Source organism: Glycomyces endophyticus (genome assembly GCF_039531525.1).
Lineage (GTDB): Bacteria > Actinomycetota > Actinomycetes > Mycobacteriales > Micromonosporaceae > Glycomyces > Glycomyces endophyticus.
On the sequence record NZ_BAAAQF010000007.1, the window covers coordinates 1 to 57,671 of the forward strand.

Below are 57,671 nucleotides of genomic sequence, written 5' to 3' on the forward strand. Positions count from 1 at the left end.
CTCCGCCGCTCCGCCGCTCCGCCGCTCCGCCGCTCCGCCCTGATTCTCCCTACCATCCCGCAGTCGATTGGGGAGGGTTGGGAGGGACTCATGTCCGAAGAGCACACACCACCCGTTATAGACCGAACACCCCTGTATCAGGGAATTGCCAGGTTCGGCTCAGGCCCTGCCCAGTCTGATGGTCCACGGTGAAGCCCTCGGGGAATGAGGGGTTCCCGAGGGGTTATGGACCCGGTGGGGCTTTCGGACTCAATCCTCCACTGACGATCGCCGCCGGCCCCGCCGGGTGCCTCCAGCTCAGATCCGAACCCCGATCACATTGCCCCACAAGGCCACTCCTGTCACACCCATAGGTCAGGGTTGTTGTCCGGGGGCCCATCACTCAGAACATTTCGGGAATATCACGAAATGATCACCCGCTCAGCGGTACCGCTCCGGATTCGGCAGCAGCTCGTTCATCGCCCCCGACCGGAACCCCTGCGCGTCGAGCCGCACCTCCGCGAAGCCCGTCACGGCCTCCAGCAGCGAGGGCCGCTCCGCGACCGCGGGCACCAGCTCGGCGTCGATCTCCACCCGTGCGGTGCCGCCGCCCATGTCGCGCACCCGCAGGTTCCGCACGGGGATCGCAGCCTCCCCGAACGCGTCTCGCAGCGCCTGCTCGGCCTCGGCAACCCGCCGCAGCCCGTCGGCGGTGACCTCGACGCCGTACGCGATGCGGCTGGCGAGGCAGGCGGCCGCGGGCTTGTCCCACGTCGACAGGCCCCAGGCCTGCGAGGCGGCGCGGATCTCGGCCTTGGTGAGCCCGGCGTCGGCGAGCGGCGTGATCGCCCCCGCCCCGGCGGCCGCGCGGATGCCCGGCCGGAACCCGGCGGCGAGGTCGTCGGCGTTGGTGCCGGTCGCGACCGCGGCGACGCCGCGCGCCTCGGCGAGCGGGCCGACGACGCTCATCAGCTCGGTCTTGCAGAAGAAGCAGCGGTCGCCGGCGTTCGCGCGGTACCCCTCCCGCGACAGCTCGTCGGTCACCGGCGCGTGGTGCACCACTCCGAGGCCCTCGGCGAACTCCCGCGCGCGGTCGAGCTCGGACAGCGGCAGCGACGGCGAGACGGCGGTCGCGGCCTCCACCCGCTCGGGCCCGAGGGCCCGGACGGCCGCCGCGAGCAGGAACGCCGAGTCGGCGCCGCCCGAGAACGCCACCATGAGCGACGGCAGCGAGGCGAGCCGTTCCAGCAGTGCGTCGACGCCGCCGCCGGACGCGGGAAGGGCCGCTTGAGAAGTCGCCTGGAAGGTCACCGCACGAGCCTATCCCGCCGTGCGCGCCCCACCCTTTTTCACGGACATAACGGAAATGTCCCTACCGATGGGGCGCGAAGCGCCGCCCCGGATGCACGTCGGGACGGGCTACTCGAGGTCGGTCGCCACGGCGCGCAGGAGTTCGGCGATCTTGGCGCCGGTCTTGCGGTCGGGGCGGCGTCCGCGGGAGAGCGGGGGCATGACCTGCTGTTCGAGGACGCCGATGAGGTCCTGGAGGAGGCTGTTGAGCTCCTCCGGCGAGCGCTTCGGCGTCTCGGGGGCCGCGGCCGGGCCGGCCTGCGGGGCGGCGAGCACGTGGAGGCCCATCGCCTGGACGCCGCGGCGCGTGTCGATGATGCTGTACTCGACCTTCGTCCCCTTGGCGAGTTCCTCCACGCCTTCGGGAAGCGCGTCGCGGTGCACGAAGACGTCCTTGCCGCCGTCGTCGCGGGAGACGAATCCGAATCCCTTCTCGGCGTCGAACCATTTCACTCGACCACTGGGCACCGCTGAACCTCGAACTTCTCTCTCATGCCGGCTACTGCTGAGTCCGTCAAGCCTAGCGTGGCATGAACCGGGCGGTCCGCAACGTCGGGGTGAGGGCGCCGCCACGCATCGCGACCGCCGCTCGGGCGCTAGGGGATCGCGATGCCGAGCTCGGGCACGAGCCCGAGTTCGGCGGCCCCGCCGAGGAGGCGCCGGACCGCGGCGCGGCCCTCGTCGCCGAGGTCGCGGGAGAACTCGTTGACGTACAGATCGATGTGCATGCGGCACACGTCTTCCGACATCTCCTGGGCGTGCTCGGCGATGTACGCGCGGCTCGCCTCCGGGTTCGCCCATGCGTAGTCGAGGGAGGCGCGGATGGCGTCGGTGATCGCGCCGGTGTCGAGATGCGACTTGGCGACGATCGCGCCGAGCGGGATCGGGGCGCCGGTGCTGCCCTCCCACCACTCGCCGAGGTCGACCATGCAGTCCAGGCCGTATTCGCCGTACGTGAACCGGGCCTCGTGGATGACGAGCCCGGCGTCGAAGCGGCCCTCGCGCACCGCGGGCATGATCTGGTCGAACGGCACGACCTCGACCGCGACGTCGGGGCTCCCGAGCTCCCGCAGCCACAGGTTGAACAGCAGGAACGCGGTGCTCCGGTCCGAGGGGACGGCGATCTTGCGGCCCCGGAGGCCCGCGAGCCCGCCCGGGCCGGTGAGCACCAGCGGCCCGCACCCGCGCCCGAGCGCACCGCCGGCCGGCAGGAGCCGCCATTCGGGGCCGAGGTGCGGCAGGGCCGCGTACGAGACCTTCGCGACGTCGAACTCGCCTCGCGCGCAGGCGGAGTTGGTGACGTCGATGTCGGCGAACGTCAGCCGCGTGACCGGGGCGCCGTCGATGAGGCCCGAGGTCCACGCGTGGTAGATGAAGGTGTCGTTCGGGCACGGCGAGTGCGCCAGGTGCAGCGCGCCGCGCCCAGGGGCGCCGTCGGCCGCGGCGTCTGTCGCGCCGTCGAGCGGGATTCCCAGTGCGACCATGCCTACAGCTCCCTGATGGCGGTGGTGAGCGACTTCAGGGCCGAGCCCCAGTCCCAGCCCTCGACGTTGCGGTCGCCGACGAAGTTGGAGACGGTGCGGATCTCGGCGAACGGCAGGCCGGCCTGCTGCGCGGCCGTGGCGACGCCGAAGCCCTCCATGGCCTCGCCGACCGCGTCCGGGTACCGGTGGGCGAGGTTCGCGGCCTGCCCGTCGGAGCCGGTGATCGAGGCGAGGGTGAGGATCTCGCCGCGCACGCCCTCGACCGCGACGGTGAGCACGGTGTTGCACCCGATCCGGTTGGTGCCGAATCCGATCTCGTCGATCGGCTGGAACCGCCAGGGGAGGGCCACGCCGAGCTCGGCGTGGACGGAGTCGGTGGCGATGAGCACGTCGCCGATCTTCGCCCGCCCGATGAACGCCCCGCAGATGCCGGCGTTGACGACGACGTCGTACGCGCGGCCCATGTGGCTGTTGTCGGCGATGGTCCGCGCGGTGGCGGCAGCGGCGGCGGCCGGGCCGACGCCGCAGACGAGGATGTCCAGCTCATGGCGGAGCGAGCGCCCGGCCTCGACGGCCTGGGCCTCCTCGGCGACCGCGCACACGACGAGTATTCGCATGGAGCAAACGGTACCGGCCCGCACCGGCCCGCGGCCGCCGCAGTGAACGTGGCGCCGGACGCAGCGGGCCCCCGCACCGCGCCCCCGTGATCGGCGTGGCCGGTCCCTGCGTGTCGGTGGACCAGTCGGAGGACTCGGAGACATCGAGGTTGTGCCGGCCGGTCCCCGCGCGTCGGCGGACCGCCCCGGTCGGCGGGCAGCACGCCGTTGACCTCTGGGTAAGGGCCCCCGGTCTCAACGGTGCCCGAGGGGTCCGACACTTCCAGGCCTGCACGGCCGGGGGTGTGGCGCATCCCCCTCTCGCCCGGCCGCACCGACCGCCGGGGTCCGGCGCGAGCTGACCTATGCTTGAAAGCGTGCCTGACAGCTCCACCGCCGCCGCAAAAACCGCCCGGACCCGCAAACCGCGTCTGGACCGGGCCCTCGCCGATGCCGTCGACCAGGCCCGCGAGGCCGCCGAGGAAGCCGGTGACGGGATCGGCGAGCACCTGAGCGTCGAAGCCGAGTCCGAGCGGGTCGTCACCCACTACTTCGAGTGCACCCTCCCGGGCTACCGCGGCTGGCGCTGGGCCGTCGTGCTTACCCGCGTCCCCCGCGCCCGCGCCGCGACCGTCTCCGAGACCGCGCTGCTGCCCGGCCCCGACGCGCTCCGCTCCCCCGCGTGGGTCCCGTGGGCCGACCGCCTCCAGGGCGGCGAGGTCGGCACCGGCGAGATCCTCCCCACCGAGGACGACGACGACCGCCTCATGCCCGCCTACCAGCTGTCGGACGACGACGCCGTCGAGGACATCGCCACCGAGCTGGGCCTGGGCCGCGAGCGCGTCATGAACCGCGAGGGCCGCGCCGAGGCCGCGCAGCGCTGGTACGACGGCGACCGCGGGCCCACCGCCCCGATCGCCGAGGCCGCGCCCGCGCCCGCCCGCTGCGGCACCTGCGGGTTCTTCCTGCCGCTGGCCGGCTCGATGCGCCTCGCCTTCGGCGCCTGCGCGAACCTGTACTCCTCCGAGGACGCCCGCGTCGTCTCCGCCGACCACGGCTGCGGCGCGCACTCCCAGATCAGCGAGTTCGTGGACACGACGCCGCAGGGCGTCGAGAAGTCCGAGATCGTCTACGACGACGAGGGCTCCGAGATCCTGTAGTCCCCCGATCAGGGGACACCGGGGCCGTGAGCCCGGGAAAATGTCGCACCCCTCGGGCACGGTTGAAACCGGGGGCCCTTACCCAGAGGTCATCGGCGTGCTGCCCTCCATCGGGCGGTGCCGCATGCCGAACCGCTCCTCGGCGCAGTCGCACGCCGCTCGCCCGGTCCCGTTCCGCCACCCACCGCGGGGGCGTGTCTCCGCCTACGCGTCGCCGCGGGGCGCCTTCCCGAAGTGCCGCTTGTCGGCGACCGCCATCGCGGCGGTGCCGAGGAGGCCCACGATGACGCCGGTGAGCGCGCACGCGCCCCACCACTCGCGGCCCGAGGCCGCGAGGTCGTCGCGGAAGAACTGGGTGAGCACCAGGGCGACCGTCCACACCAGAGTCCCGGCGGCGGCGATCGGCGTCATCCGCAGCCGCACCGCGTCGGCGGCCGGCAGCTCGGGGGTCTTCTTCACCCGGTGGTAGGCGGCGCGAGGGTTCGCCGACGAGCCGGACGCGGCCGGGGGCTGGGAACTTCCGTCGGTGGACACGCTGCCAATGTACGCTGCGACAGTCCCCGCGACAATCGGTCACGCCGACGCGAGTCGGCATCGTGTTGCCGCAGACGGGACGCCGCAGGGGGCCCGTCCGCCGCGATCGCTTATAGGCACCCCGCCGGTTGTGGTCCGCCGGTAGGGTTGGGCGTACGCTCGGACGAGCGGGACGCGGCGCTGACGACGACACGAGGGGTGGGAAGGCATGAGGCCGGTACGGTTCGTAGCCCTCTCTGAGGACGGTCATGCGCTCGTGCTCGCCGACGAACTCGGCCGCCTGCTGGCCCTCCCGCTCGATGAGCGGGTCGCCGCCGTGGTCGACGTCCCCGAAGCGGGGAACGCCTTGCGCGCCAGGACGGAAGCCCCGCCCGCGAAGCCCGCGGCCGCGAACCGGCCCGTCCCGCAGCGCCCCGCCGCCGTCAGCCTCTCCCCGCGCGACATCCAGACCCGCATCCGCGCCGGCGAGAGCGCCGAGGACATCGCCGCCTCCGCGCAGGTCGCCGTCGACCGGGTGCTCCGGTACGCCGGTCCGGTCCTCCAGGAGCGCGCCATGCTCGCCCAGGCCGCCCGCCGCTCGCGGCTGGCGACCTCCGAGCGCGGCGAGCGCATGTCCAATGTGGTCGATGTGAAGCTGGGCACGCACGGGGTCGACCCCGAGGCCGTCTCGTGGGACGCCTGGCGCACCGAGGACGGCTCCTGGCTCGTCCAGGCGTCGTGGTCCTCCGGGAAGACGACCGCCCGCGCGCGCTGGAAGCTCGACCGCGCCCGCCAGACCGTGACGCCCGACGACGAGATGGCGCAGTTCCTCTCGACGCCGCTGCCGCAGCAGGTCTCCGGGCCGAAGGACGCCCCGAGCGACCTGGGCGTCCGCCCCGGCGACCCGGTGCGGCCCTCGCGCGACCCGATGCACGGGCTGCGCGAGCTCGACGACGACTCGCGTCCCGACCCGCTGCGCCGCGACCGGCTCCGCGAGGTCCTGGAGCGCCCGCTCGACGACATGCAGGGGCGCGGGAAGCGCACCTCGCAGCTCGGCCTGCCGGGCACGACCGCGCCGGAGCAGCGGGAGACCCCCGAGGTCCCCTCGCTCGCGGTGCTGCGCCCGAACAAGCGCACCGTGGCCGACGACGACCTGAACGCGCTGCCGCTGGCCGCCGCCGGGTCGAAGCCGCGCAACCAGCTCCCGGGCTGGGACGACGTGCTCTTCGGAAGCGCCGGCAAGGACTAGTCCGGCCGCGGAGCACCGATCGGCCGTATCCGGAATTCCGGATATGTGCCGCGTGAACGCCCCACTCCTGACCGTATCCGGCGGGTGCGACGGTGTTCGTCGCCGGTTTCGCAATCACTGCCTTCGCCGCGGGGCGGGCCTTCGGGTCCGCCCCGTTCTAGCGTTGAGGCGGGTCCCGGGCCGGGTGGTGGGGCAGCGGGTCGCCGGTCCGGCGAAGCGCGGGCGCCGGGGCCGAGCGGCGGGGAGACTCCGGTCTGGTGGCCAGGGGCGGTCCCGGGATTCGGGAGGGTTCGGGGGCGTCGGCGGGACGGGGAGAGAAGTCGGTCTCAGTTACTGGCTTGCCGACCGGTAAGTAAATATCATTGAATGCGATGTCTCCGGTCCTCCTCGGCCAGCTGCGCCACACGTTCAGAGCCCTCGCCTACCCCGCCTTCCGGGTGTACGCCTCCGGGCAGCTCGTCGGCACCCTCGCGTTCTGGCTCCAGACCACCGCCGTCTCCTGGCTCGTGCTCGAGCTCTCCGGCAACTCCGGGACCGCCCTCGGCTGGACCCTCGCGCTCCAGTTCGGCCCCTACCTCCTCTTCGGACTCCACGGCGGCAAGATCGCCGACAGCTTCGACAAGCGCCGCGTCCTGCTCCTGTGCTCCATCGGCTCCGCGGCGGTCACCGCCTGCCTCGGCGCCGTCGTGCTCACCGGCCACATCGAACTGTGGATGGTCTACGTCGGCATGGCCGCGTTCGGCTCCGTCTCCGTCGTCGAAGGCCCCGCCCGCCAGGCGTTCTACTCCGAGATCGTCGACCTCGAGGCGCTCCCCAACGCCGTCGGCCTCGGCAGCGCCATCTTCAACACCAGCCGCATCGCCGGCCCCGCCCTCGCCGGGGTCCTCATCGCCGTGACCTCCACCGGCACCGTCATCATCACGTGCGCGGCGCTCGCCCTCGGCCCGGCCGTCGCCTGCGCCGTCCTGCTGCGCCGCAGCCTCTCCAACCCGGTGCGCCGCCGCGAGGACGCCGGCGGCATCCGCGAGGCCCTGCGCTACGCCGCCGCGCGCCCCGACATCATCGCCGTCCTCGTCGTCTCGCTCCTGGTCTCGGGCTTCACGTTCAACTTCGCGCTGACGCTCTCCATGCTCGCCCGCACCGAGTTCGAGACCGGCGCCGACTCCTACGGCCTGCTCCTGACCGCGCTCGCGGTCGGCGCGCTCGCCGGGTCCCTCGCCTCCGGCCGCCGCTCCGGGCGGCCCACCCTGAACACGATGCTGCTGTCGTCGGCCCTGCTCGGCGTCGGCACCATGCTCGTCGGGTTCGCCCCGACCCTGTGGGGCGCGATGCTGCTGCTCGCCCCGACCGGCTTCGCGATGGTCTACTACGCCCAGGCCGCCAACCAGCGCGTCCAGATGGGCGTGCGCGCCGACTACCGCGGCCGCGTGCTGAGCCTGTACATGCTCGTCTTCCTCGGCTCCACCGCCGTGTTCGCGCCCCTCGTCGGGTGGGTCATGGAGGCCTTCGGGGCCCGCACCGGCCTGTGGCTCGGCGGCGTCGTCGCGATGGCGACCCCCGCGGTCGTCGCGCTCGCGAAGCGGTCGCAGCTGCGCCGCCGCGCGACCGCGCTCACCGGCAAGGCGATGCCGTAGCGCCCGTCCCGGTTGCGGGCGTGCCCTACGCTGTGCGGACTCCACAAAGGCGCCTCGGGCGCGTATCCGTTAATCCCAAAGGGTGAACCGCGCGAGATCGCGGTCTCCCTTGTGCTGCCCGACTTCTCCGCAATCGCCCCGAACCTCCTGCGGCGCTGGCGTCCCAGGAGTGCACAGGGGCGTTACTTCCCTGAAATTACTGTCCCGTCCAATGGGATTTCACTGAATGAACGTCGGGGGATGCTGCGAGGATAGGCACATCGTGACAGCCCTCGACCACGTCGCGTCGACACACCTTTCGGCGCAGGCGCGGGTCACCGATCCCGAGTAGAGCCCCTGGAGGGAATCCAGTGAGTGCCTCCGCCACCGCGACCGCACCGGTCGCACCCCAGGTACGGACCGAGCGGCTCTTCGCCGCGCTCCCGCTTCCCGACAACGCCGTCGCCGATCTCGCCGAAGTCGTCTCCGACCTCAACATCGCGCGGCGCGGCGCCCCCAGCCGCCCCGGCGCCGTCGGCCGCAGGCCCGCCGCGGGCCGCCTCGTCCGCTCGGAGAACTGGCACCTCACGCTCGCCTTCCTCGGCGACGTCCCCGAATCGCGCTGCGCCGAGACCGCCGAGGTCATCGCCGCCGCCGCCCGCGAGGCCGCACCGATGCGGCTGTGCGTCTCGGGCGGCGGGCGCTTCGGGCGCGGCCGCTACTCGGTGGTCTACGCCGGCCTCGACGGCGACGTCGCGGCCCTCGTCGACCTCGTCCACCGCATCCGCGCCGGACTCGTCGCCGGAAACCTCCCGGTCGACCAGAAGCAGTACCGCCCGCACGTGACGCTCGCCCGCCCCGGCGACCGCGTCACCAACCAGCAGGCCGCGCAGGACCTCCTCACCCTGCGCCGGTACTACGGCCCGAGCTGGACCGCGGGCGAGCTCGTCCTCTACCGCTCCGACTTCGGGAAGGGCCCCGCCGGGGTCCAGCCCAAGTACACCGCCGTCGCCTCCGCGCCGCTCGGAGGCTGACCCCGACCTGCGGCAGTCCGCGGCCCCTCCCACTGGCCCGGGCTGCCGCACCCCCGCATCCGAAGCGTGCTCGCATCCGCCGTGCCCCCGCGTCGCCTTCGGATCGCGGCACCTCTGAAGTGCCCTCGCATCGCGTTCCAACCCCGGCACCTCCGAAACGTCCTCGCGCCGTGTTCCAATCCCGGCACCTCCGAAGCACCCTCGCGCCTTGTTCGAACCCCGGTCCGGCCGGGACCGTCGGACCCCCGTGCCAGGGTGGACACCGGGGGCCCATCGCTTCGATCGCCATAGCGGCTGCCCGCAAGAAACCCGCTCGCGATCTGCGCGAAAGCCCGGATCGCACGGCCGGTGACCGGTAGAAAGAGGGCATGTCCCACAACGCCTCCGGCGCCGGCCGCCTCCGCACCGACGCGGACGGCCCGCGCGCGACCAGGCCCGGGCGCCCGCTCGCCCGCGTCTTCCTCCGCGCCGCCGGGATCACCGCCCTCGCCTGCTGGGCCGTCCTCATCGTCTGGGCGTCGTTCGGGACCGGCGCGGGCACCGGGTCCTCCGGGGTCTACATGATCATCGGCACCGTCGCGTCCGTGCTCATCGCCGCCGCCGTCATCGCCACCGCCGCCGCCCACACCGGACTGCGCATCATCATCGCCGCACTGGCCACCGCCGTGTTCGCCGCGGCCGCCGGGTGGGCCGTCTACTCGTCCATGCCCGAGGCCGGGCCGGGCCAGTTCATCACCCACCGCGCGGGCGTCGCCGCCCTCGCGTACGGCTTCGGTGTCCTCGGCGGCGGGCTCCTCGCCCTCTCCGAGTTCGTCGTCGAAGGCTACGCGGGCGGGCGCGCCCGCCCGCCGAAGTCCATGCGCCGCAAGGTCGGCGTGTTCGCCGTCGCCGTCGTCGTGCTCCTCGCCGCCGCCCTCGCCCCCGCCATGCAGCGGTGGGCCGAACTCGCCAACCAGGACGTGCGCGTCGGCGACGCGGCCGCCGCCGAGACCGGCCTCGACGGCCTCGCCGCGCTCGCGGGCGTCGAGCGCTTCACCGACACCCCGTACGGGCTCCTGCGCACCGACCACCCCGGCGACGCCACGCCGCAGGCCGTCACCATGCTCGACCCCGCCTCCGGCGCCGCCGTCTGGTACCACCGCCGCTGGAACTGGCTCGCCTCCCAGTCGCCCGTCCTCTCCCACGCCCAGGACCTCGTCGCCCTCACCGGCCCCCGCGCCGACGACCGCGACGACTTCCAGACCCGCGTCCTGCGCGCCCGCGACGGCGAGGAGGTCGCCACCGCCGGGTTCGACGGCTCGCCCGGGACGCTCCTCGCGCTCGCCGACGACCGGCTCCTCTTCGCCGAGGACGGCAGCGAGGTCTTCCACGTCTACGACTTCGGCGGCGGCCTGCTGTGGGACGCCGAGATGCCGCCCGGCTGCGAGGGCACCGCCGCGCAGGTCGCCGGCGACCGCGTCGTCCTCCTCGCCGACTGCGTCCCCGCCCCCGACCGGTCCGTCGCCCGCGACTACGTGCTCGCCTTCGACCTCGACGACGGCGCCGCCGCCTGGGAGCAGGAGGTCGACACCGCCGCCAGGGTCGTCCCCGACTCGTTCCTCGTCTCCGGCGACACCGTCCTCATCGACAGCCGCGTCGAGCACCGCGTCACCGACGGGCCCTTCTCCGCCCGCCGCTTCGAGCACCGGCTCATCGCCTACGGCGTCGAGGACGGCGCCGAGCGCTGGCACGTCAAGGACCAGTCGTTCGGGTCCACGAACTCCTCCGCGTGCGGGGGGACGCTGCACCTGTCGCAGCCCACGAGCGCGCCCGCGGCCGGCATCGCCGCCGGAGGCGACGCCCGCGCCGACGTGCCCGTCGCCGCGCGCCGCACCGTCCAGATCATCGAGTGCTACACCGCGAGGGACCGCGAGGGCTCCTGGCTCGGCGTCATGTCCTACGACGCCGACTCCGGCGAGCGCCTCTACAAGGGCCAGGTGCGCCTGGGGTACACGCCGCTCGACCCCGAGGTCGCGCGCGGCTGGGGCACGGTCCTGCCCGACAACCGGGCGCTCCTCGCCGCCGACCTGTCGCTCGACCCGACGCTCCCCGAGTGCCGCCTGTACCAGGTCGCCGGCGGCGAGGTGAAGGAGATCGCGCTCCCGGGCGCGGTCGCCGAGGAGGGCGAGACCGCCGACGTCCCCGCGAACTGGTGCCACGACGCGCAGCTCAGCGCCGTCGGCACCGGCGGCGCCGTCAGCTACGTGAACGCCGAGGGCGCCCGCGGCATCGCCGTGGTCTCCTGACTCCCGCGAGTCCTGATCCCCAACGGTGCGTGACCGGCCGGTGAACGCACCGCGAACACCGGCAACGATCAAACAGTGTGATCGATTCCCGCTGATCCGCGCATGAGTGATGCGCGAAACTGCGGTAGTGTTTCTCGCATGTGTGGAATCGTTGGATACGTCGGCCGCCGCAGCGCCGTCGACGTCGTGCTCGACGGCCTGCGCCGTCTCGAATACCGCGGCTACGACTCCGCGGGCATCGCGCTGGTCTCGGCCGACGGCCGCATCGAGGTCGACAAGCGCGCCGGCAAGCTCGCGAACCTCGAGGCGGCCCTCGCCGAGCACCCGCTCCCCGAGTCCACCTGCGGCATCGGGCACACCCGCTGGGCGACGCACGGCGTCCCCTCCGACCGCAACGCGCACCCCCACCGCTCCGCCGACGGCCGGATCTCCCTCATCCACAACGGCATCATCGAGAACTTCGGGCAGCTCCGCGCCGAGCTCGAGGCCGACGGCATCGAGTTCCTCTCCGACACCGACACCGAGGTCGCCGCCCACCTCCTCGGCCGCGAGTACGGCGTCGACGGCGACCTCACCGCCGCCATGACCCGCGTCTGCCGGCGCCTCGAAGGCGCGTTCACGCTGCTCGCGGTCGCCGCCGACGACCCCGACACGGTCGTGGGCGCGCGCCGCAACTCCCCGCTCGTGGTCGGGCTCGGCGAGGACGAGTACTTCCTCGGCTCCGACGTGGCGGCGTTCATCGCCTACACGACCGAGGCGATCGAGCTGGGCCAGGACCAGATCGTGACGATCAACCGCGACGGCGTCGCCGTCAGCGGCTTCGACGGGGCGCCCTCCGAGGGCACGCCGTTCAGCGTCGACTGGGACATCGCGGCCGCCGAGAAGGGCGGCTTCGACACGTTCATGGCCAAGGAGATCCACGAGCAGCCGCAGGCCGTCGCCGACACCCTGCGCGGGCGCATCGACGAGTCCGGGCAGATCGTCCTCGACGAGGTCCGCATGTCCGACCAGGACTTCCGCGACATCGACAAGGTCTTCATCGTCGCGTGCGGCACCTCGTACCACGCCGGGCTCGTCACCAAGTACGCGATCGAGCACTGGACGCGCATCCCGTGCGAGGTCGAGCTCGCGAGCGAGTTCCGCTACCGCGACCCGGTCCTCGACCGCTCCACGCTGGTCGTGGCGATCTCGCAGTCCGGCGAGACCATGGACACGCTCATGGCGGTGCGGCACGCGAAGGACCAGAAGGCCCGCGTCCTGTCGATCTCCAACACCGTCGGGTCGACGATCCCGCGCGAGTCCGACGCGGTCCTGTACACGCGCGCCGGCATCGAGGTCGCGGTGGCCTCGACGAAGGCGTTCCTGACGCAGCTCGCGGCCTGCTACCTGGTGGGCCTGCACCTCGCGCAGGTGCGCGGCATCAAGTACGCCGACGAGGTGTCGGCCGTGCTCGACGAGCTCGTGGCCGCGCCGGGGAAGATCGCGAAGGTCATCGAGAACCTCGACCCGGTCCGCGAGATGGCCCGCGAGTGCGCCGCCGCCGGCGAGCGGGTCCTGTTCATCGGCCGCCACGTCGGCTACCCGGTGGCCCTCGAAGGCGCGCTCAAGCTCAAGGAGCTCGCGTACCTGCACGCGGAGGGCTTCGCGGCCGGAGAGCTCAAGCACGGCCCGATCTCGCTGATCGAGGCCGGCACGCCGGTGATCGCGATCGTGCCGAGCCCGCGCGGCCGGTCGCTCCTGCACGACAAGATCATCTCCAACATCCAGGAGGTGAAGGCGCGCGGCGCGAAGGTGATCGCGGTGTGCGAGGAGGGCGACAAGATCACGGCCGCGCACGCCGACCTCGTGATCGAGACGCCCGCGTCGCCGACGCTGCTGGCGCCGCTGCTGACCGCCGTCCCGCTGCAGGAGTTCGCCGCCGAGCTGGCGACGGCCCTCGGCCGCGACATCGACCAGCCGCGGAACCTCGCGAAGTCCGTCACCGTCGAGTAGCGGGCGCAGTCCGGACACCAACGGCGGCAGGAGGTATACGCCCCTGCCGCCGTTTCGGTTGCCCGCCGGGTGCGGCGATAATGGACACTTCTGTGCGAACACCGCAAGGCGTGCGAACCGTTTAAGCTCGCGGGTGTGAAAAAACGTACCCTCATATCGGGCGCGGCGGCGGTCACAGCCGCAGGCGCCATGGTCATCGCGGCGACCACCGTCGCCCAGGCCCAGCCGACCGGCAATGAAGCACTCGCCGCCGCCATCGACGCGATCCTCCAGGACCCCAAGGTCACCGACTCCCAGGCGAGCATCGTCGTCAAGGACGCGGCCACCGGCGAGGTCGTCTACGACCACCACGCCAACCAGCGGGCCATCCCCGCCTCCACGAACAAGCTCTCCACCGTCGCCGGGGCGCTCGAGGTCCTCGGCGAGGACTACACCTTCACCACCGACGTCCTCGGCGACCGCCCCGTGGACGGCGTCGTCGACGGCGACCTGTACCTGCGCGGCACGGGCGACCCCTCGCTCCTCCAGGCCGACTTCGCGGCCCTCGCCGCCGACCTCGCCGACCTCGGCGTCTCCACCGTGGCCGGCGACCTGGTCGCCGACGACACCGCCTTCGACGCGGTCCGCCACGGCGACGAGTGGGCCTGGGGCGACCTCCAGTACACCTCCGCGTCCGAGATCTCCGCGCTCACCATCGGCTCGGGCACCGACCACTTCCCCGGCACCGTCCGCGTGTTCGTCAAGCCCGGCACCGCCTCCGGCGCCCCCGCCGTCGTCACGACGGTCCCCGCGACCGACTACGTGACCGTCGTGAACACCGCCACGACCGGCACCGCCACCAACGTCGTCGTCAACCGCGACGAGCACGCCAACACCATCCGCGTCTCGGGCACCGTGGCCGCCGGGACCTCCGGCACCTTCGCCACCCGCTCCGTGATCGACCCGACCGGGCTCGTCGCCGACGTCTTCGCCGACGCGCTCGCCGCCGAGGGCATCACCCTCGACGGCGACGTGCGCCTCCACGAAGAGGCGCCCCAGGGCGGCGAGGTCCTCGCCTGGCACGACTCCGAGCCCCTCGCGGACCTCACCGTCGACCTCATGAAGCCCTCGAACAACCTGTACGCCGAGGCGTTCTTCAAGGCCGTCGGGCTCGCGCAGACCGGCCTGGGCACCTTCGCGTCCGGCAAGGCCGGCGTGTACGGCGCGATCGACGACTACGGCGTGAACACCGGCCCGATCCGCCAGGTCGACGGCTCCGGCATGTCCCGCTGGGACCAGCTGACCCCGGACATGCTCACCGACCTGCTCATCGGCGCCCAGGACGCGTCCTGGTTCGACACCTTCCAGGGCTCGCTCCCGGTCGCGTGCGTCGACGGCACCCTCGCGAGCCGCATGTGCGGGACCGAGGCCGCCGGGAACGTCCGGGCCAAGACCGGGTCGATGACCTCCGTCTCGGCGCTCGCCGGGTACGCCACCGACGCCGACGGCCGCGAACTCGTGTTCGCGATCATGTTCAACGACTTCCTGACCAGCAACATCAAGGGACTGGAAGACCAGATCGCGGTCGCCATCGCCTCCCACGGCGCCGACGCGACCGAGTCCGAGATCGCGGCCTTCGCGGCCGAGGCCGAGGAGATCGCCGAGCCCGCCGCGGAACTCCCCGCGGACTGGGAGTGCTCCTGGTACGAGCCCAGCACCTGCTGACCGCCTTGAGCGCCAAGTGAACCGGGGCCCGGCCGCGAACGCGGCCGGGCCCCGCCCGCCGCCGCGTGCCGCGACCGGACGGCTGACACCGAACGGCCCCACCCGATCACGCACCGTCCACATCCGCTCCTGACCGGCCGGCGGGCAGAACCGCACGCTCGCGGATGAACCCGCCCGAACGGGGGCGGGACGCCCGATCCCGTGGCACTCTTGACGGGTGATCGTCGCCGTGGGCATAGACGTCGTGGCGGTGGACCGGTTCGAGCGCGTGCTCGAGCGGACCCCCCACGTCGCCGACAAGCTCTTCACCGAGGCCGAGCGAAGCGCCCCCGACGGGCGCCGACGCCGCACCGAGTCCCTCGCCGCGCGCTTCGCCGCCAAGGAGGCCGTGGCCAAAGCCCTCGGCGCCCCCGGCGGGATGCGCTGGGCCGACTGCCAAGTGCTCTCCGAACCGGACGGGCGACCGTCCCTGGAGATCACCGGATCGGTCGCGGCCGTCGCCGCCCAGCGTGGCGTCTCGCGCTGGCACGTCTCGCTGTCGCATGATGGCGGTATAGCGACAGCGGTGGTGATCGCGGAGACGGCCTGAGGCCGACGAGGTTCCGGAGAGGGACAGCCATGGACGGTGCATGGTCAGCAGCGGCGGTCCGCCGCGCGGAAGCCCAGCTGATGGCGAAGCTCCCGCCCGGGACCCTCATGCAGCGCGCGGCGGCCGGGCTCGCCGCCGAGTGCGCGGCGATCCTCCGGGAGCGGCGCGCCACCCGGACCGGCCGGGCGGGCGTGTACGGGTCCACCGTGACCGTCCTCGCCGGACCCGGCGACAACGGCGGTGACGCGCTCTTCGCCGCCGCCCGCCTCGCCCGGCGCGGCGCCCGCGTCTTCGCCGTCCCCGTCATGGGCGACCGGGTCCACCCCGTCGCCGCCGCGGCCCTCACCCGCGCGGGCGGGCGCCTCGTCGCCCAGCCCCCGCACCGCTGCGACCTGCTCCTCGACGGCGTCCTCGGCATCGGCGGCCGCCCCGGGCTCCCCGGGCGCGCCATCGACCAGCTCCACCGGATCGACGCCGGCACCGTCGTGGCCGTCGACGTCCCGTCCGGCGTCGACGTCGACACCGGGGCCGTCCCCGCGAGCGCCGTCACCGCCGACGTCACCGTCGCGTTCGGCTCCTACAAGCCCTGCCACGTGCTCGGGCGCGCCGCGCTCCGCACCGGCCGGCTCGTCCTCGTCGACATCGGCCTCGGCCCCCACCTCGACCCGCACCCGGCGGTGCGCGTCGCCTCCGAGTCGGACCTCGCCCACTGGTGGCACCGGCCCGGACCCGACGACGACAAGTACACGCGCGGCGTCGTCGGCGTCGCCGCCGGCTCCGAGCGGTACCCCGGCGCGGCCGTCCTCGCCACCGGCGGGGCCCTCGCCGGGCCCGCCGGGTACGTCCGGTACGCGGGCGCCGCGGGCGACTACGTGCGCCGCAGCCACCCCGAGGTGGTGTGCACGCCCACCGTCAAGGAGGCGGGCCGGGTGCAGGCGTGGCTGGCCGGGCCCGGGTTCGGGACCGACGAGGCCGCCCTCGGCGAGCTGCGGTCGGTGCTCGTCTCCCCCGCGCCGGTCGTCCTCGACGCCGACGCCCTGACCCTGATCGGCGAGTACCCGTCGGTGCTCACCCAGCGCGACGCGCCCGTGGTCCTCACCCCGCACGACCGCGAGTACGAGCGGCTCTACGGCTCGCCGCCGAGCGAGGACCGCGGCGCGGCCGCGGCCGCACTCGCCAAGCGCCTCAACTGCACCGTCCTCCTCAAGGGCCACCACACGGTCGTCGCCGCCAGCGACGGCACGGTCTGGGCCAACCCGACCGGGCGCCCGCAGCTGGCGACCGCCGGCTCCGGGGACGTGCTCGCCGGGTTCATGGCCTCGCTCCTGGCGTCCGGCATGGACGGGGTGCGGGCGGCCGTCGCCGCCGCGTTCCTCCACGGCCGGGCCGGGGGCGTCGCCGCGAGGGAGCACCGCACGGTCACCGCCTCCGACCTCGCCCGGGCCCTGCCCGCCGCGGTCGGCGAGGTGCTGGGCGCCGCCCGCACGTAGGGCGGGGCGATGCGGTTCGTAAGCGCCGCCGGCGGTGTCGGACCCGCGAGGGAGGCTTGAGTATCGGGGGAGCTCGCGCCCCCGCCCATCGGCGTGCGCTCCGGCGCTACCAGTCCTCGCCCGCGCGCTTGATCCGCGACGGGGCCAGGCCGGTCTCGTCCAGCAGGTAGGTGCGCATGGCCTCCAGGCCCGGCGAGTACACGTGCAGGCTCACCGCCGGCGCGTCCGAGTCGTTGCGCATCGCGTGGACGGTGCGGTCGTCGACCGCCGAGACGTCCCCCGCCGCGAGCGGCTTGCGGCGCAGGCCCGGGAAGTCGCCGGGCGCGACGGTGAACTCGGTGAGGCTCCCGGAGACGACCGCGACGGCGGCCGCGGCCGGGCGGGCGACGCCGCCGTGGTCGTGGAGCTCGGTGCCCTGGCCGGGCAGCCAGGCGAGGAGCCACGCCTCGTGGCCGGGCCCGGCGAGGACCCGGCGGGCCCAGCGGCTGCCCCGGGTGAAGCGCGGGCGGAGCGTCAGGTTCGCGGCGTAGCAGCCGGCGAGGGCCTCCAGCCGGGGGCCGTCGAGGACGGCGGCGTCGAGCGGGACGGCGGGTGCGGCGGGGATCACGGCGGACGTGCGCATACGGGAGAACGACCTTCGGTGCGTCGGAACGGTTGTCGGTGTCTGGGCGCGCCGAGCCGCCCGCGGCGGGTCAGCGCTGGTGACAGCGGCGACAGGGACACGACAGGAAGGCCATGCCCGTCATCGTAGCAACTCCCAGGCAACTCACAGGAGCGACACACCAACGGTGGAAGCCTCACTACGCTGCGAATTTGTCACGACCGGGGGCTACCGGAGGGGAAACCGGCGCGCTAGGCTCATGTTCGGCTCCGCGGCGCCGTCGTATCGCGCCGGTGCGGGCCCACCCTCGGAGAAGCCCCCGGTACGCGTCCCGACCTCCCGAATCCCGAAGGAGCGCCCTCCTCGTGAAGCAGTCGTCCGTCCGCCGCAAGTGGACCTCAGCCGCCGTGATCGGCGGCCTCCTCATCTCGTCCGCCGCGTCCGCTCCCGCCTGGGCCCAGCGCGACACCGGCGACGTCAACGACGAGATCGAGCAGACCGACGAGGACCTGGCCGCGGCGGTCGAGGAGTACAACCAGCTCTCGCAGGACATCGACGACAACGAGCACCTCATCGAGGAGACCCAGGTCTACCTCGAGGACGCCGAGACGAACCTGAACTCGCTGCGCGACCAGCTCTCCGCCTACATCCAGTCCACCTATGTGGACCAGGGGATCGGCGACGCCGCGATGCTGCTCGACGCCGGCTCGCCCGACGCGTTCGTCGAGCGCCTCGACCGGCTCAACTCCGCGAACCTGTACAACTTCGCGCTCATGGACGAGCTGCGCGCCGCCTCCGAGGAGTACACGACCCAGCTCGACCTCCTCACCGACCTCCAGGCCGACCTCGCCGTCGACAAGGAGGCCCTCGAGGTCAAGTCCGACGAGCTCACCGAGCGGATCGACGAGCTCAACGAGGAGTGGCAGACCGTCGCGGGCGACGCCGTCAACGAGTTCGACCTGCCGCACATGTCCGACGAGCGGCTCGCCGTCGTCAACTTCGCGCTCGCGCAGCGCGGCGACTGGTACGTGTGGGGCGCGGCCGGCCCCGACAACTGGGACTGCTCGGGCCTCATGCTCGGCGCGTACGCCGAGATCGGGATCAACCTGCCGCACAACGCCGCCGCCCAGTACAGCCAGACCGCGCACATCAGCCGCGACGAGCTCCAGCCCGGCGATCTGGTCTTCTACAACAACCTGGCGCACGTCGGCATGTACATCGGCAACGGCCTGGTCGTGCACGCCCCGAACTCCTCCACGTACGTGAAGGTCGTGTCGCTCGACCACGGCAACTCCTACTACGGCGCCGCGACGGTCCTCCAGGACTAGGCGCCGCGCGCCCCTCCAGCACCACGGCCCCGCGAGACCTCTCGCGGGGCCGTTCGCATGCGCGGGTCAGGCGGGGTCGCAGCGGACGACGAGGATCGCGATGTCGTCGCGCGGCGACTCGGGGGAGAACGCCTCCACCGCCTCCAGGAGCGCGGTCGCGATCTGGCGGGCGCTCTTGCCGGCGGCGCCGCGCACGGCCCGCTCGATGCGCTCGTGCCCGAACATGGCGCTGCCGTCGCGGCGCTCGGTGACGCCGTCGGTGAAGAACACGAGGGCGTCGCCGACGTCGAGGCGGACCTCCTCGGGATTGACCTTGACGTCGGGGAACAGGCCCACGGCCGTGCCCTCCCGGCCCACCCACTCGACGCCGCCCGCGGCGCGCAGCAGCAGCGGCCGCTCGTGGCCCGACAGGCACAGGGTCGCGCGCACCGACCCGGCGTCGCCGCGGTCGAGCAGGGCCGACGCGATCGTCGCGTACCGCAGCTCGCCGGGCTGCTCCAGGAGCGTCGCGTTCAGCAGCTCGAGCGCGCGCGGGAGCGGGCGGCCGTCGCGGGCCATGACCCGCAGGACGTCCCGGACGACGCCGGTGACGGCCGCGGCCTGCGCGCCCTTGCCGCACACGTCGCCGATCGCGACCCACAGCCGGTGGTCGGGCAGCTCGGTCGCGTCGTAGAAGTCGCCGCCGACCTCGGTGCCGGCGACCGGGCCCGGCCCGGAGCCGGGGAGGCGCCGCGCGGTCGCGGGCAGGTACTCGGCGGCGAAGGAGATCCCGGTGACGTCCGGGAGCGACCCGGGCATGAGCGCGGCCTGCAGCTCGTGGGCGACGGCCTGGCGCTCGGCGTGGATGCGGGCGTTGTCGAGCGCGAGCGCCGAGCGCTTCGCGAGGTCGGCGACGACGGCGCGCTCCTCGGAGGAGTGGTGGCGGTCGGCGTGACGGCCGACGGTGAGGACGCCGATGGTCGCGCCGCGCGCCGACAGCGGCACCGCGATGCCGTCGAGGCCCCGCGGCACCGGCAGCTCCATGCCCGTCCACCCGTCGGTGGTGAGCGCGGCCGCGAGCGGCGGCGCGGCCCCCTCCAGACGGGTGCGCAGGTGCTCGAGCTCGCCCTCCTCGACGTGCGTGAGCGCGGCGAGCCGCAGGCCCGCGCCGTCGCCGGTGAGGTGGACGGCCGCCCAGCGGCCCAGCTGCGGGACGATGAGCTGCGGGATGAGCGCGACCGTGAGGTGCTCTTCGAGGGAGTGCGCCAGGAGCTCCCCGGCCTCGGCGAGGTACGTGAGCCAGCCGGAGCGGCGCTGCTCGTCGGTGCGCATCCGGTCGATCTGGACGGCGAGGGCGACGCGCTCGGCGACGAGCTCGGCCAGGGGCCGCCAGGACGGCTTCGGCTCGCCCGCGAGGAGCAGGCGGCCGTTCGCGGGCGCGGTGAGCGGCAGCGCGGCCGCGACGGCGGCGGTGCCGACGTCGCCGAACTTCGCGATGACCTGGGTGCCGGTGCCGTCGCCCGCGTCGTACTCGATGGCGCCGCCGTCGGCGGCGGTCGCGTCGTGGCAGCGGGCCAGGAGCTCGGTGACGATCTGGTCGACCGGGAGCCGCGACTGGAGCGCGGGCGCGACGGTGAGGAGCGCGGCGAGCTGCGCGAGGTCGGGCGCGGACTCGCCGTTCCCGACGTCGGGCAGCGGGCGCGGGGCCGGCGGCTTGTCGGGGTCGCGGTCGATGCGGAACCAGATCGACTTGCCGGTCTGGTCGTGCGTGGTCCCCCACGACGACGCGAACCGGTCCACCAGCAGCAGGCCGCGGCCGCCCTCGGCGGTGACCTCCGGCATGGCCGCCTCGAGCGGGTCGATGCCGCCGGAGCGGTAGTCGGTGACGGTGACGCGCACGCCGATCGGGTCGGCGGCCACCGTCAGGTTGATGTCGGTGCCGGCGTGGACGACGCCGTTCGTCGCCAGCTCGGTGGTGAGCAGCAGGGTCTCGTCGAGCAGCTCGGTGAGTCCGGCCTCGGCGAGGACCGCGCGGACGGCGGCGCGGGCGGCGGCGGGGGAGCGGTCGTCGGCCGGCAGCCGCAGCCGGCGGGCTGCCCTCTCGGGGTACGTCACCGGGCCAGTCTATGCCCGGGCCGCCCGGGCCCGCCGCACCCGTTCGGGCCCGTCTACCTGCCCCTGCGCCCGGCAGCGGAACGGGGGGCCCGGGNCCGGGGCGGCCGTCGTGTCGCATGCGGCCGGGGCGCCTCGCGGCGCCGGGGGCCTACTCCCAGTTCTCGGCGGCCCTGCGGCGGCGCAGGACCAGGAACACCACGGCGCCCGCGAGCAGCGCGGCGGCGGCCGAGGAGATCATGACGATCGAGGAGCTGCCGGTCACCGGGAGGCCCGGCTCCTCGGCGGTGGGGAGGTTCGGCAGGACCAGGTCGGCCTCGAAGTAGAACAGGCCGAAGTCGAGGAACCAGTCGCCCTCGGTGCCCTCGGTCTCGACGAGCTCGAGCTGGTTGTCGCTCTCGAGGTCGTACCAGCCCTCGGCGAGGGCCTCTTCGAGGCCCGCGGCGTCGAGGTCGACCGCGTAGTACGCGGCGGCGTCGTCAGCGTCGACCTCGCCGACGATGTCGTAGTACAGCGGGGTCGCCTCGGACGGGGTGTAGGTCTTCCCGGCCTCGGCCGCGAAGTCGGTCACGATGCAGGTCGCGCCCCACTCCCAGATGGTGCAGTTGTCGTACCCGGGGGCGGCGTAGGCGTGGTGGGTGAGGTTCCACGAGCCGTCCACGAGCAGGTCCTCGAGGCTCATCGTGTCGGTGAACACGAGGATCGTCGCGGCGGTCAGCTCGGGGTTCGCGGCCGCCTCCTCGACGTAGAACTCGGGCTGCGCGAGGACGGACTCGCCCTCGTTCGCGCCCTGGAGGATCTGGTCGAGGTACTGGTAGGAGTACACGTGCTCCCAGCCCTCGTCGGCGCCGTCCTCCTCTTCCTCCTGCTCGGGGAGCTCCCCTTCGGGGACCTCGGCCTCGGGCACCTCCGCCTCGGCGGGGTCCTTCTCCTCCTCGACCTCGGAGTTCTCCTCCTCCTCGGTCTCGACGGCCTCGGTCTCCGTCGCGGTCTCCGCCGGGGTGGTGGCCTCGTCGGCGGGGGTCTCCTCCTGCGCGAACGCGGGGGCGCCGGCCGCGAGCGCGAGGGCCGCCGCGGCCCCGGCCGCGGCGAGGCGCAGACCGGTCTTGTTGAGGGTGGACATACGTCTCCTATGCGATTCTTCGTTGGGGGGTGCGGCGTCCTGCTCTTCCGCTGGGGTCATAGCGGGTCCGAAGGAGCGCTGCACTGGTATAAACGCGCCTCAGTGGACAGCGGTTGCGTGTAGTCGTCGCTTTTCTTTCCGTGACTTGTGGTGACCGGGCACCTCTCGCTGAGTAACCTGCCTTCACGTTTGCCCCCAGGATGTGACAACCTGGAAGGGCCGCCTGTCTCCGCAGCTGAGGAACCACGCCATGACGGACACCGTTTCCCGTACAGCGAACCCGACCGATGAGTCCGACCTGCTCCGAAGCCTGGCCGATGCGCTGGGCGCCGTCGAGCGGGGCGACTTCTCGGTGCGGCTGCCACGCGGGGAGGGCCTGGCCGGGGAGGTCGTCGACCGGTTCAACGCCGTGGTCGAGCAGGCCGACCGGCAGACCCGCGACCTCGCGCTCATCGCCCGCGCGGTGGGCCAGGAGGGGTCGTGGAACCACCGGCTCGTCATCGAGCACCTGGACGGCGGCTGGTCCGAGGGCGCCGCGAGCGTGAACCGCCTGGTCGAGGACCTGGTGCGGCCCACGACGGAGCTGGGCCGGGTGCTGGAGGCGGTCGCGGCGGGCGACCTGTCGCAGGAGGCGGCCCTGGAGATCGACGGCACGCAGCTGCGCGGCGAGTTCCGGCGCCTCGGCGAGACCGTCAACCGCATGGTCGGGCTGCTGCGCTCGTTCGCGGGCGAGGTCACGCGCGTGGCGCGCGAGGTGGGCACCGAGGGCGCGCTGGGCGGGCAGGCGGACGTGCAGGGCGTGTCGGGCACCTGGCGGTCGCTGACCGACGCGGTGAACACCATGGCCTCGAACCTGACCGAGCAGGTCCGGTCCATCTCGACGGTGACGCAGGCCATCGCCTCGGGCGACCTGAACCAGAAGATCACCGTCAAGGCGTCCGGCGAGGTCGCCGAGCTCGCCGACACGATCAACTCGCTCACCGAGACCCTCCAGGTCTTCGCGGGCGAGGTCACGCGCGTCGCCCGCGAGGTGGGCACCGAGGGCCGGCTCGGCGGCCAGGCCGACGTGCCGGGCGTGTCCGGCACCTGGAAGGACCTCACCGAGTCGGTGAACGACATGGCATCGAGCCTCACCGACCAGGTCCGCGACATCGCGAAGGTCACCGGCGCGGTGGCGCGCGGCGACCTGAACCAGAAGATCGCCGTGCCCGCGCAGGGCGAGATCCTCGAACTGAAGACCACCGTCAACACCATGGTCGACCAGCTGTCGAACTTCGCCGACGAGGTCACGCGCGTCGCCCGCGAGGTGGGCACCGAGGGCCGCCTCGGCGGCCAGGCGCAGGTGTTCGGCGTGTCCGGGACCTGGCGCGACCTGACGCAGAACGTGAACCAGCTCGCCGCGAACCTCACCGAGCAGGTCCGCAACATCGCGAAGGTGACGACCGCGGTCGCCAAGGGCGACCTGAACCAGAAGATCACCGTCGACGCCCAGGGCGAGGTCGCCGAGGTCAAGAGCACCGTGAACACCATGGTCGACCAGCTCTCGCGCTTCGCCGACGAGGTCACCCGCGTCGCCCGCGAAGTGGGCTCGCAGGGCCGCCTCGGCGGCCAGGCCGACGTGCCGGGCGTCTCCGGCACCTGGAAGGACCTCACCGAGAACGTCAACCTCATGGCCGCGAACCTCACCGCGCAGGTGCGGAACATCTCCTCGGTGGCGAGCGCGGTCGCGAACGGCGACCTGAACCGGCAGATCACCGTGGACGCGCAGGGGGAGATGCTGGAGCTGAAGTCGACGCTGAACTCGATGGTGGCGCAGCTGTCCCAGTTCGCCGACGAGGTCACGCGCGTGGCCCGCGAGGTCGGCACAGACGGGAAGCTCGGCGGGCAGGCGAACGTGCAGGGCGTCTCCGGCATCTGGGAGGCGCTCACCGACAACGTGAACTCGATGGCCTCCAACCTGACCAGCCAGGTGCGGAACATCTCCTCCGTCGCCTCCGCCGTCGCCGCCGGCGACCTGAACCGGCAGATCACCGTCGACGCGCAGGGCGAGATGCTCGAACTGAAGTCGACGATGAACGCGATGGTCGACCGGCTCTCGTCCTTCGCCGACGAGGTCACGCGCGTCGCCCGCGAGGTCGGCACCGAGGGGCAGCTGGGCGGCCAGGCGAACGTGCCGGGCGTGTCGGGCACCTGGAAGGACCTCACCGACAACGTGAACTCGATGGCGTCGAACCTGACCAGCCAGGTCCGCGACATCGCGAAGGTGACGACCGCGGTCGCCAAGGGCGACCTGAACCAGAAGATCACCGTCGACGCCCAGGGCGAGATCCTCGAACTGAAGACCACCGTCAACACCATGGTCGACCAGCTGTCCAGCTTCGCCACGGAGGTCACCCGCGTCGCCCGCGAGGTCGGCGTCGAGGGCAACCTCGGCGGCCAGGCCGAGGTCGCCGGGGTCTCCGGCACGTGGCTCGCCCTGACCCGCAACGTGAACTCGCTCGCGGCGACGCTGACGCTCCAGCTGCGCGCCATCGCGAACGTCGCGCACGCCGTGGCCCGCGGCGACCTCACCCAGTCGGTCGACTTCGAGGCCGCCGGCGAGATCGCCGACCTGACCGAGTCGATCAACCAGATGATCACCGCGCTGCGGGACAAGACCCGGCAGAACACCGACGCGGACTGGCTCAACTCGAACCTCGCCCGCATCTCCTCGCTCCTCCAGGGCCGCAGGGGCGTCGAGGAGGTCACCCGGATGGTCCTCGACGAGGTCACGCCGCTCATCGACGCGCAGACCTCCACGTTCTACGTCCGCCACGAGGACGTCGCCGGGCACGTCACGTACCGCCTGAACGCCGTCTACGGGCACCCGAACCCGGGCGAGAAGAAGCTCATCGAGGACAACGAGGGCATGGTCGGGCAGGCCGCCGCGTCGAAGCGGACGATCCACCTGCACGACATCCCCGAGGGCTACCTGGAGATCTCCTCCGGGCTCGGCCAGGCCACGCCCACCGACCTCATCATCCTGCCGGTCCAGTTCGGCGACAAGGTCCGCGGCGTCATCGAGTTCGCCTCCTTCAACACGTACTCCGGGCTCCACAAGCGGTTCCTGGACGCGCTCGCGCCGAACGTCGGCGTCACCCTCGCCACCATCGAGGGCAACGCCCGCACCGAGGTGCTGCTGCGCGAGTCCCAGCGGATGGCGCAGGAGCTGCGGGCTCAGTCGAACCGGCTCCAGGAGACGAACGTCGAGCTGGAGGAGAAGGCGCAGCTGCTGTCCGCGCAGAACAAGGCGATCGAGCTGAAGAACGAGGAGGTCGAGACCGCCCGCAAGGACATCGAGGAGAAGGCCGACCAGCTCGCCCAGGCCTCGAAGTACAAGTCGGAGTTCCTCGCGAACGTCTCGCACGAGCTGCGCACGCCCCTGAACTCGCTGCTGCTGCTCGCGCGGCTCCTGTCGGAGAACACCGACGGGAACCTCTCCGAGCGGCAGGTCGAGTTTGCGCGCACCATCTACAACGCCGGCACCGACCTGCTCACCCTCATCGACGACATCCTCGACCTGTCGAAGATCGAGGCCGGGCGGATGGTCGTGTCGGTGCACCCGGTGGACCTCGCGGAGGTCCTCGGCGACATCGAGGCGGCGTTCCGGCCCCAGGCCGAGGACAAGAACCTCGAGTTCAAGGTGGACGTCGGCACCGGCGTCCCGCAGCTCATGCAGACCGACGGCCAGAAGTTCCAGCAGGTCCTGCGGAACCTCCTGTCGAACGCGGTGAAGTTCACGCGGGTCGGCTCGGTGACCCTCGCGGTGCGCCGCGTCCCCGCGGACCTCCGCTTCGACGCCCCGCACCTGAACGCGGCGGCCGAGCGGATCGCCCTGAGCGTCATCGACACCGGCATCGGCGTCGCCGAGGCGAAGAAGTCGATCATCTTCGAGCCGTTCCAGCAGGCCGACGGCACGACCCGCCGCAACTTCGGCGGCACCGGGCTCGGCCTGTCGATCTCGAAGTCCCTGTCGAACGCCCTCGGCGGCGACGTGTTCATCGAGCACACCGGCGACCACGGCTCCAAGTTCACGTTCGTGGTGCCGGTGGAGATCGACGCCGACGGCGACCTGCCGCTCATCCCCGCCGAGCTCCCGATCCCGGTCGTGGAGCCCGGCATCCTCACCGGCGCGCCCGAGACGCCGTCCTCGTCGGCGGCCGCGCAGCACCTGGAGGGGATGACGGTCCTCATCGTCGACGACGACATCCGCAACGTCTTCGCGCTCACCGCGGCCCTGGAGCTGCACGGCATCGACGTCCACTACGCCGAGAACGGCGCCGACGGCATCGACGCCCTCCAGCGGCACCCCGGGATCGACATCGTGCTGATGGACTCGATGATGCCGGGCATGGACGGCAACGAGACCACGCGCGTGATCCGGCGGATGCCGCAGTTCGAGGACCTGCCGATCGTGTTCCTGACCGCGCAGGCGCTGGCCGAGCAGCGGGAGCAGTCGGTGGAGGCCGGCGCGAGCGCGTACCTGACGAAGCCGGTCGACCTCGACCTGCTGCTGGACACGATGTCGCACTGGATCGGCGCGAACGGGAGCGGCGGCGCACACGGTGCGGCACCCGCGGACCCGCGCGGCGCGACCGGGCGCGACAATGGCGAACCGACCTCTGGAGGCACTGCATGAGCACCGCCCGCGTCCTGCTCGTTGACGACCGTTCCGAGAACCTCCTCGCCCTCGAGGCGATCCTCCAGGGGCTGCCGGTCAACACGATCGCGGTGACCTCGGGGGAGGAGGCGCTCAAGCGGCTGCTCTCGGAGGACTACGCGGCGATCCTCCTCGACGCCCAGATGCCGGGCATGGACGGCTTCGAGACCGCGCGGCACATCAAGCAGCGCGAGAAGACCCGCCACACGCCGATCATCTTCCTGACCGCCGCCGACCGCGACGCGCACCTGGCGATGCGCGGCTACTCGGTGGGCGCCGTGGACTACATCACGAAGCCGTTCGACCCGTGGATGCTCCGCACGAAGGTCAAGGTGTTCATTGACCTGTGGGCGCAGGGCCAGGCCCTGCGGCAGACCTCGGAGCGCACCAAGGACCTCCGCGAGCGCGAGGGCCTCCTGACGACCCGCCTCGACCAGGCCCGCACCGCCCTCGCCGCCTGGCACGAGGGCCGCGACGACGACCCCGAGATCCAGCGCATCCTCGCCCTCCTGGAGGCCGGGGCCGTCTGACCGTCCGTGTTCGAACCGCAACCGCGACAACGATTCGCGTTCGTGATGCGGTCGGGACTCCTGCCGCGGCGGAAAACCGGCTAGGGTTGTGCCGTGGTGCACCAGAAGCTCGACATCTCGGTATACCGCGAGTCGAACGAGACGATCGTGGCGTTGACCGGCGAAATCGACCTGCACACCGCCCCGCGCCTCACCGGCGCCGTCGACGCCGCGCTCGCGGAGGACCCCGTGCGGGTCGTCCTCGACATGCGCGGCGTGACCTTCTGCGACTCGCGCGGTCTCGGCACCCTCGTCATCCTCGCCCGCGCCGCCGCCCGCTCGCGCGCCGTCCTCGTCCTCGCGAACCTCGGCGAATTCCTCAAGCGGCTCCTCGCCGTCTCCGGGATCGGCGACCACTTCGTCATCCGCGAAGACCCCGAGGAGTCCGGGCCCGGCGCCGCCCCCGACCAGGAGCCCGCCCGATGACCACCGCCCTCTCCGAAGCGGCCGTGACGCTTCTGACGGTCCTCGCCATCGCCGGCGGCCTCGCGATCGTCGGCATCGCCCTCGCCTGGGCCGGCCTCGCCGGGAAGAACCGGGCCCTCATCGTCACCGGCGCGCTCGGCCTGTTCTCCGGCGGCCTCATCGTCCTCGGCTGGGCCATCGTCGACGGCTCCGGCGCCCGCGCCGCCGCCGTCGGCCTCATCGCCGCGCTCCTGCCCGCCCCGATCCTCGTCGGCACGTTCCTGTGGCTCGGCCGCTACCGGCGCCGCCCCTGGCTCGTCCTCGCGTTCTGCTTCGGCTGGGGCGCGTGCGTCGCCACCGCGATCGCCCTCGGCGTCAACACCGGCGTCGCCGTCCTCCTCCACCGCAACGGCCTCGACCAGAACCTCGCCGCCGTGATCTCCGCGCCCGTCATCGAGGAGATCGCCAAGCTCCTCGGCCCGCTCCTGGTCTACTGGACGGCCCGCCGCCACCTCACCGGCACCCTCGACGCCATCGTCTACTGCGGACTCGCCGGGGCCGGCTTCGCCGTCGCCGAGAACGTCCTCTACGCCTCCGGCGCCTACGTCTACGGCGCCTCCCTCGACGACGCCGCCGGCATCGCCCAGGTCACCATCCTCGTCGTCGTCCGCGGCCTCGCCACCATGTTCGCCCACCCCCTCATGACCGGCCTCTCCGCGATCGGCCTCGGCCGCGCCGCCCGCCTCCCCGGCCGCAAGGGCCGCCAGGCCGTCTGGATCATCGGCATGCTGCTGTGCGGCATGGGACTCCACGCCCTCTGGAACGGCTCCAGCGTCCTCGGCGTCGCCCTCGACATGCCCGCGCTCTGGTTCGCCCTCTACCCGGCGTTCCTCGCGCCCCTGTTCTTCACCATGGTCGGCGCCGCCCTCTGGCTCCGCGCCGCCGACGCCCGCCGCACCCAGACCGCCCTCGCGCCCCTGGTCGCGGCCGCCCAGATCTCCCCGCCCGAGCTCGCTTCCCTCGCCAGCTTCTCCCGCCGCGCCGCCGCCCGCGCCTGGGCCCTGCGCTGGGCCGGGAAGCCCGGCGAGGCCGCCATGAAGGACTTCCAGCGCGCCGCCTCCGACGTCGCCGAGCAGTACGACCTCGCGAGCATCGGCGCGCCCTGGAGCGAGCATCAGGTCCATGAAGGCGTGCAGCGCATGAACACCGCCCGCACCGCGTACGTCGGCCGCGACCCGCGCACCCCGCCCGCGCTGTGGGACGGCCGCCGCTACCACGTGGCGTTCCCCGACGGCCAGATGCGCCCCGTCGACCCGCCCGCGCAGCCGGTCATGCCGCTGCCGCTCGCCCCGCCCCCGCCTCCCCCTGCGTACCCTGTCACCTATGCATGAGGGACCCATCGGGCCCACCTCCTGGACCGCGTCCGACGCGCCGCAGCGGCGCACCGGTCGCCCCGTCTGGAGGGAGCCCCATCCCGTCCGGGTCGGCCCCGTGGCCGCCGGCGCGGCCCTGTCCGGCCTCTGGGTGCTGTTGTGGCTCTTGGCCTACGCCAAGGGCTCGGACAGCGGGGCGCTGACCGGGGCGGGCTTCGCCTGGGTGACTTTGGCCGCGAGTACGATCGGGGCTGTCGCCGCAGCCGCGCTGGCGCGCTACGGTGACCGCGGGGCGGCGGTCGGCGTATCGGCGGTCGCAGGGACGGCCGCTGGGGTCACCGGACTCTCATGCGAGCTGTATCTTTTGCTGACCGGCGATTGGATCCTGTGGTTACATCGACCGCGGGCCGCCACATCCTTCAGTAGGTCGTTCGGACAGCCGCCGCTCCGGCGCTGGTTCCATTGAGTGAGAAGACGGGGACGGATCGTGTCGTATTTCGCTGTGGCTGTGGGCCGCGAGGGCGACGATTGGGAGGCCGCAGAGGTCGACCTCGACGCTGTTGCCGACGTCGAGGACGCGGCCGAGGTCATGCGTGAGGCTTTCCCTGACGCGGACCTGACGCTGCTCTTCGTCGACGCCGACGACGAGTACCTGACGGTGATGCGCCTCGACAACGGCGACGACCTGCGCACCTTCGGCTCCGACGCCGAATACGCGTCGCAGTCGCGCCTGGGCGAGGCCCTCCTGGGCGACCTCGAGCCCGAGGACACCGAGGAGATCGACTCCGAGGACGAGGAGTCCATCGCGGCCCGCCCGACCGAGCTCGACGCCGAGCCCGTCGGCGAGGCGGACCTCCTGGGCGACCTGGGCGTGCCCGGATCGACCCTGCTGGCCCTGTGCGCCAAGGAGGGCATGATGCCCTCCGACGTCGTCTCCGAGGTCGCGAAGTCGGTCGGCTTCGCCGAGGCCCTGGAAGACGCCACCGGCGCGTAGCCCCATGCAGTCCCGCCGCGAGGTCCACGAGCACTGGATGCGGCGCGCCCTCGACGCGGCGCGCGGCACCGGCCTCCCGGCGGGCGGCGAGGCGCACCCACGGCCCGGCAGCCCGGCACGCCAGGCCGACCGCACCCCGGTCCCTCCCCGGCCCGACCTGCCCGTCGGCGCCGTCGTCGTCGGCCCCGACGGGCGCGAGCTCGCGGCCGCCGCCAACGCCCGCGAAGCCCTCGGGGACCCGACCGCGCACGCCGAGGTCCTCGCCCTCCGCGCTGCCGCCGCCGTCCACGGCGACGGCTGGCGGCTGGAGGGCTGCACCCTCGTGGTGACCCTGGAGCCGTGCACGATGTGCGCGGGCGCCGCGGTCCTCGCCCGGGTGGGTGAAATCGTGTTCGGCGCTTGGGAACCCAAGACCGGCGCGGTCGGCTCCCTCTGGGACGTCGTCCGCGACCCGCGCCTCAACCACAACCCCGACGTCTACGCGGGCGTCCTCGAAGACGAGTCCGCGGCCCTGCTGCGGGAGCATTTCGGACGGAATCCGAACTAGAAGCTCAGGGGACGGAGTCCGAACTAGCGGTCTCCCGGCTTCAGCCTTCAAACCGGACAAGCGAAGGACCCCCGATGCCAAGGGTGGCACGGGGGTCCGACAGTCGTGATGCGCCGCTCGGGCCGCTACTCCGGCGCGGTGGCGGCCTTCTCGGCCTTCACCTCGCGGCTGCGGGCCAGCAGCTGCGCGATGTCGATGACCTCGACGTCCTCGCGTCCCGCGTCGGCGACGCCGTCGCGGAGCATCGTGGAGCAGAACGGGCAGCCCACGGCGACGGTGTTCGCGCCGGTGGCGACCGCCTCGTCGGCGCGCTCGCGGTTGACGCGCTTGCCGATCGGCTCCTCCAGCCACATGCGGGCGCCGCCCGCGCCGCAGCAGAACGACTGCTCGTTGTTGCGCGGCATCTCCGTGACCTCGGAGAACGTGCCGAGCAGCTCGCGCGGCGGCGTGAAGATCCGGTTGTGGCGGCCCAGGTAGCACGGGTCGTGGTAGGTCAGCTTGCCCTCGTGCTGCTCGACCGGGGTGATCTTCCCGGCCTGTACGAGGTCGCCGAGGAGCTCGGTGTGGTGCACGACCTCGTAGTTCCCGCCGAGGTCCTCGTACTCGTTGCCGATGGTGTTCAGGCAGTGCGGGCAGGTCGCGACGATCTTGACCGCGCCGACCTCGTTCAGCGTCTCCACGTTCTGCTCGGCGAGCATCTGGTACATGAACTCGTGGCCGATGCGCCGCGCCGAGTCGCCCGTGCACGTCTCGGCCTCGCCGAGGACCGCGAACTTGACGCCCGCGTCGTGGAGCAGCGTCGCCACCGCGCGGGAGGTCTTCTGCGCCTTGGGGTCGTACGCCCCGGCGCAGCCCACCCAGTACAGGTACTCCCAGTCCCCGCCGGCCTCGGCGATCGGCACCTCGAAGTCGAGCGGCTCGGCCCACTTGAGGCGCTGCGCGGGGTTCTCGCCCCACGGGTTGCCCTTGTTCTCCAGGTTGCGGAGCATCGTCTGCGCCTCGGCCGGGAAGTCCGACTCGATCATCACCATGTTGCGGCGCAGGTCCAGGATGTGGTCGACGTGCTCGATGTCCACCGGGCACTGCTCGACGCACGCGCCGCAGGTCGTGCACGACCACAGCACGTCGGGGTCGATGACCGACCCGATGATCGAGATCGGCTCGATCTCCACGGCGGTCCCGCCGCGCTCCTTCGCGAGCGCCGCGGCCTTCAGGTACGGCGCCTGCTCGTACAGGTGGTCGCGCAGGTCCGTGACGAGCTTCTTCGGCGACAGCGGCTTCCCGGTGTTCCACGCGGGGCACTGCGACTGGCAGCGGCCGCACTCGGTGCAGGTGGAGAAGTCGAGCAGGCCCTTCCATGAGAAGTCGGTGATGACGTTGACGCCGAACGGGTCCGTCTCCGGGTCGGCGGCCTCGAAGTCCGCCGGCTCGCCCTTGACGAGCATCGGCTTGGCCGCGCCCAGCGAGACCGCGCCGCCCGCGTTCCGCTTGAAGTAGATGTTGAAGAAGGCCGTGACCCGGTGCCAGCCGATGCCCATCGACGGGTGCAGGGCCAGCATCAGGAAGAACGTCCACGACACGAGGATGTCGAGCAGCGCGACCAGGGTGATGGCCGTCAGCAGCGACGACTCGGAGGCGCCGTCCCAGACGCCGGCGACGAGCGAGGAGACCGGGGAGGTCCACTCGTGCTCGATGTCGCCCAGCGCCACCTTGATCGTGCGGATCGTCATGTGCGACAGGACGATCGTGAAGATCGTGGCCTCGATGTAGAAGGCCATCCACTGCCGCGAGCCCTCGAACCGCGACGACGAGCGCCGCTGTCCGGCGTCCGACGCGGTGCCCTGCGGCGGCACCTTGTTCGCGCGCGGCTGCCGGAAGATCCGGACGAGGAAGAGCGCGAGGATCGCCACGCCGGTGAGCACCGTGAGGATCTCCGAGCCGAGCAGCCACAGGCTCCAGTGGCCGACCACCGGCAGGGCCCAGTGGGGGTTGAGGACCTCGAAATACGACTGGAGGAGGGCCGGGAACAGCAGGAAGAACCCGAAGAACACGGCCCAGTGGGCCAGGCCCACCCAGTGCCACTGGAGCATCCTGGTGTGGCCCAGCGACTCCCGCAGCATCGTCTTCACCCGCGTGCCGCGGTCGCCCTTCCGGGTCAGGTCCGGCGCTCCGAGCCTGACGAGCGCGAGCATTCCCAGCCCGGCGCGGACGAACAGCCAGACGGCGAGCGCGGTGTACGCGAACGCGATCACGGCCGTGACGATCTGGACGACTCCCATGGCGACCTCTCGACGGTGCTTCCACACGGCGTGTTCCCACACGACCGTGCTGTCACACGACAGTGCGATGCTGCCGATCACCCTACATGTTACTGATCGGTAGCCATCCTGTCGAACCGCCATGCGAATGAACCGCCCGTCTCCCCCGCAACCGGTTCCACACGCCGCGCGTGTACACGGAGCCGCACCTTCGGACCGGCACCCGTCAACCCCTCCCACAACCCCCCATAGGACATCTGCATGAACGACGCTTCCCGCCAGAAGCGCCCCCGCCGCGCGATCGGCCGCGCCGCGGCCGCCGCCGTCGTACTCGGTGCGACCCTCCTCGCCTACCCGGTCGGCACCGCCTCGGCCCAGGAGGAGTTCGACTGCGACGCGATTCGCGACGACCGGCGGAGCCCGAGCATGGCCCGCGCCTTCGAAGCGGCGGCATACTGCGGATTCGAGATCCGCGTGTCGACCCGCTCCGACCCGTACTCGATGCTCTACGCCACGCCGGAAGGCCAGTACCACCTGGAGGCCACCGCCGCCCCGACCGGCTGGAACGGCGACGAGTCCGACGTCGATCCGAGCCTGATGGCATTCGACGGCGGGCTCACGCAGCGCACCTCCGCCTGGAGCTTCTGGCTCCAGAACATCGACAAGACGCAGCCGCTGTTCTTCTCCTGGGGCGGCGTCCTGGACTGGAACGGCGCGGACCCGACGCCCACCTACGCCGACACCACGGCCGTCTACGACGAGCTGGCGCCCGGCCTGGACCTGCGTGTGGAGATGGACATCGGCACCGCGGAGCTGCGGTTCACCGCGGACGACGCCGAGGCATGGCAGGACCTCTCCTCCGGGCTGCGGCTCCAGGACGCCGACGACGCCGTCCTCGAGAACGGGTCGCTGCGCATGCCGATCGAGTCGGTCCGCGAGATCGGCGCCGTGGAGACGACGCCGTTCACCGGACTCGACGCGAACGGCGCGTTCACACCGGTCGGACTCGAGCTCGGCGATGACGACGCGCTGGCGCTGACCCTGCCCGCCGGCGCCCTCGAGACCACCGCGTTCCCGCTCACGGTCACCACGCAGTGGGCCTACCGGGGACCGGGCATCGGCGAATGGGGCGCGGTCTCCTCCGCCGCCCCCGACCTCGCCGCCTACCGGGGCATCGGCGCCGGCACGGACGCGAGCTTCCTCGAACACCCTGACAGGAGCGGCGACGCCGGCGTCGGCCCCTACTGCGACGGCTTCGCCGCGGACTGCACCGACACCTCAGAATCCGCCTCGTACTGGAACTTCTTCACGGAGCACATCGACGAGATCCACCGGTACGACGAGACCCACGAGTGGCACCAATCAGTCGACCGGGCGACGTTCTCGATCGACCTGGCCCCAGACGAGAACGGCGAGTTCACCTGCCGTACCCCGGACTTGGTGCCCGTGGACGGCTACCGGCCCGACGTCACCTGGAACAACCGGCCCGAACCCGTCGGTGCGCCCACAGCGGCGCAATGCGAGGACGAGGTCGTCGAGTACGACGTCACCGATGCCGTGACCACCGCACTCGCCGACGGTGCTGACGTCACCGAGATCGCCTTCGGGATGACCGAGAGCACCGAGAAGGCGCGCTTCCACGGCGGCTCCGCCCGCCTCGACGTCTACTACGACGCCTTCGGCGTCGAGTACTTCGCGCCGGACGAGAGCCGCTGCGACGAGAACCCGGACCAGCCGGCGGTCTTCGGCCCGACCTACCTCCCGTACGGCGGCTTCTTCGCCGAATTCACGCCTGTCGGGGCGGGCTACACCTGGACCGCGGACTTCGACGACCGCGACACCGGCGAGACGGTCCTCTCGACCGAGCCCGTCTGGCTCGTACAGGGCCGACAGCCGGAGCAGCGCCTCGAGGCCGGGGTGCTCCCCACCGGGCGGTACGCGATCGAGTTCGCGATCCTCGACGACGAGGGCAGCACGGTGTACCGCTCACCCTCATGCCACCTCACCGTCGACTCGGTGAAGCCCGAGATCGTCGGCATCGAGCAGTCGGGCAGCCCGCTGTACGTCGGCGACACCGTCGGCTTCGACGTCGAGGCCACCGACCCGGACTTCGCGGGCGCGACCTCGAAGCTGCGCGTCGAGTGCCTCGCGGCCGCCTGCGACCCGCAGACCGTGCACCTCGACGGCCAGTCGGTCGCCTCCTTCGAGCTGGAGCTGACCGAGAACGAGACCACGGTGTCGTTCAGCGCCTCCGACATCGCGAACACGGTGTGGAGCGACACCCGCACCCTCCTCACCTCCCACGACCAGAACGACTTCGACGGCGACCGCCACCAGGACCTGGTCGCCGCCCGCAAGTCCGACGGCCACCTCCTCCTTTACCGCGGCAACGGCGACGGCACCCTCAAAGCACCCGTCTCCCTCGGCGCGGGGTGGGGGTCCATGGACGTCGTCATGGCCGGCGACCTCACCGCCGACGGCCTCCCCGACCTCCTCGCCCGGGACACCAGGACCGGGGACCTCTACACCTACCCTGGTGACGGCGATGGCGGGTTCGACGCGCGGATCCACGTCGGCACCGGCTGGAACGCCGTCCGGATCTTCACATCAGGCGGGGACTTCAACGGCGACGGCAAGAACGACGTGCTCGCCGTCCGCAAGTCCGACAACAAGCTCTACCTCTACCCCGGGCGCGGTGACGGGGGCTTCTCCGTGGCGACCGCGGTCGGCACCGGCTGGGGCTCGATCGACACCGTCACGGCCCTCGACGACACCGACCGCGACGGCGAGTTCGACCTCCTCGTCCGCAACGGCCGCACCGGCGGATACCACCTGTACTACGGCGACGGCACCGGCGCCTTCCCGCGCACCAGCGCGGTGTGGGACCTCCTGCCCGACAGCACCGACCCGAGCGTGTACAGCCACTTCACCGGCGCCGGAGACCTCGACGAGAACGGCTACGCGGACCTCGTCCGGATCGAGTCCCAGACCGGTCAGCTCGAGATCGAGACGCTCAAGGAGAACGGCTTCGCACTCAAAGCCGGCCGCGTCATCGCCTCGGGCTGGGGCGCCAACCGGCTCCCCGTCGCCGACACCGACGGCGCGTACGACTACGACAACGACGGCGACACGGACCTCATCGCCCGCAACGGCAGCAGCGACGAGACCTACCTCTACGGCGGCACCGGCACTGGGGCCTTCGGGCCCCGCGTCGAGTGGGGCCCGCTCCTCGGCGACCTCGACCTGATCGAGACCGCCGGCGACCTGACCGGCGACGGCCACGACGACCTCCTCGGCCGGGTCGCCTCCACCGGAGTGCTCTACGTCTATCCCGGCACCGGCGACGGCGGGTACTACCACGGCGGCCGCATCCGGGTCGGTGGCGGTTGGGACGCGATGAGCGCCATCGTGTCCGGGCAGGACTACAACGGGGACGGGAAGGTCGACCTCGTCGCCCGCGAGTCCGCCACCGGGAACCTGTGGTTGTACCCGGGCACCGGGACGGGTTCCCACGGTGCCCGTGTGTTGATCGGGACCGGTTGGAACGGCATGTCGCTGATTACCGCGGTCGGGGATCTCGACCATGACGGGATCGCGGACGTCATCGCCCGGAAGAACTCGGACAACTGCCTGTACTTCTATGCCGGCAAGCCCGCTGGTGGGGTGAAGAACGGGGTTCAGATCGGCTGCGGTTGGAACGTGATGAACACGATCGCGGCCGTGGGTGACTTCAACGGCGACGGCCACGTCGACTGGGTCGCGAGGCACACCAACGGCAGCCTCTACCTGTACAAGGGCAACGGCGCCGGCACCTACACCGGCTCCGTCGTCATCGGCACCGGCTGGGCCGGCATGGACCAGATCGCATAACTCCGATCCCCTCGGACACAAGGACATCTGAATGAACCGAATCCCATCGAGGCGCACCCGCGCCCTCCGCAGGCTCGCGGCCGCCACCGCGGCGGTCGTCGGCACGGCCCTGCTCGCCGCGCCCGGCCCCGCATCGGCGCAGACGGTCGACTGCACCACGCTCGGCGACCTGCCCACCGCAGACGGCATCGCGAACGCCCTCGAAACCGCGATCACCTGCGGTGTCGAGGTGCGCGTCAAGAACCGCACGTACATGTCGTCGACGATGTACGCCACGCCAGAGGCGCAACTGCACCTGGCGCTGACCTCCACTCCGGAACTCGCGCCGCTCAGCGGCACCCCCTCGGACCGCAAGCTCATCGAATCGGACGGTGTCCTCAAGCAGGGCACGTCGGGTGCGGTGCAGCTCCGGAGCTCGAACACCGAGGCACCGCTGATCCAGGTCTCGTCGGCGGAACTGGACTGGCCGGGTAGCACACCCGTGCCGACCTACGAGGCCGCGTCCGCTCATTGGGAAGGGCTGGCCGACGGACTCGACTTGACCGTCGACCTGGGCACGGCGGATCTCGGGCTGCGGTTCGGCGTCGCGGATGCCGATGCCTGGGCTTCGCTCGCCTCCGGCCTCACCGCTGGTGGCGCCTCATGGTGGACGACGAGTACCGCCGCCGGCGCGATCCGCTGGGACGCGGACGACTACGACTCGGCGCTGTGGACGACACCGTTCGTCGTTCGAGACGCTGCGGGTGCTGCCAGCCCCGTCGAGCTCTCGCTCGACGAGAGCGGGGCGCTCACCATGGATCTGCCCGGCGACGTGCTCGAGAACGCGGCGTTCCCTCTCGACCTGTCGACGCAGTGGGGTCGCACGGGCCCGTTCATCGGGGAGTGGGGTTCGATCAGCTCTGCCGCCCCCGAACAGGGAATCTACCGAGGCGAAGCCGGGTTGGACGACCCGTATTTCGAGGCCGCCGGGGAGACCGGCGACGCGATCGCCGGCGGATACTGCGACGCGTTCGCCACGGAGCCGTGCAGCGCCCAGGCCGCATCGTACTGGAAGTTCCGCTGGCCGCTCCTGCAGCAGATCTCCTCATCCGACGGCCACTTCTTCCAGTACCAGGTGGAGTCGGCGCAGTTCACTGTCGACGCCGCCGAAGGCACCGAATGCGTCGCCCCCGACCTCGATCTCACCGAGCCGTACACCCCGGCGGTCACCTGGAACGATCGGCCCTCCGTCGTCGATGCCGCCGCCTCCGGGACCTGTGCGGACGGCACCGCGGTGTACGACGTCTCCACGGCACTGACTTCCGCATGGGCCGACCCCGGCCACTACGACTCGGTCACCTTCGGCACGGCCGCCACCACCGACACCGCCCGCTTCGACGGCGGCTCCGGCCGCCTCGACGTCTACATCGACACCATCGGGTTCTACTTCCTCCAGATCAACGGCTCGGCGTACGTCTGCAACCTCCCGTACGGCCGGACGGCCGACACCACTCCGGTGTACGGGAATTTCCCGCTCCGGACCTGGCGGCCCGATCTGGTCGACTCCGGCCTGACCTGGTCCGTGTCGATCACCGACGCGGAGACCGGCGGGATCGCCTTCGAAACCGAACCGGTCGCGGCGACGGGCGATCGGGTACCGACCGTCAGCATCGACGCGGCGAACGCGCTGGCGGACGGCGGATACGACGTCCAGTACGAGTTCGCCTCGACCACGACCGGCGTCGTCTACCGGCCCACGCCATGCTCCTTCACCGTGGACACGAAGGCCCCCGAGATCGTGGAGGTCGCCGTGGAGCCGGGCCCGTACCTGGTCGGCGACAGTGTAAGCGTGGAAGTCACCATCGCTGACGAGGGCTTCCCCGCAGAGGACGGTGCGAGGGTCGTCGTGAGCTGCTACAGCGACGAGACCGAGTGCTCGCAGAGCAACGTCTCGCTCTACGACCGGACCACCGCATCGTTCGAGCTCGAACTCAAGAACAGCGGCAGCACCGACATCTGGTTCGATGCGACCGACGCCGTGTACAACTCCGGGGCAGGCACGAAGATCACGCTCAAGCCGACGACATCGCGGAACGACTTCGACTCGGACGGCTACCAGGACCTGGTCACCGTTCGCAGGTCCGACGGGGCGCTCCTGCTCCATGCCGGCGATGGAGACGGCGGGTTCGCCGAGGCCGTGACCGTCGCCTCCGGCTGGGACGCGATGACGGTCGCCATGGCGGGCGACCTCACCGGTGACGGGATCCCCGACCTTCTCGCCCGGGACGACCGCACGGGACGCCTCTACACCTATCCGGGGGACGGTCAGGGCGGTCTCGCGCCTCGCATCCAGGTCGGCACCGGTTGGAATGCGATCAACTCCTTCGCTTCGGGAGGAGACTTCGACATGGACGGCGACCTCGACCTCCTAGCGCTCCGCCGGGCCGAAGGGAGGGTCTACCTCTACCCGGGGCTCGGCGACGGCACCTTCGGCAGCCGATCCGTCTACGGCGGCGATGCCTCGTTCTACGGCTCGGACTCGCTGGTGGTCCTCGAGGACGTCCATGGAGAGGGGCACGCCGAGTTCATGGTCCGCAACCGCGGCACCGGAGGTTACACCGTCTACCTCGGAGGAGACGGCCTCGAGATCGGAGGCCGCATCGACGTCGACGCCGCGCTCCGCGGCGGAGACGAGCGCGATTTCAGCCAAGTCCTGCCGGCAGGCGACTTGAACGGCGACGGCTACGGCGATTTTGTGGCAGTGGACTCTCGGACCGGTGAACTGGTCCTCCGCTCCTGGTCGGAACCGGCCGCCGCGTCGCTCATCGCCGCCGAGACGATCGACCAAGGCTGGGGAGGCCAGGATCTTCCGGCCGGGCCTGCGGACCTGACCAACGGCATCGGGCTGGTCGGGACCGACCTGTTCGCCCGCAGAAGCTCCGACGGCACGCTGTTCCTCTACTCGGGCGACGGGCTCGGCGGATTCAGGGCCGAGGGGTACGGTCCCACGGTCGTCGGCACCGGTTGGAACGGCATGAACCTGGTCGAGAACGCGGGCGACTTCAACGGCGACGGCTTCGCGGACCTCTTCGCCAGGGAGGCCTCGACCGGTACCCTGTGGCTCTACCAGGGCGCGCCCGGGGCGCGGTTCAGCTCTCGCCTCAAGATCGGCGGAGGCTGGAACGCCATGAGCGCCATCGTTGCCGGACACGACTACGACGGTGACGGCAGGTACGACATCCTCGCCCGCGAGGCGTCGACCGGAAATCTCTGGCTGTACCCGGGCACAGGGTCCGGCACCCATGCGGCCCGGGTCCTGATCGGCACGGGCTGGGGCGGGATGTCGCTGATCTCCGCGGTCGGAGACCTCGATCACGACGGTGTCAATGACATCGTCGCCCGGCGGAACGCTGACAACTGCCTGTACTTCTACGCCGGGAAGCCCGCCGGGGGCGTGGAGGGCGGCGTCAAGATCGGGTGCGGCTGGGACGTGATGAACACGGTCGCCTCCGTCGGGGACTTCAACGGGGACGGACACGTCGACTGGGTGGCGAGGCACACCAACGGGAGCCTGTACCTGTACGCCGGGAACGGAAAGGGCGCGTACTCGTCGTCGAAGGTCGTCGGGACCGGCTGGGGCGGGATGGATCTGATCGTATAGCGCAGTGAGGGAAGGGCCCGGGCGGCGGACTGCGGTTCGCTGACCGGGCCCTTTTCATCCGTTCGGCCCCAATACGGATCGTGCTGCGTCAGATCGCGGAGAGTGAGCGTCCTATTTACATGGCGCGGAACGCGCCGAACCAGGACCCCACTCACCCCGACAGGATGCATTGTGATGCAACGCTATTCAGGAAAGCACCGGCGGCAGCGCCGCCTCCGCCACGTCCTCGCCGCCGCGACCGCCGCTGCTGCGGCGGGGGCCGTGCCCGGCGTGGCCGCCGCTCAGGCCGACACCGCCGAGGAGGCCGTGGAGGCCCAGGCCGTGCAGTCGCGCAACGACTTCGACGGCGACGGCAACCAGGACCTGATGGTCGTCCGCAAGTCGGACGGCAACCTGCTGTTCTACGCCGGCAACGGCGACGGGACCTTCGACCCGTCCGTGGCGGTCGACGACGGCTGGGGCGGGCTCGACATCGCCATGGCCGGCGACGCGACCGGCGACGGCGAGGCCGACCTCCGCGCCAGGGACCGGGAGACCGGCGTCCTCTACACCTACCCCGGTGACGGGAGCGGCGGCTTCGGCGCCCCGATCGAGGCCGACACCGGCTGGACCGCCCTCGGCGCGTTCGCGCCCGTCGGCGACGAGGCCGGCGAAGCCGGCGTGATCGCGGTGAACCGCGTCGACGGCAAGCTCTACCACTACGCGGACAACGGCGACGGCACCCTCGCCGCCGGCGTCGCCGTGGGCGGCGGCTGGCGCGGGTACGACAACCTCGCCAACCTCGGGGACGTGGACGCGGACGGCAACGCCGACTTCCTCGCCCGCAACTCGAGGGACGGGAGCTACTACGTCTACTTCGGACTCGGTGACCAGCGGTTCGGGAACCGCGTCGCGGTCGACCACGCGCTCGGCAACGACTACGACGACCGCTACTACCACCAGGTCGCCGGCGTCGGCGACGTCGACGGGGACGGCTTCGCCGACGTCGCCGCCGTCGACGCCCGCTTCAGCCAGATGTGGCTCCAGGGCTTCGACGCGGACGGCGGCACCGTCCACGGCGGCACCCTCGTCGGCCGCGGCTGGGGCGCCATGAACCTCCCCGCCGGGGACCTCGACCTCACCTACGACTACAACGGCGACGGTCACACCGACATGATCACCCGCCACGGCACCACCGGAACCACCTCGATCTGGCTCGGCCGCGGCTCCGGCACCCTCTACAACTCCATCGCCCTCGGCGACGACCTGAAGGACATGGACCTCATCGAGACCGCGGGCGACGCGAACGGCGACGGGTTCGCCGACCTGTTCGCCCGCACCCAGACCGGCGTCCTGTACATCTACCCGGGCACCGGGACCGGCGACTACGACGCCGCCGCGCGCGACGTCGTCGGCTCCGGCTGGGGCGCGATGAGCACCATCGTCGGCGGCCACGACCACAACAGCGACGGCAAGCCCGACATCTTCGCCGTCGAGGAGGCCACCGGCCGCCTGTGGTTCTACCCCGGCAACGGGAACGGCGGCTGGGGCACGCGCACCTCGCTGGGCACCGGCTGGGCCGGCTTCAGCCACCTGACCGCCATCGGCGACCACGACAGCGACGGCCACGCCGACGTCATCGCGGTCGACGACCAGACCGGCTGCCTGAACTTCTTCGGCGGCCGCGGCGACGGGACCCTCGAGACCGGCGTCCAGCTCAACTGCGGCTGGGGCGTCATGAACGCCGTCGTCGCGGTGGGCGACTTCAACAACGACGGCTGGACCGACTGGATCGGCCGCCACCAGAACGGCTTCCTGAAGTTCTACGGCGGCGGTGGCAACGGCACCATCGAGATGACCTGGCAGTTCGGCAACGGCTGGAACACCCTCGACATCCTCGCGTAGCACGTGGACAGCGAAATCCGCGCTCCTTTCATACACTGAGTGAGGCGCCGACCCCCGGTCGGCGCCTCACTCTCGACGAGGGGCCCGGCGAGTCGAAATCCGATCTGCGAAATCCACTTCGGTCGGATAGGATTCGCCGGGTGCCCACGCCGGTCGGCACCCGGAGCCCCCTTCTCCCGCACACCTCCCAGAACCCCCCGAACCCCCTGGACATCTGAATGAAGCACCCTCCCCTGCGGGCAACCGCGTTCAAGCGGACCGCCGTCCTCACGGCGGCCGCGGTCACCGCCGCCCTCCTCGCCGCCCCCGGCACCGCCACCGCGCAGGCCGACGGCGTCGACTGCACCGCCCTCGGCGAGAGCCCGTCCGCCGCCACCACCGAGCCCGCGCTCGAGATCGCGGTGGCCTGCGGCGTCGAAGTGCTCATCGAGGCGGTGACCACCGAGTACGACACCTACTCCGCAACCCCTGAAGGCCGGATCCACAAGGTCTCGACCGCCGCGTCGGCCGAGATGCTCCAAGAGCAGGGCACCGCCGACCCGACGCTCACCGAGGCCGACGGCTCACTCGTCCAGACGGCCTCGCCGTGGGACCTCGCCCTCGGCACCGGCGGCGACGCACCGCTGGTCAGCACCCCCGCAGCCGACCTGTTCTGGGCCGGGAGCACCCCGGCGCCGGCGTACTCGGGGACGGAGGTCGTCTACGACGGGCTCGCCCCGGGCCTCGATCTCACCCTCGACGCCCGCGTCTCGGCACTGGGTCTCCGCTTCGACGTCGCCGACGAGGCCGCCTGGAACGCCCTCGCCTCCGGCCTCGACCTGGAGTACTGGGCTACCAGCGGCGGACGCCTCCAGAACACCCTCTACCTCTCCTATCCGCCGGACCGCCCCGACCGCGCGCACACCATGGAGCAGACCACCCCGTTCTACCTGCGCGACAGCGCGGGGATGCGCCAGGACTTCGGCCTCGCCACCGGTTCGGACGGCATGCTGGCGCTGACCCCGGACGGCGGTGCGCTCGGCGACGCCGTGTTCCCGCTGACCGTGACCGCGCAGTGGACCTACCAGCGGTTCGGCGTCAACGAGTGGGCCTCGGTCACCTCCGCCGAGCCGGACCTCACCCTCTTCCGCGGCGACGGAGGGCTCGACGAGCCCTACTTCGTCGCGGCCGGACAGGACGCGGACGCGATCGTCGGCACCTACTGCGACGCGGCGGCCGACCCCGAGTGCGCCGCGCCCGCGCAGGCTGCGAGCTACTGGGACTTCGCGGGCGGCATCCTCGGCGACATCCTCCCGTCCTCCGCGCCCGGCGGCTCCGCCCTCTCGGTGGCCGAAGCCGAGTTCCGAGTCGACGCGGCCGAAGGCGCCGAGTGCGTCGCGCCCGATCTCGAGGCCACCAGGGCCTACGGTCCGCACCTCTCCTGGACCGACCGGCCCGTGCCGACCGGCGCCAGGCCCGCGATCGCGGGCGCCTGCGTCGACGGCACGGCCGTGTACGACCTCTCCTCCTGGAGCGTCGCCGGGGCCTTCGTCGGCCCCACTTACGGCATGACCGAGAGCGACGAGCTCGCGCGGTTCGACGGCGACTCCGCCCGCCTCGACGTCCTCTTGGACATCGAGGCGGCCACCTTCTCGAGCAGGTCGTGCCGCACGGCGCCGGCCTACCCGCAGCTGAGCACCGGAACCGTTTCCTACGGCGGCTTCACCGCCGACCTCTGGCGGCCCGACCTGGTCGATCAGGGCATCACCTGGACCGCGACGGTCCGCAACGCCGCCACCGGCGCGGTCGTCACCACCACCGCCCCTGCCGAAGTCGCCGACGGCACCGCGCCCGCGTCGAGCTTCGACGTCGAAGACGGCTACTACTCGGTCCGGCACCAGTTCAAGTACCCCAGCGGTGCACTGAAGTCCTCCACGACCTGCTACTTCGTCGTGGACGACGAGATCCCCGAGTTCGTCGACATCGAGGTCCCGCCCGGCCCGCACTTCGTCGGCGACATCGTCCCCGTACAGGTCACCGTCGCCGACGCCGGTTTCCCCAACGGCGTCAGCAAGCTGACCATCCACTGCCTCGGCGACGACGACTGCGAACCCGAGACGACCGTGCTCGTCGACGACACCACCTTCACCCTGAACCTGGAGATCAAGCGGGCCGGCACCACTCCGTGGATGCTTCAGATGTTCGACCAGCGGAGCCTCTCGACGTTCAGCGAGGAGTTCAGCATCACCGCCTCCGACAACCGCGCGGACTACAACGCCGACGGCCACCAGGACCTCCTCGCCGTCCGCAAGTCCGACGGGAACCTGATGTTCTACGCCGGCAACGGCGACGGGACGTTCGCAGACGGCGTCTCGCGCGGCGCCGGCTGGGGCGGCATGGACATCGTCATGGCCGACGACCTCACCGGCGACGGGCTCCCCGACCTCCTCGCCAGGGACGCCAGGACCGGGAACCTCTACACCTATCCCGGGAACGGCGACGGCGGCCTGAGCTCGCGCGTCCTGGTCGGCGGGGGCTGGAACGCGATGAGTCTCTTCGCCTCCGGAGGAGACCACGACGGCGACGGGAAGGGCGACCTGCACGCGGTCGGCGACGCCGACGGGAAGCTCTACTTCTATCCCGGTGACGGCGACGGCACCTTCGGGCCCCGCGAGGCCGTCGGCCAGGGCTGGGACGAGATCGACACCATGTCGGGCTTCGCCGACTTCGGCTACGACGGCCGCCCCGACCTGCTGGTTCGCAACCAGTTCGACCACCGGTACTACGTGTACTCCGGTGCGGGCGACGGATCGTTCAGCGGATCGTGGCCGATCTCCGGCGACGACGAAGTGGACCTGGCCAGCGACCACTACGACCAGATCACCGCCGCCGGCGACTTCGACGAGGACGGCAACGAGGACATCGTCTCGATCGACGCCACCACCGGAGAACTGGTCATGCACTCGTTCAAACACGGCGGCACTCCGCTCTACGCGGACCGCACCGTCGAGACCGGATGGGGCGGAGTCCGTTTGCCGGGCGTCGTCGACGACCGGGCCTACGACTTCAACTCGGACGGAGATTCGGACCTCCTCGCCCGCAGCGGCGCCGAAGAAGGAGGACTGATCTACCAGTTCGAAGGGAACGGCACCGGCGGATTCAGCCAGGTCCGCCAGACCGGCTGGGGCTGGGACTCGATGAACCTGATCGAGACCGCAGGCGATTTCAACGACGACGGGCAGGCCGACCTTCTCGCACGGAACAAGTCGACGGGGGCCCTGCTGCTCTACCCCGGCGACGGACAGGGGTACTACTACAAGCCGATCACGATCGGCGGTGGTTGGAACGCCATGAGCGCCATCGTGTCCGGGCAGGACTACAACGACGACGGGAAGGTCGACCTCCTGGCCCGCGAGTCGGCCACGGGGAACCTGTGGCTGTACCCGGGGACCGGGACGGGCTCGCACGGGACGCGGGTGCTGATCGGGACGGGTTGGAACTCGATGTCGCTGATCACGGCGGTCGGGGATCTCGACCATGACGGGATCGGCGACGTCATCGCTCGCAAGAACAGCGACAACTGCCTGTACTTCTATGCCGGCAAGCCCGCTGGCGGGGTGAAGAACGGGGTTCAGATCGGGTGCGGTTGGAACGTGATGAACACGATCGCGGCCGTGGGTGACTTCAATGGCGACGGCCATGTCGACTGGGTCGCGAGGCACACCAACGGCAGCCTCTACCTGTACAAGGGCAACGGCGCCGGCACCTACACCGGCTCCGTCGTCATCGGCACCGGCTGGGGCGGGATGGACATCATCGCCTGACCGCCGCGATCGACCCGGCAGTCCACTTCGGTCGGACGCGCGCCTGCATCGGCGCGCGTCCGACCGCATGCAACCGCTTCCCCTGCGGAGGCGTGTACTCGGCACCGGTCCCACCGGTGCTCACACCCCCCATGCACCACTCAAACTGAACAAGGAGACCCATGACCCCCCAACCCCACCAGGTCCGGCGAATAGCCGTACGCCTGATCGCCGCGGCAGCGGCAGGGTTCGTCGTCGTGCCGGCCTTCGCGGCCCCCGCGTCGGCCGCGGTCCCCGGCATCGCCGGAGACCCCGTCGTGAACCTGAGCCTGAGCCCCTCCGTCACCGCGGGCGCGAGCGTCCCCGGCTCGATCACCGTCGACTACACCCCCGCCGAGGGCGCTGAGGGCGAGACGCACGTCGTCGCGGCCGAGTTCGCGGTCACCGGCAGCGCCGGGGTCGTCGAGCTGACGTCGGCCCAGGCCGAATGCGACGCCGCCACCGCCTACCAGGTGACGTGCACCGACGCCGCCGCCGACGCGAACACCGCGTTCGCCTTCGACCTCGCCGCGGTCGCCAGCGCCGACGACGAGGCCTTCGGGTACACGCTCGCGGTCACGATCGACGGGATCGAGGTCGCGTCGAAGTCCGGCACGGTCGGCGTGGAGTCGGCCTACGACGTCCACAACCCGTACGCCCACGGCGACGTCACGGTCACCGACATCCCCGGCAGCACCACCGGGAACTACTCCGTCAAGTTCAACCCGGTCGTCTACCAGGACTTCGACCTGGCGCCCACCGCCGCGGCCGCGGTCGTGACGTTCACGAACCCCGCGCCCGAGAACGGCATCGACCCGACGGACCTCGCCTGGATCTTCGACCGCTCCGACAACTGCCGGACCACGTACGGCGAAGGCACCTCCAGGACCGGCATGGTCTGCGTCATCGCCGACCTCCCGGATGTGAAGGGCCAGTTCCTGACCTTCACGAAGGACGTCGACTACCTGTTCGACTCGCGGCTGGTCGGGCCGCTCGACGTGTGCAGCTGCGAGTACCGCATCGAGACGATCGACGCGGCCGCGCTCGCCGAGGACTACGCCTGGGTGCCGGCCACCGGCTCGATGATCGGCCTGACCCCGACGGCCGCGGGCTGGGAGGGCGCAGAGGAGTCGATCGCCTACTACTCCGGCGACATCACCCTCACCACCGCGGACAACACGTACGACCTCGAGGTCGACGAGGTCACCGTCGACGGCATGGTCGGTGACACCGTCACGGTCAGCACCGAGGTGGAGAACACCGGCTGGGCCGCGGCCACCGACCTGAACCCGGAGGGCGACGGGTACCTGGTCCGCGGGCAGCTGCCCGAGGGCACCGAGCTGGTCCGGGTCGACAGCGACGGCGAGCAGTCGTGGGACTGCCACGACGCCGGCGAGCTCGACGAGGTCTACGAGGCGACGCCGGGCACGCTGCTGGAGCGCTTCGACTTCGCCTGCACCGTCCCCGACGTCTGGATCACCGGCACCGAGGAGCTCACGTTCACCGTGAAGCTCACCGACACCAGCGCCGTGGACGGCGCGATCGAGATCGGCGCCCTCTACAACGACGGCGAGTACGAGGCGGACCCCTCCAGCGACTTCGCGGTCATCTCCACCGATATCACCGAGGCCCGCTACGACTACAACCAGGACGACTACGAGGACCTGCTCGTGGTCCGCAAGTCCGACGGGGCGCTGCGCCTGTACAAGGGCACCGGCGACGGGGTGTACGCCTCCCCGGTCACCGTCGGCACCGGCTGGGGCGGTACCGACATCGTCATGGCCGGCGACATCACCGGGGACGGGATCCCCGACGTCGTCGCCCGCAACAACGCCTCCGGGGTCCTCTACACCTACCCGGGCAACGGCAGCGGCGGCTTCGGCGCGCGGATCACGGTCGGCTCCGGGTGGGGCGGCATGGGCCAGATCGCCGTGGGCAACTTCGACGGCGACGGCGAACCGGACCTCCTCGCGACGGCGTACGCGGATGGGGACATGTACTTCTACCCGGGCCTGGGCAACGGCAAGTTCGGTTCCCGCGTCCTGTGGGGCGAGTGGTGGGACGGGATGGACGTCATCAGCTCGGTCGGCGACGCCGACGGCGACGGGTACGACGAGTACCTGAGCCGCTGGAACTACAACGGCTACTACTACCTGTACACGTCGGCGGGCGAGGTGATCGAGCTCGACCAGTCGCTGTTCGACCAGGACGAGACGCGCCGCTTCGACCAGGTCGTCGGCGTCGGGGACCTGAGCCGGGACGGCTGGCCCGACCTCGTCAAGGTCGACCTGCGGACCGGTGAGCTGGTGCGGCACACGGTGTACCCGGACGACCCGGACTACCTGTGGAGCACCGTCATCGGGTCCTCCGGCTGGGGCGCCATGCGCCTCCCGGTGATCCAGCTCGACCGCACGTACGACTACGACTACGACGGCTTCAGCGACCTCTTCGCGCAGCACAAGTCCACGAAGGACCTGTTCCTGTACGAGGGGCTCGGGAACCGCATCGGCGCCCGCTGGACGATCTGCGGCGGCTGCGACGGCATCACGCTGGTCTCGGCGGGCGGCGACTACACCTCCGACGGCCGCATCGACCTGATGTACCGCGCGTACACGGGCGCGCTGTACATCGTGCCCGGACTCGACAACGGCGAGGCCGGGTTCGACTCCGAGATCCACGTCGGCAACGGCTGGAACGCGATGGACGTCCTCTCCGGCGGCCACGACTTCACCGGGGACGGCAAGGACGACCTGGTCGCCCGCGAGAAGTCGACCGGGTACCTGTGGATGTACCCGGGCAAGGGGAACGGCACGTTCGGGTCTCGCTCGAAGATCGGTTCGAGCTGGAACGCGATGCGCGACGTCTCGGCGGTCGGCGACCTCGACCACGACGGGCACGCCGACGTGATGTCGATCCTGTCCTCGACCGGCTGCCTGTACTTCTACGGCGGCAAGGGGAACGGGACGCTGAAGGCGGGCGTCCAGATCAGCTGCGGCTGGGGCGGGTTCGACCAGATCACCGGGGTCGGGGACTACAACCGCGACGGCCACGTGGACTGGCTCGCCCGCCGGAAGTCCGACGGGGCGCTGTTCCTCTACCCGGGCAACGGGAAGCTGGGCGCGGGCGCCCGGATCCAGATCGGCTCCGGCTGGGGCTCGATGATCCTCGCCTAGCGGCGACGGGCACGGCAGAGGGGGAGTCCCGCTTCAGCGGGGCTCCCCCTTCTTCGTCTGGTGCGCTAAGCGGACTCGCGGATGACGATCCTGGTGCCGAGGATGGTGACGAGGGGGCCGGCCTCCTCGCCGCGGATGCGGCCGCAGAGGAGGCGGGCCATCTCGCGGCCCATGGTCTCGGTGGGCTGGTGGACGGTGGTGAGGGGCGGGTCGGCGACCTCGGCGAGGGGGGAGTCGTCGAAGCCGACGAGGGCGAGGTCGTCGGGGACGCGGATGCCGCGTTCGCGGGCGACGCGGAGGGTCGCGATGGCGAGGGGGTCGGAGTTGGCGAAGACCGCGTCGAGGCGGCCGGCGGTGTCGAAGAGGTGGCGGGCGGCCTTGATGCCGCTGGCCTCGTCGAAGCCCTCGGCGACAGAGACGAGGCCCTCCTCGACGGGGAGGCGGTGGCCGCGGAGGCCGTCGCGGTAGCCGTTGAGGCGGTCGACGCCGACGGCCATGTCCTGGGGGCCGGCGATGATGCCGATGCGCTGGTGGCCGCGTTCGGCGAGGAACTCGACGGCCTGGCGGGCGCCGGAGCGGTTGTCGCAGTCGACGTAGGCGACGGGCCGGAAGCCGACGGGGGTGCCGCAGAGGACGATGGGGATGCCCGCCTCCTCTAGGCGCTCGGGGAGGGGGTCGCCGGAGTGGCTGGAGACCATCATGACGCCGTCGACGTGCTGGCCCATGAGGTAGGACTCGAGGTCGGTGCGGTTGCCGTCGCGGGGGGCGAAGGTGAGCATGAGCCGCATGTTCTCCTCGGCGAGCTGCTCGGTGATCCCGCGCAGCACCCCCGCGAAGAACGGCTCGGACCACAGCCACTCCTGGGACTCGGTGACCACGAGGGCGACGGTGTCGGTCCGCTGGGTCACGAGGGTCCTGGCCGCCTGGTTGGGGACGTACCCCAGCTCCTTGATCGCGGCCAGGACCGCCGCTCGCGTGTCCTCGGCGACCTTCGGGGAGCCGTTGATGACGCGGGAGACCGTGCCCCGGCCGACGCCGGCGTGGCGCGCGACCGTGTCGAGCGTGGGCCGGCCGCCGCTGCGCCTGCGGCCGGTGCGCTCGGCAGGCTGTGGTTCGCCTGGCGCCTCAAGTCGGGTCTCGGTCATCGTGCATCACCTCGGGCTCTGTCGCGTGGAACTATTCTGCCTCACGGTTCGAACGCGCGCGTCGCACCAGGTCGCCGTACCAGCGTCCGGAGTCCTTGACGGTGCGCTCGCCGGTCTCGAAGTCGACGTACACGAGGCCGAACCGCTTGGTGTAGCCCCACGCCCACTCGAAGTTGTCGGCGAGCGACCAGGCGAAGTATCCGACGAGGGGGACACCGGCGTCGATGGCGTCGGCGCAGGCGGCGAGGTGCCGCTGGACGTAGTCGAGCCGCTCGGGGTCGTGCACGCGGCCCTCGTCGAGCTTGTCGGGGAACGCGGCGCCGTTCTCGGTGACGGCGAGCCCGACCTCGGGGTAGGAGCCGTGGAGGCGGGTGAGGACCTCGGTGAGCCCGGCGGGCTCGATCTCCCAGCCCATGTCGGTGACGGGGAGCCCGGCGGGGACGAAGCCGATGTGCTCGTTCGCGGGCCACGCGGAGCCGGCGCCGGTGGGGGCGGCGGAGGCCGAGGCGGAGCCGCCGTTGCCGGTCACGGTGAAGCGGCTGTAGTAGTTGACGGACAGGACGTCGACGGGCGCGTGGATGGTCTCCAGGTCGCCGTCGAGGACGAACTCGAAGTCGGTGACGGCCTTGAAGTCCTCGACGACGTCCTCGGGGTAGGCCCCGCGGAGCGCCGCGTCGGTGAACCAGCGGTTCTGCACGCCGTCGACGCGGCGGGCCGCGTCGAGGTCGCCGGGGGCGTCGCTGGCGGCGTGGATCGGGTAGAAGTTGATGCCGATGCTGACGACGGCCTCGGGGTCGGCGCCCTTGATCGCGCGCGCGGCCAGGCCGTGGCCGAGCATGAGGTGGTGGGCCGCGGCGATGGACGCCGAGGGCTCGCGGCGCCCGGGGGCGTGCTCGCCGGAGGCGTAGCCGAGGAACGCGGCGCACCACGGCTCGTTGACGGTGATCCAGTGCTTGACGCGGTCGCCGAGGGCGGTGTGCGCGATGAGGGCGAAGTCGGCGAAGCGCAGCGCGGTGTCGCGCACCGGCCAGCCGCCCTTGTCCTCCAGGGCCTGCGGGAGGTCCCAGTGGTAGAGGGTGATCCAGGGGGTGATGCCCTCGGCGAGCAGGGCGTCGACGAGGTCGGAGTAGTAGCGGAGCCCGGCGGCGTTGACCCGCCCGTCCCCGTCGGGGCAGATCCGGGGCCACGACAGGGAGAACCGGTAGCTGCTCAGGCCGAGGGACTTGATGGTGGCGACGTCGCCCGGGATGTCGCGGTAGGAGTCGATCGCGGTGTCGCCGTTGGAGCCGTCGACGACCCGGCCCGGCTCGTTCACGAACGAGTCCCAGATGGACTTCCCGCGCCCGTCGGCGTCGGTGCCCCCCTCCACCTGGTAGGACGAGGTCGCCGCACCCCATGTGAACTGTGATGGGAACCGGGCGGCCAGGTCGGCCGCCCCTTCGAATTCGTTGCTCATTACTTGCCGGAACCTTCCATGATGCCGTGGACGATCTGCCGCCCGAAGACGACGAACAGGATCGCGATGGGAATGATCGAGATCAAGGTGCCCGTGAAGATCATCGAGAGGTCCGCCGCCCAGGTGGCGGTGGAGATCTGACGGATCGCGAGCTGGATCGTGGGGTTCTGCTCGCTGAGGACCATGAACGGCCACAGGAACTCGTTCCAGTTGAGCATGAACGTGAGCAGGCCCAGGACGACCATGGCCGGGCGCAGCGCCGGGAGCACGATCCGCCACCAGATGCCGAACGTGGTCGCGCCGTCGATGCGGGCGGCCTCGATGATCTCGTCGGGGATGGACTGCTCGACGTACTGGCGCATCATGAAGATGCCGAAGCCGTTGATGAGGAAGGGCAGGATCACGGCCTGGAGGGTGTCGAGCCACTGGAGCTCGACCATCACCATGTACAGCGGCACCACGCCGAGCTGCTGGAGCGGGACCATCATGGAGAACAGGACCGTGCCCATGAGGAACTTCGACCCGCGGAACCGGAGCTTGGCGAACGCGAAGCCGCCGAGGGTCGACAGCAGCACCACCGAGAACGTGACGGTGCCGGTGATGATGAGGGAGTTCCGCAGGCCCAGGAGCAGGTTGGCCTCGTCGCTGGCGAGCGCCGTCTGGATGTGCTCGCCGAGGTTGCCGCCGGGCAGGAGCGCGGGCGGGAACCCGGAGGCGTCGGAGCTGACGCGGGAGGCGATGACGACCATCCAGTACAGCGGGAAGATCGACAGGAGCGCCACGAACGCGAGGCCGATCCGGGTCATCATCGTGGGGGCGAAGACCCCGTCGGACTCGACCGGGGCCTTGGCCTTCTTGCGCCGCGGGGGCTTCGGCCCGCGGGACTCCTCGGCGGCCGGTGCGGTGGGGCGCGGGGCGGTGGCGGTGCTCATTTGTTCCCCTGGATGCGGTTGACGACGAGGAAGTTGACGGCGGCGACGATCCCGATCACGGCGAACAGGAGCCAGCCGGCGGCGGCGGAGATGCCGTAGTTGCCGTGGGTGCGCAGGATGTCGACGAGGACCATCGCGGTGGTCTGGAACTGGCCGTCGGCGCCGCCGGTGAGCCGTCCGGAGCCGAACATCATGGGCTCGACGAACAGGGTCATGCCGCCGACGGAGGAGACGAAGACGGTGAAGATGAGGACCGGCTTGAGCTGCGGGATGGTGATCTGCCAGAACTGCTGGCGGGGCGAGGCGCCGTCGACGGTCGCGGCCTCGTAGAGGTTCTTGGGGATCGTCTGCATGGCGGCCAGGAAGATGAGCGAGTTGTAGCCCATCCAGCGCCAGTCGATCATCGAGGAGATCGCGAACCAGGAGGAGATCCGGCCGGTCTGCCAGTCGACGCCCTCGAGGCCGATGAGCTCCAGGAAGCCGTTGACCATGCCGTACTCGGCGCCCCAGATGCGGGCGAAGATGACGCCGACGGCGACGACCGAGGTGACGATGGGCGCGAGGATGAGCATGCGCCAGAGCATCGGGCGCTTGAGCCGCTTGTTCAGGGCGTTGGCGACCATGAGCGCCACGACGAGCTGCGGGACCGTGGCCATGATGAACATGCCGAGCGTGTTGACCACGGACCAGTTGAAGCGGTCGTACGTGGTGAGCAGGAACTCGTAGTTGTCGAGCCCCACGAACTCGCGGGTGGGGCTGCCGAGCTTCCAGGCGTGGAGCGAGGCGTAGAACGTGTACGCCATCGGGAAGACGCCGAAGACGGCGAAGAGGATGAAGTACGGCGACACCAGCGCGTACGGCGTGAACTTCACGTCCGCGCGGTTGAGCCGCTCGCGCAGGGTCAGGCGCGGTGCGGCGTTGCGGGTGGTCATGAGGGCCTTCCTTGGGACGGTCGCGGTGACGCCTGCCGCGCCGCCCGCCTGCGGGTCTCCGTGCGAACCGCTGTGCGGGGCCCGGCCGGGACCGCGGTGGAGCGGAGGCGGTTCGGGGAGCCGGCCCGCCGCGGGTTGGGGCGCGGCGGGCCGACACGGTGCCGCCCGGGGGTGCGGGCCGGTCCTGGGGGTCGCGGCGAGCGGATGCCGGGAACCGCTCGCCGCCGGCCCGTGCGGCGGCACGTGGCCCGGGGCGCCGGAGCGCCGCCGGGCCCGGGGCCCGGACCGGAGGGGGCAGGGTCCCTCCGGCCCGGGCCCACCGGGGGGTTACAGGCCCGAGCCGGCCAGCTCGACCGCTTCCTCAGCGGCCTTCTGGATCTCCTCGGCGGCCTGGTCCGGGGTGAAGGTGCCGTCGGCGACGCCGTTCAGGACGCCTTCGACCGCGCCCTTGACCGGCGGGTGGTAGTACGAGTACTCGAGCGGCTCGAAGGACTGGATCGAGGCGCCGATGATCTCGCCGATGGGCGCACCGGAGAAGTAGTCGCTGGTGTAGCCGGCGACCTTCGGGTCGGCCTGCGCGGTGGGCGAGGACGGGAAGTTGCCGACGGCCTCGAACACCTTGACCTGCTGCTCGGGGGCGGTCAGCCACGCGGCCAGCGCGGCGGCCTCCTCCGGGTGCGCGGACTGCGCGGGCACGGCGAGGAAGGAGCCGCCCCAGTTGCCGGCGACGCCGGGCGCGGGGGCCATGTCCCACTTGCCGGCGTTCTCCTCGCCGGAGGTCGGCTGGATCACGCCGCCGGCCATCCACGCGGGGCAGGGCATGACGGCGTAGCCGCCCTCGACCATGCCGGCGTTCCACTCCTCGCTCCAGGACGCGAAGTTGCCGATGGCGCCGATCTCCTGGAGCTCCAGGACGGTGGCGACGGACTCGGTCGCGGCGGCGGAGTCGAGGGTGAGGGCGCCCTCGTCGTCGACGTACATCTGGCCGTCGCCGGTGCCGGCGAGCTGGCTCAGCAGCATGTTCTGGAGCTGGGTCGGGCCGTCGAGGAAGGCGGCGTCGACGCCGGAGTCGACGAACGTCTGGGCGACGGTCTTGAAGCCGTCCCAGGTCGCCCACTGCGCGGCGAGCTCGGCGCGGTCGGTGGGCAGGCCCGCCTCGGCGAAGAGGTCGGAGCGGTAGCACATGGCCATGCCGCCGATGTCGGTGCCGAAGCCGACGAGCTTGTCGTCGGGGGTGTGGCCGAGGCCCCAGGTGTTGGCGGTGTAGTCGGCCTCGCGGTCGCTGTAGTCGGCGGTGAGGTCGTACCAGTGCTCGGAGTTGTTGAACAGCTGCGGCGAGGCCTGCTCGTCGATGCCGATCACGTCCCCGGCGCCGGAGCCGGTCTCGAGGGCGGTCTCCAGGTTGGGGCGGTACTCGGTGTCGAAGTTGACGCCGTCGCCTTCGATGACCACGTCGATGTCGGGGTTGGCGGCCTCGTACTCGGCCTCCAGGCCGGCCTGGGTGTAGCCGAAGTTGCCGAAGATCGAGACGGTGAGGACGATCTGTCCGTCGGCGTTGGTCCCGGCCTCTTCGGGGTCGTCGCCGCCGCTGCACGCGGCGGACGACAGTGCGAGGGCGCCGGCGGCCGCGGCGGCCAGGGCCACCTTGCCGTGCCTGCGGTTGAGGAGATGCATCTTTGCGGTTTCCTTCCAGGCGCCTCGGCGGCGCCGTGTTTTTTCTCAGAGGGGTTGGTGAGGGACTCGATTCCGTTGGTGCCCGGGGCGGTGCCGGTGCGGGCCGCCATGAGTGCGCGGCGGCCCGCGGACTGGAACCGCCGGGGCGATCGCCTTTGGGAGCGATACCAGGATCGTACGGGAGCGTGTTCCATGACGCAAGTCCGGGTGTGAGGGTCGTTACGACATAGTTGCCGTCGTGATCTTGAGCTGCAGATCGAAGGTCGCGAATCCGTAACTATGAATCCGGAATACCAACTCAATTAGCAGGGAAAACACCTGGCAAACGGCAACAGTTCGCCTCGTTCGGGGAGAAATTTAGAGATGTCAATGTATTGACATTGAGGGTGCGGGCTTGGGAGCATGGCCTGGGAGCGCTTCCGCATTTCGGTCCGATTCGTTCCACTCGTGCGATTCACCGACCGCGAACCCGGCATGAGCGCTCCCATGGAAACGGACATAACCACCCACGTTCAGGAGTAGCCAACATGGATACCGACAACCTGGCCCCGCCGCGCCGGCGGGGCCGTCGATGGCGCCGGACGGCGGCGGTCACGCTGCCGCTGGCGCTCGTCGGCACCTTCGCCGCGGTGGCCGCGCCGTCGGCCTTCGCCGCCCAGTACTGCGGCGGCGTCCAGTACAACGTCGTCTCCAGCTGGGGCTCCGGCTTCCAGGCCAACGTCGTCCTCACCGCGGGCACCGCCGGCCTCAACGGCTGGGACATCGAATGGGACTTCCCGGCCGGCACCACCGTCTCCAGCGCCTGGAACGTGGGTTGGAGCCAGAGCGGCCGCACCTTCACCGGCTCCGACGTCGGCTGGAACGGCACGATCGCCGCCAACCAGAGCCGCGAGGTCTTCGGCTTCATCGGCGCGGGCCCCTCGACGGCGCCCACCGGCATCTCCGTCAACGGCGAGTCCTGCGACGGCGCCGAGGAGCCGGTCGAGCCCGAGCTCGAGGTCGACCGCGCCAACGTGGTCGTCGACGCCGGGGCCACCTCCGCGATCGAGGTCGGGTTCTCGGCCGCGACCACGGCCGCCTCGACGGTGACCACGACCCGCACCTCCGGGTCGACCGACATCACCGTCTCCTCGGGCGGCTCGCTGTCGTTCGCGGCCGGCGACGTCAACCCCAAGCCGGTCACGTTCGCGGCCGCCGCGGGCGCCGAGCCCGGCGAGTCCGCCACCTTCACCGTCGCGTCCCCCGGGTACGCGTCGCTCCAGGTGGTCGTCACGGTCGCCGACCTGGGCGAGGTCACGCAGAACGAGGAGCGCTTCCTCGAGATGTACGACCAGCTCACCGGCACCGACTCCCCGTACCTGCACGAGACGGGCGTCCCCTACCACTCGGTGGAGGAGCTCATCGTGGAGGCGCCGGACTACGGCCACGAGACGACCTCCGAGGCGCTGAGCTACCTCCAGTGGCTGGAGGCCGCCTACGGGCAGGTCACCGGCGACTGGTCGGGCTACAACGAGTCGTGGGACATCACGGAGCAGTACGCCATCCCGGATCTGAACCCGACCAGCTACAACCCGAACTCGCCCGCGTCGTACGCGCCCGAGTCCGGTGACGTCACCGACTACCCGACGCAGATCGACTTCAACGCGTCCGTCGGCGTCGACCCGCTGGGCCAGGAGCTGCGCAACACCTACGGCTCCAACCAGATCTACGGCATGCACTGGATCCTGGACGTCGACAACGCGTACGGGTTCGGCGAGTGCGGGGACGGGACCACCGAGCCCGCGTACATGAACACGTTCCAGCGCGGCTCGCAGGAGTCGACGTGGGAGACGATCGCGCACCCGTCGTGCGAGACGTTCGACTTCGGCGGCGACAACGGGTTCCTCGACCTGTTCGTGGGCGACTCGCAGTACTCCCAGCAGGAGCGGTACACCAACGCCCCCGACGCCGACGCGCGCGCCGTGCAGGTCGCGTGGATGGCGCAGCAGTGGGCCCAGGAGCAGGGGCAGACCTCGAGCATCCAGGGATCGCTCGACAACGCCTCCAAGATGGGCGACTTCCTGCGCTACGCCATGGCGGACAAGTACTTCAAGCAGATCGCGGGCGACTGCATCGGGA

36 protein-coding genes (1 of these 36 running past the window's edge) are annotated in these 57,671 nt (G+C 71.5%); 22 read left to right on the top strand and 14 right to left on the bottom strand.

Annotated elements, in window-relative coordinates; translation table 11 throughout:
* Positions 1-420: 420 nt before the first annotated feature.
* The 4 genes from larE to mqnB all read right to left on the bottom strand — a co-directional run bounded on the left by larE (position 421) and on the right by mqnB (position 3,430).
* The gene (larE, locus tag ABD419_RS11425) at positions 421-1,290 is read right to left on the bottom strand and encodes an ATP-dependent sacrificial sulfur transferase LarE (RefSeq protein ID WP_344486148.1); all 870 of its coding nucleotides are present in this window, start codon (positions 1,288-1,290) and stop codon (positions 421-423) included.
* Positions 1,291-1,398: 108 nt separating this feature from the next.
* Positions 1,399-1,797 carry a cold-shock protein gene (locus ABD419_RS11430; RefSeq protein WP_344486151.1) on the bottom strand — a complete coding sequence of 133 codons (399 nt, stop codon included), beginning with the start codon at positions 1,795-1,797 and terminating at the stop codon, positions 1,399-1,401.
* Between the two features lie 128 nt (positions 1,798-1,925).
* Positions 1,926-2,741 carry a 1,4-dihydroxy-6-naphtoate synthase gene (locus ABD419_RS11435; RefSeq protein ID WP_344486621.1) on the bottom strand — a complete coding sequence of 272 codons (816 nt, stop codon included), beginning with the start codon at positions 2,739-2,741 and terminating at the stop codon, positions 1,926-1,928.
* Positions 2,742-2,815: 74 nt separating this feature from the next.
* Positions 2,816-3,430, bottom strand: coding sequence for a futalosine hydrolase (gene mqnB / locus ABD419_RS11440; RefSeq protein WP_344486154.1), 615 nt, complete (start codon positions 3,428-3,430; stop codon positions 2,816-2,818).
* A 356-nt stretch (positions 3,431-3,786) separates the two neighbouring features.
* Between mqnB and ABD419_RS11445 the strand changes: the two genes are divergently transcribed.
* Complete coding sequence (locus ABD419_RS11445; protein ID WP_344486157.1) at positions 3,787-4,569, top strand: DUF3027 domain-containing protein; 783 nt, start codon at positions 3,787-3,789, stop codon at positions 4,567-4,569.
* A 204-nt stretch (positions 4,570-4,773) separates the two neighbouring features.
* Here the strand turns inward: ABD419_RS11445 and ABD419_RS11450 are convergent, their stop codons facing one another.
* Positions 4,774-5,103 carry a DUF2530 domain-containing protein gene (locus tag ABD419_RS11450; RefSeq protein ID WP_344486160.1) on the bottom strand — a complete coding sequence of 110 codons (330 nt, stop codon included), beginning with the start codon at positions 5,101-5,103 and terminating at the stop codon, positions 4,774-4,776.
* A 208-nt stretch (positions 5,104-5,311) separates the two neighbouring features.
* On the opposite strand from ABD419_RS11450, the gene sepH reads away from it, so the two are divergent.
* From sepH to ABD419_RS11490, 8 genes are all read left to right on the top strand, one after another.
* The gene (gene sepH / locus ABD419_RS11455) at positions 5,312-6,331 is read left to right on the top strand and encodes a septation protein SepH (protein WP_344486163.1); all 1,020 of its coding nucleotides are present in this window, start codon (positions 5,312-5,314) and stop codon (positions 6,329-6,331) included.
* A gap of 371 nt (positions 6,332-6,702) precedes the next feature.
* Positions 6,703-7,965, top strand: a complete 1,263-nt coding sequence (locus tag ABD419_RS11460; protein WP_344486166.1) for an MFS transporter — start codon at positions 6,703-6,705, stop codon at positions 7,963-7,965.
* 350 nt (positions 7,966-8,315) lie between these two features.
* Entirely contained in the window at positions 8,316-8,978 is a 663-nt protein-coding gene (thpR, locus tag ABD419_RS11465) for an RNA 2',3'-cyclic phosphodiesterase (RefSeq protein WP_344486169.1), read from the top strand.
* 368 nt (positions 8,979-9,346) lie between these two features.
* Positions 9,347-11,263, top strand: coding sequence for an outer membrane protein assembly factor BamB family protein (locus ABD419_RS11470; RefSeq protein ID WP_344486172.1), 1,917 nt, complete (start codon positions 9,347-9,349; stop codon positions 11,261-11,263).
* A 138-nt stretch (positions 11,264-11,401) separates the two neighbouring features.
* Entirely contained in the window at positions 11,402-13,255 is a 1,854-nt protein-coding gene (gene glmS, locus ABD419_RS11475; protein WP_344486175.1) for a glutamine--fructose-6-phosphate transaminase (isomerizing), read from the top strand.
* Positions 13,256-13,390: 135 nt separating this feature from the next.
* The gene (dacB, locus tag ABD419_RS11480; RefSeq protein WP_344486178.1) at positions 13,391-14,959 is read left to right on the top strand and encodes a D-alanyl-D-alanine carboxypeptidase/D-alanyl-D-alanine endopeptidase; all 1,569 of its coding nucleotides are present in this window, start codon (positions 13,391-13,393) and stop codon (positions 14,957-14,959) included.
* Between the two features lie 217 nt (positions 14,960-15,176).
* Positions 15,177-15,548: a holo-ACP synthase gene (locus ABD419_RS11485; RefSeq protein WP_344486181.1), complete on the top strand. Its 372-nt coding sequence runs from the start codon at positions 15,177-15,179 to the stop codon at positions 15,546-15,548.
* A gap of 29 nt (positions 15,549-15,577) precedes the next feature.
* Entirely contained in the window at positions 15,578-17,038 is a 1,461-nt protein-coding gene (locus ABD419_RS11490) for an NAD(P)H-hydrate dehydratase (protein ID WP_344486183.1), read from the top strand.
* A gap of 106 nt (positions 17,039-17,144) precedes the next feature.
* On the opposite strand, the gene ABD419_RS11495 is transcribed toward ABD419_RS11490, so the two are convergent.
* Positions 17,145-17,660 carry a cysteine dioxygenase gene (locus ABD419_RS11495; protein ID WP_344486186.1) on the bottom strand — a complete coding sequence of 172 codons (516 nt, stop codon included), beginning with the start codon at positions 17,658-17,660 and terminating at the stop codon, positions 17,145-17,147.
* 344 nt (positions 17,661-18,004) lie between these two features.
* On the opposite strand from ABD419_RS11495, the gene ABD419_RS11500 reads away from it, so the two are divergent.
* Entirely contained in the window at positions 18,005-18,967 is a 963-nt protein-coding gene (locus tag ABD419_RS11500) for a C40 family peptidase (RefSeq protein WP_344486189.1), read from the top strand.
* A 66-nt stretch (positions 18,968-19,033) separates the two neighbouring features.
* Here ABD419_RS11500 and ABD419_RS11505 read toward each other — a convergent pair whose 3' ends face one another.
* A complete protein-coding gene (locus ABD419_RS11505; protein WP_344486192.1) occupies positions 19,034-21,061 on the bottom strand; it encodes a SpoIIE family protein phosphatase in 2,028 nt (675 codons plus the stop codon).
* Positions 21,062-21,209: 148 nt separating this feature from the next.
* Positions 21,210-22,181: an LPXTG cell wall anchor domain-containing protein gene (locus ABD419_RS11510; RefSeq protein ID WP_344486195.1), complete on the bottom strand. Its 972-nt coding sequence runs from the start codon at positions 22,179-22,181 to the stop codon at positions 21,210-21,212.
* Positions 22,182-22,431: 250 nt separating this feature from the next.
* Here ABD419_RS11510 and ABD419_RS11515 point away from each other — a divergent pair, with 250 nt between their 5' ends.
* From ABD419_RS11515 to ABD419_RS11540, 6 genes are all read left to right on the top strand, one after another.
* Positions 22,432-26,859, top strand: coding sequence for a HAMP domain-containing protein (locus tag ABD419_RS11515; RefSeq protein WP_344486198.1), 4,428 nt, complete (start codon positions 22,432-22,434; stop codon positions 26,857-26,859).
* Positions 26,856-27,410 carry a response regulator gene (locus ABD419_RS11520; RefSeq protein WP_344486201.1) on the top strand — a complete coding sequence of 185 codons (555 nt, stop codon included), beginning with the start codon at positions 26,856-26,858 and terminating at the stop codon, positions 27,408-27,410. The genes ABD419_RS11515 and ABD419_RS11520 overlap by 4 nt, the downstream gene beginning before the upstream one ends.
* A gap of 93 nt (positions 27,411-27,503) precedes the next feature.
* Positions 27,504-27,875, top strand: a complete 372-nt coding sequence (locus ABD419_RS11525; RefSeq protein ID WP_344486204.1) for an STAS domain-containing protein — start codon at positions 27,504-27,506, stop codon at positions 27,873-27,875.
* Complete coding sequence (locus tag ABD419_RS11530) at positions 27,872-29,245, top strand: PrsW family intramembrane metalloprotease (RefSeq protein ID WP_344486207.1); 1,374 nt, start codon at positions 27,872-27,874, stop codon at positions 29,243-29,245. The genes ABD419_RS11525 and ABD419_RS11530 overlap by 4 nt, the downstream gene beginning before the upstream one ends.
* A 469-nt stretch (positions 29,246-29,714) precedes the next feature.
* On the top strand, positions 29,715-30,221 hold the full coding sequence (locus ABD419_RS11535; RefSeq protein ID WP_344486210.1) for a tRNA adenosine deaminase-associated protein: 507 nt from the start codon (positions 29,715-29,717) through the stop codon (positions 30,219-30,221).
* Positions 30,222-30,225: 4 nt separating this feature from the next.
* On the top strand, positions 30,226-30,768 hold the full coding sequence (locus ABD419_RS11540; RefSeq protein WP_344486213.1) for a nucleoside deaminase: 543 nt from the start codon (positions 30,226-30,228) through the stop codon (positions 30,766-30,768).
* A 125-nt stretch (positions 30,769-30,893) separates the two neighbouring features.
* Here ABD419_RS11540 and ABD419_RS11545 read toward each other — a convergent pair whose 3' ends face one another.
* A complete protein-coding gene (locus ABD419_RS11545; protein WP_344486624.1) occupies positions 30,894-33,047 on the bottom strand; it encodes a (Fe-S)-binding protein in 2,154 nt (717 codons plus the stop codon).
* Between the two features lie 240 nt (positions 33,048-33,287).
* Here ABD419_RS11545 and ABD419_RS11550 point away from each other — a divergent pair, with 240 nt between their 5' ends.
* The 5 genes from ABD419_RS11550 (at position 33,288) to ABD419_RS11570 (ending at position 49,414) form a co-directional block, all read left to right on the top strand.
* On the top strand, positions 33,288-36,896 hold the full coding sequence (locus ABD419_RS11550; RefSeq protein WP_344486216.1) for an FG-GAP repeat domain-containing protein: 3,609 nt from the start codon (positions 33,288-33,290) through the stop codon (positions 36,894-36,896).
* A 31-nt stretch (positions 36,897-36,927) separates the two neighbouring features.
* Positions 36,928-40,536 (top strand): FG-GAP repeat domain-containing protein, encoded by a 3,609-nt coding sequence (locus ABD419_RS11555; protein ID WP_344486219.1) that lies wholly within the window; start codon positions 36,928-36,930, stop codon positions 40,534-40,536.
* 174 nt (positions 40,537-40,710) lie between these two features.
* Positions 40,711-42,420 carry an FG-GAP repeat domain-containing protein gene (locus ABD419_RS11560; protein WP_344486222.1) on the top strand — a complete coding sequence of 570 codons (1,710 nt, stop codon included), beginning with the start codon at positions 40,711-40,713 and terminating at the stop codon, positions 42,418-42,420.
* Between the two features lie 218 nt (positions 42,421-42,638).
* Positions 42,639-46,223 (top strand): FG-GAP repeat domain-containing protein, encoded by a 3,585-nt coding sequence (locus ABD419_RS11565; protein WP_344486225.1) that lies wholly within the window; start codon positions 42,639-42,641, stop codon positions 46,221-46,223.
* A 161-nt stretch (positions 46,224-46,384) separates the two neighbouring features.
* Positions 46,385-49,414, top strand: coding sequence for an FG-GAP repeat domain-containing protein (locus ABD419_RS11570; protein WP_344486228.1), 3,030 nt, complete (start codon positions 46,385-46,387; stop codon positions 49,412-49,414).
* 65 nt (positions 49,415-49,479) lie between these two features.
* On the opposite strand, the gene ABD419_RS11575 is transcribed toward ABD419_RS11570, so the two are convergent.
* The 5 genes from ABD419_RS11575 to ABD419_RS11595 all read right to left on the bottom strand — a co-directional run bounded on the left by ABD419_RS11575 (position 49,480) and on the right by ABD419_RS11595 (position 55,553).
* On the bottom strand, positions 49,480-50,559 hold the full coding sequence (locus ABD419_RS11575) for a LacI family DNA-binding transcriptional regulator (protein WP_344486231.1): 1,080 nt from the start codon (positions 50,557-50,559) through the stop codon (positions 49,480-49,482).
* 31 nt (positions 50,560-50,590) lie between these two features.
* A complete protein-coding gene (locus tag ABD419_RS11580) occupies positions 50,591-52,015 on the bottom strand; it encodes a GH1 family beta-glucosidase (protein WP_344486234.1) in 1,425 nt (474 codons plus the stop codon).
* Positions 52,015-52,947, bottom strand: a complete 933-nt coding sequence (locus ABD419_RS11585; RefSeq protein WP_344486236.1) for a carbohydrate ABC transporter permease — start codon at positions 52,945-52,947, stop codon at positions 52,015-52,017. Before ABD419_RS11585 ends, ABD419_RS11580 begins: the two co-directional genes overlap by 1 nt.
* Entirely contained in the window at positions 52,944-53,879 is a 936-nt protein-coding gene (locus tag ABD419_RS11590; protein WP_344486239.1) for a carbohydrate ABC transporter permease, read from the bottom strand. Before ABD419_RS11590 ends, ABD419_RS11585 begins: the two co-directional genes overlap by 4 nt.
* A gap of 327 nt (positions 53,880-54,206) precedes the next feature.
* Positions 54,207-55,553: an ABC transporter substrate-binding protein gene (locus ABD419_RS11595; protein WP_344486242.1), complete on the bottom strand. Its 1,347-nt coding sequence runs from the start codon at positions 55,551-55,553 to the stop codon at positions 54,207-54,209.
* A gap of 527 nt (positions 55,554-56,080) precedes the next feature.
* Here ABD419_RS11595 and ABD419_RS11600 point away from each other — a divergent pair.
* Positions 56,081-57,671: the 5' portion of a glycoside hydrolase family 48 protein gene (locus tag ABD419_RS11600; RefSeq protein WP_344486245.1), read on the top strand. It continues 1,025 nt past the right edge of the window; only the first 1,591 of its 2,616 coding nucleotides appear in the window; it begins with the start codon at positions 56,081-56,083; its stop codon lies beyond the right edge, outside the window.

Bases quoted from the DNA above. Each gene is read 5' to 3' on its own strand.
- ABD419_RS11560 (WP_344486222.1), top strand. From the start codon at position 40,711: ATGCAACGCTATTCAGGAAAGCACCGGCGGCAGCGCCGCCTCCGCCAC.
- sepH (WP_344486163.1), top strand. From the start codon at position 5,312: ATGAGGCCGGTACGGTTCGTAGCCCTCTCTGAGGACGGTCATGCGCTC.
- ABD419_RS11565 (WP_344486225.1), top strand. From the start codon at position 42,639: ATGAAGCACCCTCCCCTGCGGGCAACCGCGTTCAAGCGGACCGCCGTC.
- ABD419_RS11580 (WP_344486234.1), bottom strand. From the start codon at position 52,015: ATGAGCAACGAATTCGAAGGGGCGGCCGACCTGGCCGCCCGGTTCCCA.
- ABD419_RS11550 (WP_344486216.1), top strand. From the start codon at position 33,288: ATGAACGACGCTTCCCGCCAGAAGCGCCCCCGCCGCGCGATCGGCCGC.
- ABD419_RS11570 (WP_344486228.1), top strand. From the start codon at position 46,385: ATGACCCCCCAACCCCACCAGGTCCGGCGAATAGCCGTACGCCTGATC.
- ABD419_RS11495 (WP_344486186.1), bottom strand. From the start codon at position 17,660: ATGCGCACGTCCGCCGTGATCCCCGCCGCACCCGCCGTCCCGCTCGAC.
- ABD419_RS11555 (WP_344486219.1), top strand. From the start codon at position 36,928: ATGAACCGAATCCCATCGAGGCGCACCCGCGCCCTCCGCAGGCTCGCG.
- ABD419_RS11470 (WP_344486172.1), top strand. From the start codon at position 9,347: ATGTCCCACAACGCCTCCGGCGCCGGCCGCCTCCGCACCGACGCGGAC.
- ABD419_RS11490 (WP_344486183.1), top strand. From the start codon at position 15,578: ATGGACGGTGCATGGTCAGCAGCGGCGGTCCGCCGCGCGGAAGCCCAG.
- ABD419_RS11590 (WP_344486239.1), bottom strand. From the start codon at position 53,879: ATGACCACCCGCAACGCCGCACCGCGCCTGACCCTGCGCGAGCGGCTC.
- ABD419_RS11540 (WP_344486213.1), top strand. From the start codon at position 30,226: ATGCAGTCCCGCCGCGAGGTCCACGAGCACTGGATGCGGCGCGCCCTC.
- ABD419_RS11530 (WP_344486207.1), top strand. From the start codon at position 27,872: ATGACCACCGCCCTCTCCGAAGCGGCCGTGACGCTTCTGACGGTCCTC.
- mqnB (WP_344486154.1), bottom strand. From the start codon at position 3,430: ATGCGAATACTCGTCGTGTGCGCGGTCGCCGAGGAGGCCCAGGCCGTC.
- ABD419_RS11575 (WP_344486231.1), bottom strand. From the start codon at position 50,559: ATGACCGAGACCCGACTTGAGGCGCCAGGCGAACCACAGCCTGCCGAG.
- glmS (WP_344486175.1), top strand. From the start codon at position 11,402: ATGTGTGGAATCGTTGGATACGTCGGCCGCCGCAGCGCCGTCGACGTC.
- ABD419_RS11585 (WP_344486236.1), bottom strand. From the start codon at position 52,947: ATGAGCACCGCCACCGCCCCGCGCCCCACCGCACCGGCCGCCGAGGAG.
- ABD419_RS11545 (WP_344486624.1), bottom strand. From the start codon at position 33,047: ATGGGAGTCGTCCAGATCGTCACGGCCGTGATCGCGTTCGCGTACACC.
- ABD419_RS11510 (WP_344486195.1), bottom strand. From the start codon at position 22,181: ATGTCCACCCTCAACAAGACCGGTCTGCGCCTCGCCGCGGCCGGGGCC.
- ABD419_RS11520 (WP_344486201.1), top strand. From the start codon at position 26,856: ATGAGCACCGCCCGCGTCCTGCTCGTTGACGACCGTTCCGAGAACCTC.
- ABD419_RS11595 (WP_344486242.1), bottom strand. From the start codon at position 55,553: ATGCATCTCCTCAACCGCAGGCACGGCAAGGTGGCCCTGGCCGCCGCG.
- ABD419_RS11460 (WP_344486166.1), top strand. From the start codon at position 6,703: ATGTCTCCGGTCCTCCTCGGCCAGCTGCGCCACACGTTCAGAGCCCTC.
- ABD419_RS11515 (WP_344486198.1), top strand. From the start codon at position 22,432: ATGACGGACACCGTTTCCCGTACAGCGAACCCGACCGATGAGTCCGAC.